The 55,867-nt window shown below is 71.7% G+C and carries 50 protein-coding genes, 4 tRNA genes and 1 pseudogene (1 of these 55 only partly in view); 32 read left to right on the top strand and 23 right to left on the bottom strand.

All coding sequences use genetic code 11. The features are described from left to right. Window positions 1-451 precede the first annotated feature (451 nt). Window positions 452-1,066, bottom strand: a complete 615-nt coding sequence (locus ACZ6WH_RS20865) for an ATP-binding protein (protein WP_432857050.1) — start codon at window positions 1,064-1,066, stop codon at window positions 452-454. A gap of 110 nt (window positions 1,067-1,176) precedes the next feature. Next, on the bottom strand, window positions 1,177-2,043 hold the full coding sequence (locus ACZ6WH_RS20860; protein ID WP_469729858.1) for a glycerophosphodiester phosphodiesterase family protein: 867 nt from the start codon (window positions 2,041-2,043) through the stop codon (window positions 1,177-1,179). A gap of 433 nt (window positions 2,044-2,476) precedes the next feature. Here ACZ6WH_RS20860 and ACZ6WH_RS20855 point away from each other — a divergent pair, with 433 nt between their 5' ends. After that, window positions 2,477-4,180 carry a S1C family serine protease gene (locus ACZ6WH_RS20855; RefSeq protein WP_469729857.1) on the top strand — a complete coding sequence of 568 codons (1,704 nt, stop codon included), beginning with the start codon at window positions 2,477-2,479 and terminating at the stop codon, window positions 4,178-4,180. A gap of 275 nt (window positions 4,181-4,455) precedes the next feature. Continuing rightward, a tRNA-Ser gene (locus tag ACZ6WH_RS20850) sits at window positions 4,456-4,542 on the top strand. A gap of 144 nt (window positions 4,543-4,686) precedes the next feature. Here ACZ6WH_RS20850 and ACZ6WH_RS20845 read toward each other — a convergent pair. From ACZ6WH_RS20845 to ACZ6WH_RS20780, 14 genes are all read right to left on the bottom strand, one after another. Then, entirely contained in the window at window positions 4,687-6,102 is a 1,416-nt protein-coding gene (locus tag ACZ6WH_RS20845; protein WP_469729856.1) for a tyrosine-type recombinase/integrase, read from the bottom strand. A 61-nt stretch (window positions 6,103-6,163) separates the two neighbouring features. After that, window positions 6,164-6,352, bottom strand: a complete 189-nt coding sequence (locus ACZ6WH_RS20840; protein WP_469729855.1) for a helix-turn-helix transcriptional regulator — start codon at window positions 6,350-6,352, stop codon at window positions 6,164-6,166. 174 nt (window positions 6,353-6,526) lie between these two features. Continuing rightward, on the bottom strand, window positions 6,527-7,759 hold the full coding sequence (locus tag ACZ6WH_RS20835; RefSeq protein WP_469729854.1) for a DUF3631 domain-containing protein: 1,233 nt from the start codon (window positions 7,757-7,759) through the stop codon (window positions 6,527-6,529). A 358-nt stretch (window positions 7,760-8,117) separates the two neighbouring features. Then, on the bottom strand, window positions 8,118-9,020 hold the full coding sequence (locus ACZ6WH_RS20830; protein ID WP_469729853.1) for a bifunctional DNA primase/polymerase: 903 nt from the start codon (window positions 9,018-9,020) through the stop codon (window positions 8,118-8,120). Next, complete coding sequence (locus ACZ6WH_RS20825) at window positions 9,017-9,670, bottom strand: DNA cytosine methyltransferase (protein WP_469729852.1); 654 nt, start codon at window positions 9,668-9,670, stop codon at window positions 9,017-9,019. Before ACZ6WH_RS20825 ends, ACZ6WH_RS20830 begins: the two co-directional genes overlap by 4 nt. Before the next feature lie 96 nt (window positions 9,671-9,766). Further along, the gene (locus ACZ6WH_RS20820) at window positions 9,767-10,234 is read right to left on the bottom strand and encodes a hypothetical protein (protein ID WP_469729851.1); all 468 of its coding nucleotides are present in this window, start codon (window positions 10,232-10,234) and stop codon (window positions 9,767-9,769) included. Window positions 10,235-10,248: 14 nt separating this feature from the next. Beyond that, window positions 10,249-10,443, bottom strand: a complete 195-nt coding sequence (locus ACZ6WH_RS20815; RefSeq protein WP_469729850.1) for a hypothetical protein — start codon at window positions 10,441-10,443, stop codon at window positions 10,249-10,251. A 234-nt stretch (window positions 10,444-10,677) separates the two neighbouring features. Then, on the bottom strand, window positions 10,678-12,879 hold the full coding sequence (locus ACZ6WH_RS20810; protein ID WP_469729849.1) for a hypothetical protein: 2,202 nt from the start codon (window positions 12,877-12,879) through the stop codon (window positions 10,678-10,680). 101 nt (window positions 12,880-12,980) lie between these two features. Then, a complete protein-coding gene (locus ACZ6WH_RS20805) occupies window positions 12,981-13,406 on the bottom strand; it encodes an NUDIX domain-containing protein (RefSeq protein WP_469729848.1) in 426 nt (141 codons plus the stop codon). A 25-nt stretch (window positions 13,407-13,431) separates the two neighbouring features. Next, window positions 13,432-15,294, bottom strand: coding sequence for a hypothetical protein (locus tag ACZ6WH_RS20800; protein ID WP_469729847.1), 1,863 nt, complete (start codon window positions 15,292-15,294; stop codon window positions 13,432-13,434). An 11-nt stretch (window positions 15,295-15,305) separates the two neighbouring features. After that, entirely contained in the window at window positions 15,306-15,674 is a 369-nt protein-coding gene (locus tag ACZ6WH_RS20795) for an RRQRL motif-containing zinc-binding protein (RefSeq protein WP_469729846.1), read from the bottom strand. 11 nt (window positions 15,675-15,685) lie between these two features. After that, window positions 15,686-16,573, bottom strand: a complete 888-nt coding sequence (locus tag ACZ6WH_RS20790; protein ID WP_469729845.1) for a DUF2637 domain-containing protein — start codon at window positions 16,571-16,573, stop codon at window positions 15,686-15,688. Continuing rightward, a complete protein-coding gene (locus tag ACZ6WH_RS20785; protein WP_469730012.1) occupies window positions 16,570-17,028 on the bottom strand; it encodes a Pycsar system effector family protein in 459 nt (152 codons plus the stop codon). The genes ACZ6WH_RS20790 and ACZ6WH_RS20785 overlap by 4 nt, the downstream gene beginning before the upstream one ends. 32 nt (window positions 17,029-17,060) lie before the next feature. Further along, the gene (locus ACZ6WH_RS20780) at window positions 17,061-17,318 is read right to left on the bottom strand and encodes a DUF6284 family protein (RefSeq protein WP_469729844.1); all 258 of its coding nucleotides are present in this window, start codon (window positions 17,316-17,318) and stop codon (window positions 17,061-17,063) included. Window positions 17,319-18,197: 879 nt separating this feature from the next. Between ACZ6WH_RS20780 and ACZ6WH_RS20775 the strand changes: the two genes are divergently transcribed. From ACZ6WH_RS20775 to ACZ6WH_RS20750, 6 genes are all read left to right on the top strand, one after another. Next, window positions 18,198-18,563, top strand: coding sequence for a GntR family transcriptional regulator (locus ACZ6WH_RS20775; RefSeq protein WP_469729843.1), 366 nt, complete (start codon window positions 18,198-18,200; stop codon window positions 18,561-18,563). A gap of 178 nt (window positions 18,564-18,741) precedes the next feature. After that, a complete protein-coding gene (locus ACZ6WH_RS20770) occupies window positions 18,742-19,956 on the top strand; it encodes a helix-turn-helix domain-containing protein (protein ID WP_469729842.1) in 1,215 nt (404 codons plus the stop codon). Window positions 19,957-19,975: 19 nt separating this feature from the next. Then, on the top strand, window positions 19,976-20,458 hold the full coding sequence (locus tag ACZ6WH_RS20765) for an NUDIX domain-containing protein (protein WP_469729841.1): 483 nt from the start codon (window positions 19,976-19,978) through the stop codon (window positions 20,456-20,458). A 181-nt stretch (window positions 20,459-20,639) separates the two neighbouring features. Further along, window positions 20,640-20,879, top strand: coding sequence for a hypothetical protein (locus ACZ6WH_RS20760; RefSeq protein ID WP_363259262.1), 240 nt, complete (start codon window positions 20,640-20,642; stop codon window positions 20,877-20,879). Continuing rightward, entirely contained in the window at window positions 20,876-21,088 is a 213-nt protein-coding gene (locus ACZ6WH_RS20755) for a LexA family protein (protein ID WP_469729840.1), read from the top strand. The genes ACZ6WH_RS20760 and ACZ6WH_RS20755 overlap by 4 nt, the downstream gene beginning before the upstream one ends. A 103-nt stretch (window positions 21,089-21,191) precedes the next feature. Then, on the top strand, window positions 21,192-21,344 hold the full coding sequence (locus ACZ6WH_RS20750) for a hypothetical protein (RefSeq protein ID WP_157847675.1): 153 nt from the start codon (window positions 21,192-21,194) through the stop codon (window positions 21,342-21,344). A gap of 8 nt (window positions 21,345-21,352) precedes the next feature. Here the strand turns inward: ACZ6WH_RS20750 and ACZ6WH_RS20745 are convergent, their stop codons facing one another. Continuing rightward, complete coding sequence (locus ACZ6WH_RS20745) at window positions 21,353-21,619, bottom strand: hypothetical protein (RefSeq protein ID WP_469729839.1); 267 nt, start codon at window positions 21,617-21,619, stop codon at window positions 21,353-21,355. 183 nt (window positions 21,620-21,802) lie between these two features. Here ACZ6WH_RS20745 and ACZ6WH_RS20740 point away from each other — a divergent pair, with 183 nt between their 5' ends. After that, window positions 21,803-22,471: a hypothetical protein gene (locus ACZ6WH_RS20740; protein ID WP_469729838.1), complete on the top strand. Its 669-nt coding sequence runs from the start codon at window positions 21,803-21,805 to the stop codon at window positions 22,469-22,471. Window positions 22,472-22,653: 182 nt separating this feature from the next. Here ACZ6WH_RS20740 and ACZ6WH_RS20735 read toward each other — a convergent pair whose 3' ends face one another. Together ACZ6WH_RS20735 and ACZ6WH_RS20730 are read right to left on the bottom strand one after the other, a co-directional pair. Continuing rightward, window positions 22,654-23,745, bottom strand: coding sequence for a helix-turn-helix domain-containing protein (locus ACZ6WH_RS20735; protein ID WP_469729837.1), 1,092 nt, complete (start codon window positions 23,743-23,745; stop codon window positions 22,654-22,656). Between the two features lie 36 nt (window positions 23,746-23,781). Further along, window positions 23,782-24,426 carry a hypothetical protein gene (locus ACZ6WH_RS20730; RefSeq protein WP_469729836.1) on the bottom strand — a complete coding sequence of 215 codons (645 nt, stop codon included), beginning with the start codon at window positions 24,424-24,426 and terminating at the stop codon, window positions 23,782-23,784. 758 nt (window positions 24,427-25,184) lie between these two features. Here ACZ6WH_RS20730 and ACZ6WH_RS20725 point away from each other — a divergent pair. The 10 genes and pseudogenes from ACZ6WH_RS20725 to ACZ6WH_RS20680 all read left to right on the top strand — a co-directional run bounded on the left by ACZ6WH_RS20725 (window position 25,185) and on the right by ACZ6WH_RS20680 (window position 35,954). Beyond that, complete coding sequence (locus ACZ6WH_RS20725) at window positions 25,185-25,808, top strand: hypothetical protein (protein ID WP_469729835.1); 624 nt, start codon at window positions 25,185-25,187, stop codon at window positions 25,806-25,808. 266 nt (window positions 25,809-26,074) lie between these two features. Further along, window positions 26,075-26,380, top strand: coding sequence for a hypothetical protein (locus ACZ6WH_RS20720; protein WP_361553078.1), 306 nt, complete (start codon window positions 26,075-26,077; stop codon window positions 26,378-26,380). Between the two features lie 293 nt (window positions 26,381-26,673). Continuing rightward, window positions 26,674-27,876 carry an acyl-CoA dehydrogenase family protein gene (locus ACZ6WH_RS20715; protein ID WP_469729834.1) on the top strand — a complete coding sequence of 401 codons (1,203 nt, stop codon included), beginning with the start codon at window positions 26,674-26,676 and terminating at the stop codon, window positions 27,874-27,876. Window positions 27,877-27,989: 113 nt separating this feature from the next. Further along, window positions 27,990-29,042 carry a bifunctional MaoC family dehydratase N-terminal/OB-fold nucleic acid binding domain-containing protein gene (locus ACZ6WH_RS20710; RefSeq protein WP_469729833.1) on the top strand — a complete coding sequence of 351 codons (1,053 nt, stop codon included), beginning with the start codon at window positions 27,990-27,992 and terminating at the stop codon, window positions 29,040-29,042. A 1-nt stretch (window position 29,043) separates the two neighbouring features. Then, window positions 29,044-30,186, top strand: a complete 1,143-nt coding sequence (locus ACZ6WH_RS20705; RefSeq protein WP_469729832.1) for an acyl-CoA dehydrogenase family protein — start codon at window positions 29,044-29,046, stop codon at window positions 30,184-30,186. A gap of 47 nt (window positions 30,187-30,233) precedes the next feature. Continuing rightward, a pseudogene (locus ACZ6WH_RS20700) lies at window positions 30,234-30,656 on the top strand (MaoC family dehydratase); the annotation flags it as partial. A 146-nt stretch (window positions 30,657-30,802) separates the two neighbouring features. Further along, window positions 30,803-31,972: a lipid-transfer protein gene (locus ACZ6WH_RS20695; RefSeq protein WP_469729831.1), complete on the top strand. Its 1,170-nt coding sequence runs from the start codon at window positions 30,803-30,805 to the stop codon at window positions 31,970-31,972. A 259-nt stretch (window positions 31,973-32,231) separates the two neighbouring features. Next, on the top strand, window positions 32,232-33,167 hold the full coding sequence (locus ACZ6WH_RS20690) for a DUF1906 domain-containing protein (protein WP_469729830.1): 936 nt from the start codon (window positions 32,232-32,234) through the stop codon (window positions 33,165-33,167). Between the two features lie 222 nt (window positions 33,168-33,389). Beyond that, window positions 33,390-33,977: a SigE family RNA polymerase sigma factor gene (locus ACZ6WH_RS20685; RefSeq protein WP_399714545.1), complete on the top strand. Its 588-nt coding sequence runs from the start codon at window positions 33,390-33,392 to the stop codon at window positions 33,975-33,977. A gap of 309 nt (window positions 33,978-34,286) precedes the next feature. Then, window positions 34,287-35,954 carry a long-chain fatty acid--CoA ligase gene (locus tag ACZ6WH_RS20680; RefSeq protein WP_469729829.1) on the top strand — a complete coding sequence of 556 codons (1,668 nt, stop codon included), beginning with the start codon at window positions 34,287-34,289 and terminating at the stop codon, window positions 35,952-35,954. Between the two features lie 109 nt (window positions 35,955-36,063). Here ACZ6WH_RS20680 and ACZ6WH_RS20675 read toward each other — a convergent pair whose 3' ends face one another. Continuing rightward, window positions 36,064-37,383, bottom strand: coding sequence for an MFS transporter (locus ACZ6WH_RS20675; protein WP_469729828.1), 1,320 nt, complete (start codon window positions 37,381-37,383; stop codon window positions 36,064-36,066). Window positions 37,384-37,492: 109 nt separating this feature from the next. Here ACZ6WH_RS20675 and ACZ6WH_RS20670 point away from each other — a divergent pair, with 109 nt between their 5' ends. Further along, window positions 37,493-38,077, top strand: a complete 585-nt coding sequence (locus tag ACZ6WH_RS20670) for a TetR/AcrR family transcriptional regulator (RefSeq protein WP_361553053.1) — start codon at window positions 37,493-37,495, stop codon at window positions 38,075-38,077. Between the two features lie 86 nt (window positions 38,078-38,163). On the opposite strand, the gene ACZ6WH_RS20665 is transcribed toward ACZ6WH_RS20670, so the two are convergent. Together ACZ6WH_RS20665 and ACZ6WH_RS20660 are read right to left on the bottom strand one after the other, a co-directional pair. After that, entirely contained in the window at window positions 38,164-42,471 is a 4,308-nt protein-coding gene (locus tag ACZ6WH_RS20665; RefSeq protein WP_469729827.1) for a PAS domain-containing protein, read from the bottom strand. A 314-nt stretch (window positions 42,472-42,785) separates the two neighbouring features. Beyond that, the gene (locus tag ACZ6WH_RS20660; protein WP_469729826.1) at window positions 42,786-43,253 is read right to left on the bottom strand and encodes an SSI family serine proteinase inhibitor; all 468 of its coding nucleotides are present in this window, start codon (window positions 43,251-43,253) and stop codon (window positions 42,786-42,788) included. Window positions 43,254-43,528: 275 nt separating this feature from the next. Here ACZ6WH_RS20660 and ACZ6WH_RS20655 point away from each other — a divergent pair. The 3 genes from ACZ6WH_RS20655 (at window position 43,529) to ACZ6WH_RS20645 (ending at window position 44,113) form a co-directional block, all read left to right on the top strand. Then, window positions 43,529-43,622 (top strand) — tRNA-Ser (locus ACZ6WH_RS20655). A 181-nt stretch (window positions 43,623-43,803) separates the two neighbouring features. Next, window positions 43,804-43,876, top strand: a tRNA-Arg gene (locus tag ACZ6WH_RS20650). A 164-nt stretch (window positions 43,877-44,040) separates the two neighbouring features. Continuing rightward, window positions 44,041-44,113, top strand: a tRNA-Arg gene (locus ACZ6WH_RS20645). A gap of 64 nt (window positions 44,114-44,177) precedes the next feature. Here the strand turns inward: ACZ6WH_RS20645 and ACZ6WH_RS20640 are convergent. After that, complete coding sequence (locus ACZ6WH_RS20640) at window positions 44,178-44,945, bottom strand: NAD(P)H-dependent oxidoreductase (RefSeq protein WP_432857117.1); 768 nt, start codon at window positions 44,943-44,945, stop codon at window positions 44,178-44,180. A 44-nt stretch (window positions 44,946-44,989) separates the two neighbouring features. On the opposite strand from ACZ6WH_RS20640, the gene ACZ6WH_RS20635 reads away from it, so the two are divergent. The 9 genes from ACZ6WH_RS20635 to ACZ6WH_RS20595 all read left to right on the top strand — a co-directional run. Then, window positions 44,990-46,036 carry a GlxA family transcriptional regulator gene (locus tag ACZ6WH_RS20635; RefSeq protein ID WP_469729825.1) on the top strand — a complete coding sequence of 349 codons (1,047 nt, stop codon included), beginning with the start codon at window positions 44,990-44,992 and terminating at the stop codon, window positions 46,034-46,036. A gap of 13 nt (window positions 46,037-46,049) precedes the next feature. Next, the gene (locus tag ACZ6WH_RS20630; RefSeq protein ID WP_469729824.1) at window positions 46,050-46,976 is read left to right on the top strand and encodes a DUF2797 domain-containing protein; all 927 of its coding nucleotides are present in this window, start codon (window positions 46,050-46,052) and stop codon (window positions 46,974-46,976) included. Next, window positions 46,877-47,878, top strand: a complete 1,002-nt coding sequence (locus ACZ6WH_RS20625) for an amidohydrolase family protein (RefSeq protein ID WP_469729823.1) — start codon at window positions 46,877-46,879, stop codon at window positions 47,876-47,878. The genes ACZ6WH_RS20630 and ACZ6WH_RS20625 overlap by 100 nt, the downstream gene beginning before the upstream one ends. Window positions 47,879-48,074: 196 nt before the next feature. Continuing rightward, window positions 48,075-48,827 carry a response regulator transcription factor gene (locus tag ACZ6WH_RS20620; RefSeq protein WP_362212302.1) on the top strand — a complete coding sequence of 251 codons (753 nt, stop codon included), beginning with the start codon at window positions 48,075-48,077 and terminating at the stop codon, window positions 48,825-48,827. A gap of 14 nt (window positions 48,828-48,841) precedes the next feature. Beyond that, window positions 48,842-50,395, top strand: coding sequence for a HAMP domain-containing sensor histidine kinase (locus ACZ6WH_RS20615; protein WP_469729822.1), 1,554 nt, complete (start codon window positions 48,842-48,844; stop codon window positions 50,393-50,395). 26 nt (window positions 50,396-50,421) lie between these two features. After that, a complete protein-coding gene (locus ACZ6WH_RS20610; RefSeq protein ID WP_469729821.1) occupies window positions 50,422-51,768 on the top strand; it encodes a bifunctional glycosyltransferase family 2/GtrA family protein in 1,347 nt (448 codons plus the stop codon). After that, on the top strand, window positions 51,768-54,038 hold the full coding sequence (locus ACZ6WH_RS20605) for an ArnT family glycosyltransferase (protein ID WP_469729820.1): 2,271 nt from the start codon (window positions 51,768-51,770) through the stop codon (window positions 54,036-54,038). The genes ACZ6WH_RS20610 and ACZ6WH_RS20605 overlap by 1 nt, the downstream gene beginning before the upstream one ends. 113 nt (window positions 54,039-54,151) lie before the next feature. Next, a complete protein-coding gene (locus ACZ6WH_RS20600; RefSeq protein ID WP_469729819.1) occupies window positions 54,152-55,780 on the top strand; it encodes an MFS transporter in 1,629 nt (542 codons plus the stop codon). 54 nt (window positions 55,781-55,834) lie between these two features. Next, a protein-coding gene (locus tag ACZ6WH_RS20595) for a TetR/AcrR family transcriptional regulator (RefSeq protein WP_469729818.1) crosses the window boundary here: on the top strand, window positions 55,835-55,867 show its start. The gene runs 741 nt beyond the window's last position; the window shows 33 of its 774 coding nt (coding positions 1-33); it begins with the start codon at window positions 55,835-55,837; its stop codon lies beyond the right edge, outside the window.

Genomic DNA, 55,867 nt, shown 5'->3' with positions numbered 1-55,867 from the left:
ACGGGGGCTTGTCCGGCGGTGCTTACGGGGGCCGGTAGGGCGGCGTCTTCGAGGCGTGGGTGTCTGTCCGGCGGCGACCTCGAGGCACCGTCGGTGAATCGGCGAGAACGGGCAGCGGCCCCCTGCTCGGCGCCGCGGGGCCGAGCAGGGGGCTGGGGCGAGACGAACCGGCGGAGCTGCCCCAGGGATTGGCGATGACTCCGGGAACGCCGGGAGGCGCTCCTGGAAGGCCAAGAAGCCGGGATGCCGGGAACCCGGGATACCGGGATGCCGGGCTGCCGAGAAAGCGGGAAGCCGGAGAGCCGGGAAGCCGGCCAGTCAGCATGCCCGGGACAGGTAACGCCAACGCCCGCTTCGCCCAAGCCGAGTCGTCCGAACCGACCCACTCGCCAGCCGAGTCGACCGAACCGGCGGCTCACTCGTCCAAGTCGGTTCGGCTGGAGCGGCTCGGCTAGGCCGGCTCGTCCAGGTCCGCCAGGGCTTCCCTCAGCTCGGCCGGTAGGCCGGCCGCCAGGTCCATGCGGGTGGCGAACGCCTCGTGCAGGGAGAGCGTCGCCCAGACCGTGACCTCGCCGTGCCCGTCCCGTACGCCCCAGTCCTTGGCGAGCGAGCGGATGATGGCCAGTCCGCGGCCGCCGCGTGCGGTGACCGAGGGAGTGGCTGGAAGTGGTCGGGTCGGACCCCCGCCGTCAGTGACCGAAACGGTCAGCTGGCCACGCGCGTCAATGCGCCAGGCGGCCCGCACCGAATCGGCGTCGCCGTCCGAGGGCCCCTCCGCGCACAAGGGACGTGCGTGTCTGCAGGAATTGCTGAGCAATTCGGAAAGAATGAGTACGGCATCGTCGACGACCGTGTCCTGAACGCCACTTGTCAGCAGCTCATCTCGCATCCGCCGCCTGGCCGAACCCACGCCCGCAGGGCCATGGGGTACGGCCATGGTCGACGACGTCGGCACTTCCTGTGCCACCACCAACGCCACCCCCGAGACCTCCTTTGCCCCACGCCACGGGATGAATGCCCCATCGCGATGGACCGGAAACCGGCCAATCCGTATGCGGTGACGCACTCGCTTCGATCAGATACGGGCTGAATGCGCCGGTGCACTCCCCGTGAGGAAAGGGGTTCCGCTGTGGTCATCCGGGCGCTTTCCGAGTGCGCTTTGCGGCTCCTCACCCCTTAAGTCGGCTTGAGCCAATTCCTCACCTGCTTGGGGCGGTTCGTGATGACTGCTTCCACGCCCAGCTCACGACAGAGGTCCACGTCCGCTTCCTCGTTCACGGTCCACACGTGCACCTCGTGTCCCGCGCTGTGCGCCTTGGCCACGTAGTCCGGATGCGCGCGCACTATCCGGATGCTCGGCCCCGCGATCCGTACGCCCGGCGGCAGGCGCCCCTCCCGGTGCCGCGGGGTGATGAACTGCATGAGGTACACGGCGGGCACGGCCGGTGCCGCGGCCCGCACGCGCTGCAGCGAGCGGGCCGAGAAGCTCATGACGCGTACGGGGGACGGCGTGCCGGGCGGCGGCTTGGTGTGCCCGAAGCGCTCCAGCAGCTCGACCAGGCGCTGCTCGACCTGGCCCGCCCACCGGGTCGGGTGCTTGGTCTCGATGGCCAGTTCCACCCGGCGGTCCGCGTCGGCGATGAGCTCCAGCAGCCGTTCCAGGGTCAGTACGGACGTACGTTCGGTGTCGCCCGCCGTCTCGTGGGCGCTGCCCAGCTCCGGGTGGCGGCCGTCGGGCGCCTCGCCGGCCGCGTCGTCCTTCCAGGAGCCGAAGTCCAGCGTGGCCAGATCGGACAGCTCCAGGTTGGAGACGGCGCCGCGCCCGTTGGAGGTCCGGTTGATCCGGCGGTCGTGCACGCACACCAGGTGGCCGTCGGCGGTCAGCCGGACGTCGCACTCCAGGGCGTCCGCGCCGTCATCGATGGCCTTCCGGTACGCGGCCAGGGTGTGCTCGGGAGCGTCCTCGGACGCCCCGCGGTGCGCTACGACGGAGATGGCGGATGGTTCGGGACGGAAACCTGGTGCCGGGCGCGCAGTGGTCACCGAGTTATCGTGCCATCGCGCGGTGGCGGCCGGCCCTCATACGGTGACCGTCGGCACGACCGGCGTCGACTGCCGCAGCCCGGACTGTGGCAGCACGAAGGCCCGGCGTCGACTGCCGTAGCCGGGCCATGACCGTGATCGCCGATGCTTGGTCCGTGCTTGATCCATGGGGGCTGGTGATCGCCTTCTTCCAGTTGATGCCCACATCTGAAGCATTAGCAGCGGATGCGCGGCAAATGTCCGGGATAAAGGATGAAGGCAAGGTCACAGCCTCGGCTTACGGTGCCCTGACGGCGCGTGGGAAAGGCTTGAACCGGACACTCCCGTATAACGTCACGCCGACATGTCACCGTCAAGTCGATACGCCATGCACCGCTCGAACATGCCGGCCCCGACATCGGGCCGACATGGTCAGGAAGCTGAGGAGAGAGCTGTGAGCACCGAGAACGAGGGCGCCGCCGTCCCGCCGGAGGCGGAGCCGCAGGCACCCGCCGGGGCCCAGGGGTCGGCCGCGCCCGCGTCCGGCGCGCAGACTCCGGCCACCCCCGAGCCCGCACCACCCCGCCCGCCCTTCGCCCCCTCGGCGGGCTCCACGGACGGTTCGCCGCAGCCCCCGGCCGCCGGCGAGCCTCAGGGAAGCCCCGCTCCCGCGGCCCCCGAGGCCGGGTCTTCCGCGGCCCCTGAAGCCCAGCCTTTCGCGGCCCCCGGGGCGCAGCCGCCCGCAGCCCCCCAGGGGGCAGCCCCCGCTGCCCCTCAGGGCGGCAACACCGGCTCCGGCACCGGCACCGGCCCAGGACCCGGCTGGTCGCAGGATCCGCAGCACACAGCGGCCTTCCCCACCGTCCCGCCCGCCGGTGGCAATCCGCACGGTGGCAATCCGCACGGCGGTGCTCCGTACGGGGGCGGCGCTCCGCACGGTGGCGGCGCCGGTGGCTGGGGCGGCCCGCCGCAGCCCCCGTACGGCGGTGGCGGCTGGGGCGCCCCGGCCGGACCGCCCGGCGACAAGCCGCGCCGTCGCGGTGGCCTGATCGCCGCCGTACTGGTCGCCGCGCTGGTGGCGGGTGGCGTCGGCGGCGGCATCGGCTTCTGGGCGGCGGGGCAGGACGACACGTCCTCCACGACCGTCTCCGCCTCCGGTGACCCCCAGGCGCTGAACCGCAAGCCGACCTCGGTGTCCGGCATCGCCCAGCGCGCGCTGCCCAGCGTCGTGACCATAGATGCGCAGGGCGCGGGCGGCGAAGGGGGTACGGGCACCGGCTTCGTGTACGACAAGCAGGGCCACATCCTCACCAACAACCACGTCGTGGCGAGTGCGGCGGACGGCGGCAAGCTGAGTGTGACGTTCTCCAACGGCAAGAAGTACGACGCCGAGGTCGTGGGCCGAGCCCAGGGCTACGACGTCGCCGTCATAAAGCTCAAGAACGCCTCCGACGCCAAGCTCACCCCGCTCCCGCTGGGCAAGTCCGCGAACGTCGCCGTGGGCGACGCGACGATCGCCATCGGCGCCCCGTACGGCCTGTCAGGCACGGTCACCACCGGCATCATCAGCGCCAAGGACCGCCCGGTGGCGTCCAGCGACGGTGGCGGCACGAACGCCTCGTACATGTCCGCGCTGCAGACGGACGCGTCGATCAACCCCGGCAACTCCGGCGGTCCGCTCATGGACGCCTCCGGCAACGTGATCGGCATCAACTCCGCGATCCAGTCGGCGAGCAGCGGCGGCAGCGATCCGTTCGGCGGCGAGGGGCAGTCCGGCAGCATCGGACTGGGCTTCGCCATCCCGATCGACCAGGCCAAGCGGGTCGCCGACGACCTGATCCGTACCGGCAAGCCGGTCTACCCGCAGATCGGCGTCCAGGTCGGGATGCGGGAGACCAGCAACGGCGCGACGATCGCCCAGCGCGGCAACGGCGGCACGGACGCCGTCACCCGGAACGGCCCGGCCGACAAGGCCGGCCTCAAGCCCGGCGACAAGATCACCAAGCTGGACGACACGGCCATCGACAGCGGCCCGACCCTGATCAGCGAGATCTGGCAGCACCGCCCCGGCGACAAGGTCACCCTCACCTACGAACGCAACGGCAACGAACACACCGCAGAGGTAACCCTCGGCCAACGAGTGGGCGACAGCAACTGACCCGCACCGGGTCACCGGCAGCCGACGGCGGCCCGCAGCCAACAGCTGCGGGCCGTCCGCGCCCGCAGCCAGGAACTGCGGGCGGGCCGCGCCAGCAGCCAAGAGCCGCGGGCCGTCCGCGCCAGCAGGGCGCACCCGTACGACCAGCTCGCTGACCAGCCCGCCGACCGGCCCGCCCGGCGGACGCCTGACCCGCGCGAACAGCGCACGGAAACAGCGGACGCGCTACCCTGATCCCCGCGTCACCGTCGGCCCACCGCCGACCGGTGCCGCAGGGAGGCTTGCCCGAGCGGCCTAAGGGAACAGTCTTGAAAACTGTCGTGGCGGCAACGTCACCGTGGGTTCAAATCCCACAGCCTCCGCCCAGGTCAGCAACGTAGCTGGTCAGAAGGGGTGCCCTGCCGATGCGGGCACCCCTCTTTGCGTTCATGCTGTCTCACCCTGGGCCGCCCGTATCCCAGCTTTGACCAGCACGTGTGGGCCAGCCGTGGGCCAGGATCCGGCGGCTACGTCGGGCTGCCGGCCGAGTCCTCGCGCGCCCCGCTCAGCTCCTCCTCGATGAGCTGGTTGGCACGGGACTGCATGCCGCGCAGCAACTTGGCATAGAAGCGATAGAGCACGGCGATGCTGTGTCCAGCACGGTGCGCGACCTCCACGGGGTCCACCCCTGCCTTGATCCACAGCGAGACCCCCGCATGCCGGAGTGAGTAAGGCACATCCGCCAGCGGCGTCCTCGCCTCGCTCGCGGTCAGCCCTTTCTTGCGCGCCGCGTCCCAGACCTCGCAGTACTCCGTGGACCGCACCCGCCCTCCCTGGGTGGCCCGAAAGAGCCGACCGTCGGAGGCGACGCCGTAGCGCTCCGCGTGCGCCCGCAGCATCTCCACAAGCACAGGAGGTATCGGAACCGTCCTGGTGGCCCGCCGGGCCCGTCGCTTCAGCCCTCTGGATTCGTACGGCTTCCCGTCATCGGTCCACCCCGAGCCCACCTCCGGCCGACTGCCCTCAAGCACCAGCTCCCCCCATCCCGCACTCGGCAGCGAGCAGTCGGACAGCTTGAGCGCGGCGATCTCCGACGGCCGCATGGCCGCGTAGTAGATGCACCCGAAGAACGCCTCAAGGTGCTCACCCCGTGGTCCTTGCTCCTTCACGGCCCGGATCAAGGCGCGCGCTTGCTCCGGAGCGGGGACGTACCGGAAATCGACCTCGTCGTCTGTCTTCGGCGCGGCCCAGTCCACCCGCGCGAGCGGGTTGCTCGGTAGGACCTCCCTCTCGACAGCGAACCGCATCGCGTTGCTCAAGACCATGCGCTTCCGGTGGATGGTCGTTTCGGCAGCCGCCTCGCCGTTGAGCTTGAGGGACAGGGCATCCAGCGCCTTCCGCAAACGGTCAGGCTGCGCCGCCTCAGAGACCTTCAGCGAGTGTTTGGCGAGCCAGGCAAGCGCCGCCTTGATCTCATCCGGGGGTGTCTCGGCAGCGGCCCTGCTGACCAGCTCCCCATCGGGCGCACGGACAGCGCGGAACACCCACGCGTGCAGGGCCCGGCGCATCACCTTCGGGTCAGGAACACCTTGTGAGGTGGAGACGAACACGGGCGTGACCACCGCGAGAGACTCCGCGATGTTAGCCCGTTGCTTCGCGGCTGCCTTCGGCCACTTCATCAGGGCGTACGCGGTTGCATGCTCGAACCAGGTAGGGCAGTTCAGGGAGGCCAGCTCATTCGCCGGCAGCCCTGTGGCCTCGTCGAATTGCTGGCGATTCCGTAGGGCCGTGAGGAGTTGGGATTGCCGGCCCTCGGCTTGGGTCTTGGTCTTGTAGCTCTTCGAGTGAGCGCGCTCTCCGACGCGCCAGCGCAGCTCCCAGGGCTTCGGACGGTTCTTCCGCTTGCGGATGGTCCAAAACTCAACGTCGTAGGTCAGGGGCATGGGGCTCCGTACTAAGACGGGCCCGCCGACAGATGCCGGCGGGCCCCGAGGAAGGGAAGGTTCAGGCGGCGAGCTGTTCGTGCCGCTCCCACCAGGCGTCCAGGTCGCTACGGCGGCAGCGGAGTTCGCCGTTGGGGAGCTTGTAGAGCTTCGGGGCCTGGCCGCGGGCGCGCATGCGGTAGAAGGCGGCGCGGCTCATGTTGATCTCTTCGAGGACTTCGCGGAGCTTGAGCGGCTTCGGGCGGGCCAAGGCTGTGACTCCTTCGAGTGCGCGGCGACTGCCGCTTTCCGTTCTCCTGCATCCGCAACATCCGCAACGCCGCAACATTGCTGGTCAGCGGCGTGCGTCTGTGGCGGATAGCGGTTCTGTTGCGGATAGGTGCCGCCACAGAGGCTTGTGGCGGCACCGAACGGCTCGGGCAGGTCAGCGAACGACCGCGAGCGGGAGTGTGGCGGTACCGGTGTGCGTGTGGCGGATGCCGGAGGGGCTATCCGCCACAGATTCACCCCTGCTGACCTGCGGTGTGGCGGCTGTTGCGGATGTTGCGGATTCTGAGGGGGGCGGGGGGCAATAGCGCATCCAGGCATCGGCCAGGTCCTCGGCGTGATAGCCCTTTGGGGTGCCGGAGGCGGTGCGGATGCCGCGGGGCCTGATGGGCTTGTTGGCCCCGGTCATGTACTCCCCGAGCATCTTGGCCAGGCCCCGGGAGGTCAGGCGCCGTCCGTCCATGTCGCCCCAGGGGGACTCCTCCAGGCTGAGGAGGATGTCCAGGATGGCGGCGGTGGGCAGCTTCTCGGCGCCGCAGAAGACCTTGTCCCGCAGGTCGGTCAGGAGCTGGACCCCCAGGGACGCCGGGTCGCCGTCCTTGGCGGCGGACACCAGCTCGACACAGGCGGCGCGGGCTCGCTCGGGCCAGGTGCCGCCGGCGGCTTCGGCGACGGCCAGCAACGGCTCCCACACGTCCGCAGGCCGGTCGGAGATCCCGTCGGGCAGTTCGGGCCAGGCGCCGGTGACCTGCCCGCGGATCTGCTCTGCCCAGGTGGCGAGCCGGTCCCGCAGGGCGTGGCCTTCCTTTTCGTGGATGCGCTGGCGGAAGGGCTCGACCTTCTCGTTGGGGGCCCGCTTGCGCATCCGGATGATCACGGAGCGGGTGAGAATCGTGTCCGGCAGGGAGCCAAGGCCCGCCATGGCGACCGCGCAGAACGAGGGGAACGGGGCGGCGGTCTGGTTGGTGCCCTCACCGACGCACCGCAGGGAGCTGGCGCCGCGGCGGTAGCCGGAGTTCAGGAAGCCGCGGAGCTCTTCGTTGCCGCCGGCCTTGGGGCTGAAGATGGTGTCGATCTCGTCGAAGAGAATCGTGGGGCGTCCCTCGGGCGCGGTCACGACGCGGAAGAGGGCGTTGGCCGAGGCGTTGACCGTGGCCAGCGGGCGCGGCACCAGGGTTTCCACAATCTCCAGTGCGCGGGACTTCCCCGACCCGGGTTCGGGGGAGAGGAAGGCCAGACGGGCCGTGTTGTCGAAGCAGTCCAGCAGGTGCGCGTGGGCGTCCCAGAGGGCGACGGCGACGTAGGCGGCTTCGCGGGGGAAGAGGTTGAAGCGGCGGTGGAAGGCTTCGACCTCATCCAACAGGGCGGCGCCGTCAATCGGGTTGGTCATGAGGCTTTCCTTGTCTCAGAGGCGCGGGGGCAGCGCAGGGGGCAGGTGTCGCGGTGGGCGGTGTGCTCCTCGACGAGGGCGAGCACCTTGCGCTGGCCGACTGCGCTGCGGTTGCGTCCGCATTCGCAGATCGAGGTGGCGGTGGGGATGGCTCCGCGGCCGGGGGCGGTGATGTGCAGCCAGGCCACGGGGTGGCGGCCGTCGCCGAGGTGCGGGTCAGGGCGAAGAGCTGAATGGACGCCCTGTCGGGCGACGCCCTTCGGCGCCCCACCGCCAGAGGTGGCCGCGGCCGGTTCGGCGGGGCCGGGGCGGTCCGTTGCCGAGGTGAGGCTCTTAAGGCGGGGAGGGCGACCGGCGCTCATGCGGTCTTCCCCTGCGGGTTGTGGGCGATGGACCAGTTCAAGGCGCTGGTGATGACCGGCGTGCACTCACGCTCCAACAGGCCGGCCGTCTCGCCCGCCTGCTTAAGAGCCTCTTCTACGACCTGTCGGGGCAGGTCTCCGGAGGCGACGAACCGGCCCAGGGCACGGGCGGCCCGGGTGAGCGTCCAGTTCCGCGTCCCCTCCGCTGCCCAGGCCACGTTCTCGGTCTCCTTGCGCAGCGCCGCCGCCACGTACGCGGGCACATCCCGCGCCACCGTGACGCGCGCCGCCGGGCGGGCCGGGGCCTTGGGCGTGAGGGCGTCGAGCAGCCAGGCAGGCAGCGGCGCGACGTGGCCGCCACCATCGACGTACACCCCGCCGCCATGGCCGTGGAGGACGCTGCCGGCGGCGACGACGTAGCCGCCCCAGGCCCGGGTGTCGATCAGCGGCCCGAGCATGCCGGCCGTGTTGGACAGGCGCGCCCCGTCCGGGGCGGTGAAGTACAGGTGGCGTCCACCGCGCGCGGTCCGCACCGTGTAGGTGGCGGGGACGGACTGTCCGGCGCGCTCGCAGAGCGCCTGAAAGGTCGCCACGCCGCTAGGCGTGCCGCTCGGGCTCTTGGCCTTGGGCATGTCCAGGTCGATGACCACCAGGTTGGAGGGGCCGGTGGCGATCCCGACGTTGAACTCGCGGCCCCCGGCCCACGCTCGCTCGATGCGCAGCGGGTCATCGGTGGCGCGCTGCTCCCACTTGGCGTGACCGTCGGCGCAGTCGCCGATACGGGAGCAGTGCTCCTCGTGGTGCAGGGCGGGCTTCTTGGTGCCGGGACGCAGGGGGAAGACATGCCAATCGCGGCCAGCCGCTTCCAGGGCGGAGCGGAAGAAGGGGTTGGTGGTCATGCGGCTGCCTCCCCTTCGCCGGTGAGGAACTGCTGACCGATCCACTGGCTGTAGGCCGGGGGGACGGCCTTGCGGGCCTCGCGGTTGGTCATCCAGGTGCAGCCCATGGCGTCGGCGTAGGCGCGCTCGCCCTTGTGCTCGAAGGAGAGCAGGCCCTTGCGGTGCCAGCAGGGCGGCACCAGGTCACCTCCGCCGCCCCAAGAGGTCTCGAAGACCCGGTGACGGCGGATGGGCAGGCCGAACTGGGTGCCGCACAGCGAGTAGTCCGGCCGCAGCACCCCCTCCCAGGCGGTCTCGGGCACATTCTCGATCACCCACGGCCGGCCGGTGGCCTCCATGGCCTCCCGGCCTGGTCCGACCAGGTCCGGGTGGTCCTCGCGGCGGCCGCGCCACCTGGTCACCCGGGCATAGTGCTCACACGGCCAGGAGCCGTGGATGAGGTCGTACTCGTGGCCGTGGGCGCGGACGAAGTCCAGCGCGTCGGCCTGGTGGAAGGTGAAGGGGTAGCGGGGCTGTGAATGGAGGTCGACGCCGGTGACGTCGAACCCGGCCCGGTGGTAACCGACGGAGAGGCCGCCGGCACCGCAGCACAGGTCCAGTAAGCGCGGCCTGCGGCCGAGGGCTCGCCGGATGTCGGTGGGTTGGGTCATGCTGGAGTCCTCCATGTCTATGGAAGGGCTGGAGACCAGGGCGACCGCGCACTTTTGACGAGGCGGGCGGTCGCCTTTGGTGTGCCCCGGGGCCGGTCAGCGGTGGTTGATGGTTCCGTTAGCCCGGCTGAAGAGGCCGGTGGCGGTGATGTTCTGCGTGATCGGGGCGGGGCGCCGGCAGCGCTTGAGCAGGGCCAGCGCTGCTCCGCCGCCGGCGGCGATGAGGGCGATGGCGGCCCACAGGGCATCGGTCATGGCGATCAGTCCCGGTGCGGCGTAGGAAAGCCCAACCCCGGCCACGGCGACGCCGCCGCCGACGGTGGGCGCGAGCAGGGCGGTGGTCTTGGCCCAGGCTGGGATGGGCTGAGCGGCCGGGCCCGCGGACGCCGGTGCCAGAGTCGGCTCGGTGTAGGCGAGAGTGCGAATGCCGCCGGGCAGGGTGACCAACTGAACGCCGGGCGGGATTTCGTGGAGCGGCATCGGCGGTGTGGGCCGGTGCTGGAGGTAGGCGCCCGCCTGGGGGGCTTCGGCGGTGGTGATCGTGTATGTGGGTCGGGTGTCCACAAGTCCTCCTCCTGCTAGGCGGTGAGGTGGGTGAGGGAGTCGGCTATGGCCTGGCACAGGTTGTGGATGGGCTCGTAGGCGCCGGTGCCGGCGACGAAGAAGCCGAAGAGGAACAGCACCAGCGCGCTGCCGAAGCTGACGTGTCTGCCGCGCAGCAGAACGACGGCGAGGATGCCGAAGAGGACGGTGGCGGAGAGCGTCAGGGCCACAGGTGTTCTCCTGTCGGTACGACGGTGGGCGGCCCTTCCGAGAGGAACGGCCGCCCACGCGATGGTCACGGTGTGTAGCTGTAGTGGGTAGTGAGTACTGGGTAGTGGGTAGTGGGTAGTGGGGTGTCTACTGGGGAGCCCCTGTTGAGAACCCCCAGGTGGGCGGTTCGCGGGATTAGTGGGTAGTGGGGTGTCGCGCCCCACTACCCACTACCCAGTAACCGATCGTGAGGGTCAGGCGTGGTCGGGGTGGACGTAGACCGAGTGGGGACCGCGGTCGCGGTAGACCAGTTCGCCGCGTTCGGCGGCGGCCTTGAGGGCTTCGCGCACGGTCTTGCGGTCCCGGCCGACCATCTCGGCGATGGCGGCCGGCTTCATGCCCATCGCCCCGGCGGACTCGATCGCGTCGATCGCGGTCGGCAGCCACTCCGGCCCGGCCGGCGCCGCCTCGGCTGGCTCCGCCTCGTCGGGGGCGGTTTCGGCGGCCTGTTCGGTGATGCGCTCGAACTCCGCCAGGGCCCGCGCAATCGCCGCGGCCACCTGCGGATCATCCCCGTCGCCGCCCGAACCTCCGCCGGTGGCGGGCTCGGTAGCCGGGGGCGCGGGGTGCTGCGGCGGTTCGGCTGAGGGGTTCTTGGCCTTGTCGATGTAGTAGTCGAGGGGCTTCATCGGGGTGAGCGTTCCGATGCCCCCAGCCTGTTGCCCCGGTGCGGCGTTGCCGCCCGCGGCGCTCGTCCCGCCCGCCGCGGTGCGGGCGCCGGTGCCGGCCGGGGTGGGCAGGCCCAGGGCGTCCAGCAGCCAGGCGATCCGCTCCGGGTCGGACCAGCGCTCGTGGTAGCCGAACGGCGCGGCGTCCTCCTGCGCGGCCTGGTCGAGGTCGGGGCGGATGTCCCAGCGGGCCACGGACAGTTCTTCGATGTCGTGGCGCGGGGTGCCATCGGCGTGCTCGTCCTCGTCGTTGGCGAAGTAGACCTTGCCGCGCTCCGGGCCGACGCCGCCTTCCTGGGCGCGGGCCTGGTCGAGGATGTAGAGGGCGCCCTTGCCGGGCAGCTTGGCCAGGTCGACCTGCTGGTAGTGGCCGGGGAAGACGAACTGGCCTTCCTGCTTCTTGGCGAAGCGCATGCCGATGGTGATGTCGTACTGCGAGTCGACTTCGCCGCCGCCGGTGTTGGGGCCGGTGCCGCGCTGGACGGCGTCGACCACGTCCACGGCGGCCTTCCGGCCCTTCTTCAGCAGCCGGATCTTCGCCTTGAGCGCTTCAGGCGTCCACGCCATCAGGTCCGAGTTCTCATCCGACAGCACGATGACGGCCGGCTCGGTGTCCTTGGGCTGGATCTTGCCGCCCTTCATGCGGCGCGCGCGGCCGTCGGTGATGGCCAGGGCTCCGCTCAGCAGCCGCACGGCCTCGTCGGGGCTGGTGGCGACCCAGTCCAGGATGGGGCGGTCGATCAGGCGGCCGTCGGCGTCCTTCCACTGCTGGGCCCAGGGGCGCAGCCAGCGCTTGGCGGTGTTGCCCTGGGCCATGTCGATCATCCAGATCACCGCGTCTGTGCAGCGGGTCAGCAGGGAGATGATGACGTGGAGCAGGACGCTCTTCCCGGACCCCTTCATGCCCGCGATCATGATGCTGACCTGGCGGAACAGGATCTCGATCGGCTCCCCCGACTCCAGCAGCCCCAGGGTGAGCGGCTTGCGGATGGTGAGCGGGTGGTAGTCGTCGGGCAGGTCGATGGTCTCGGCGAGCACGTTGCGGGTGGTGACGTGCAGCATCGCCTCGGAGGCCAGTCCGGAGTCGCTGCGGACCAGGCGGAGGGATCCGGGGCGGATGTCGCCCTTGCGGGTCTCCAGCGCCGGCAGCATGGTCAGCAACTGCTCGAAGGAGGTGCTGGTCAGCTTCAGTGGCATGGCGTAGCCGCCGCGGGTGCGCTGGCTCTTGCCGACCTCCACGCCCTTCGCCCCGACTTCTTCGAGCAGGCGGGTCCATTCGGCGCGGTCGCCGTAGCCGGTGCCGGCTTCGGCGGCCCATTGGGCGGCGATCTCCTCCGCCCTCAGTCCCCGGTCGATCGCGTAGAACGGGGTCAGGGCGGCGGTGGCGGCGCCGACGACGGCCGCGGAGGCGAGGGTCCAGGGGCTGCCGTGGGCGGTCCAGTTGATCCAGGCGTAGGCGGCGCTGGTCCAGGTGGCGGTGAAGCCGGTGTGGAACCAGCGGCGGAACGCGGACTGGCCGGAGGTGCGGAGGAAGCGGGAGGTGGCTGCGGCGGCGATGCCGGTCAGGGAGCCGACGCCGATCCAGCCCAGCGGCAGCGCGGTGCCCGCATCAGCGGCCAGCCCCAGGCCGAGGCCGCCGGCGTAGACGGTGGCGGCGGTGAACAGCGGGGTGGACACCACGCCGTGCCGCCAGGGGATCGGCTCGTGGTTGCTGGGACGGCTCAGCATGAGGGACGGTCTCCGTTCGGTCGGGGTGAGCCGGAAGGCCGCAGGCCAGGCACCGGCGGTCGGTGCCTGGCCTGCGGGGATGACGGGCTAGTTGTGGTGTCTCAGGACGTTGGTTCCACAGCTGCGCGGAGGATGTCGGCGTGGTCGAACGCGAGCGGCGGTAGAGCGTCCAGCGGCCACCAGCGGGCGGTGCGGGCGTCGTCCCCCGCCACGATGGGAGTCCCGGTGGGGACGGTGACGAGGTAGGCGACGGTGACGTACCGGCCGCGAGGGTCACGACCGGGCTGGTCCCAGGTGCCGAGCTGATGCAGGGTCGCGGGCGTCACGTGTACGCCGGTCTCCTCGGCCAGCTCGCGGGCGGCCGCGTCACGGCTGGCCTCCCCGGCGTCGACGTGCCCGCCGGGGAGAGCCCAGTGGCCCTCGTAGGGGGCGTGGCTGCGTTCGATCAGCAGGACCTGCCGATCGGGGGTGACGACGACGATGTCGGCGGTGTGGCGGATGGTTTCGAAGGTCTCGGTGTCGGTCATGGCAGCTCCTGATCTGCTCAGTGGGTTACTGCCAGTTGGCGGACTGGTCCCACTTGGCGCCCTGGATGGTGGGGTTTTCGATGTTGTCGATCTGCTCGGCGTGGATGATCCGGTACAGCGTCGGGATCGAGTCCAGGCGCCCGGCGAGCGCGTGGGCGTAGACGGCGGTGTCGTCGTACGCCTCGGGGATGGCCTGGTTGACCTTGAAGTCCTCCCGGCTGGAGTGCGCCGCCATGGAGATCACGTCACCGATGGCGCGCTGGATCTCCGCCAGGCTGGAGATGGTTGCCTCGTAACCGACCATGTTCCCGGCCGGGTTGAGGACCATCATGGCGCCGGCGGTGCGGACCGCGTCGGCGGCGTACTGCAGCGGCAGGGCCGGTTCGATCGAGCCCACGGGGACTCCCTTCGTTGCGGGGGCGGTGGTGATGCGGGTCGGGCTGTGCACCGGCCGGTGCCCGCCGGAGGTGCGGCGGCCGGCCGGGGTCTGGCGGCGTGGCGGGGTGGGGGTGCTGCCGCCGCCGGTGTGCCGGTACATCCAGTGGTTCAGCCATCCCCACGTGCCCGCCCAGGCCACAGCGCGGGCGGCGGGGGTGGTCAGGGTGTGGAAGACGCGGGCCAGGGGCCGCAGCCAGTTCGGGCCGATGGAGGAGTAGCGCACCGACCCCAGCGCGAGGTGGGCGTTGAGCAGGGCGCGCGAGCCGTAGCGCCAGGCGTGGGCCAGCAGCGGCGCCCCATGCTGCGCGACGGCGTGAGCTACGGCGCGGACGGGGGCGGCGGCCTTGCGCAGCCGCTGCCGAGTCAGAGCGCTGGTGTGCTGACGCAGCTTGCGCCCCACCCAGTACCGGCCCCGCCGCCAGGCCCCCATCGCCGCACCGAACGACTGCTGACCGACCTTGGCGCTGGCGCCCTTGTGGGTCGGATTCTTGGGCTGGGGCTTGAGCTTGCCGGGGTCGGGGTCCTTGCCGCCCGTGCGGTCGCGGTTGACGGCCCTTTGCAGGGCCTTGGCCGCCTTCCACGCCCGGCGGGACACCGACGGAGACGAGGAGGACTGCGGCCGGTGCTTGTGCTTGCCCTTCACGTCGCTGAGCTGCGAGCGCCCGCCGGAGCTCCCGGCGCCGGTCGGTGAGGCGGGTGTGGTGGGGGACTTGCGGCGCAGCGTCCGCGACAGCTGCTCCACCGGCCCCGACCGTCCACCACTGCCGGCACCGCCTCCCCGCTTAAGAGCAGACGCTGACCCGCCGGAACCCGCAGAGGACCGAGGGCTCTTAGGAGAGGTGAGGCTGCGGCCGGTGCCGCCGGTGGCGGCCGCATTCCGCCCCAGCCGCGCAGGACTGCTCCCGGCCGTGTTGGACGCGCCGGGCAGCGGGCTGTTCTTCCTGGCCATCGAGCCGCCCGGCTTGTGGGACGAGGCGCCCGTGCGGCCACCGCCGGCCGCAGTAGGGCCGGTGGGCTTGCGCGGGGAGGGCCCGGAGCCGGTGCGGGCCGCCGGAATCCGCCCACCCCCGCCCGACGCACGCCCCGCAGAGCCGAAGCCCGAGGGAGTGCGGTGGCCGGTGCCAGGTGAGCGCGAAGACATCCGCCCCAGGCGGCCGGTGCTGGACCGGCGGATGCGCCGGCCGGTCTTCACCACCAGCGCGGCGGTGGCCACCGCGGAGCAGGCGACGACGGCCAGCAGGACGGCGGGCAGGCCGAACTGGTGGGACAGCCAGCAGAACCCGATCAGGCCGGTCAGGGCGCCGCCGGGGATCAGCACCCCGGCCAGCGTCTGCCCCGGAGCGGAGGCCGGTTCCTTGGTCTGCGCCACGGGCTCCTTCGGTTGCCGCGTGACGGGTTCGGGAGTGGTCGTGGTGGTGGGGGGCTTGGTCTCGGTTGCTGCTGAGGGCATGGGGGCCTCCTTCATGCGGCCAGCGCGGGAGCATCAGCGCAGGGCACACACATGCCGAGTGAGGTGGGGAGGGTGTAGCCCGCATCCCGCCCGCAGACGGGGCAGGTACGGCGGGCGGTGTTCGCCTTGGCCAGCGCCGCCCACCGCGCCGGCGTCATCGGCCGGACCGGCAGCGCCAGGTCGAGGCGGTAGAGGAAGGCGACCCGCAGGCCGGCGCGGTAGCGGCGCGAGCGCCACAGGATCTGCGCGGCGATCTCCTGCCCGCCCGGCCGCAGCCCGCGGGCACGGAGCTGACGGCGGGTGGCCAGTCCTTCGGGGGCGAGGCGGAAGGGGTAGGTGGGGATGCCGTAGCGGACCCCGTCGGGGTCCCAGAACTGCATCGCCGTCGCCTTCAGTCGCCGACCGCGACCAGCTGCGGGCGCTCCTGGTCCTCGCGCACGGCGAGGATCTGCTTGCGCCCCCAGCTCTCCGAGAGCCCGTATGCCTCGCCCAGCGCACGGGCGCTGAGCGTGCGGCCGGCCTGTACGGATTCGGCGTACGTACGGCGTGCGTCCTGCCGGGTGCGCTCCAGCTCCGCTTCCTCGAACTGGGCCATCACCGCCGGGTCGACCTCCGGTGTGCGGGAGGTGTGCGGATCGTCCGTGCGGATCTCCCGCACACCCTCCTCCGCACGGTCGCTGACCTGCGCGTACGGCGCTTCGGTCGGGGCTTCCTCGGTCTCCTCTGCGGCCGTCTCAGGCAGCGCGGGAGCGGAGGGATTGGGCAGGTGTTCGGGGGTGTGCGGTCGGTGTGCGGATGCCGTGTGGGTCTCCCCGTATGCCTCCCGCACGGCAGGCGCCTGGACGGGCTCGGGGCGGTGGTGCAGCACCTTGGCCACCAGGTCCGACCCGAAGTAGATCGAGCCCACCGGCAGGGAGGTGGCGAGCAGGACCAGCAGCCAGTTCGCCGGATCCCACCCCGCCAGCCGCCCCCAGTCCACCGACTGCCGGTGCAGAGTCGGGACGAGGCCGTGGACGTAGTTCAGGACCAGGGAGGCCAGGGTGTAGGCGGCCAGCACGCGCAGCGCGAAGCGCTTGTCGGCCCGGTCGGTGAGCACCAGGGTCGCGATCAGGGCCAGCGCCATCAGGCCGTCGACCACGAAGGGGTAGAGGATCGCGGCGGTGTGGTCCGCGCCGATGGTGCGGGCCACGTCTCTCAGCGCGTTCCAGGAGACCCGGAAGGCCATGCCGACCACGGCGACCAGGGCCAGGACCAGCAGCGTCTTGCCGAAGCGGTTCACAGCAGGACACCTCCCACCGCGATACCGGCGGCTAGGAGGAACGCCGCGCCAGCAGCGCGGGTGAGGTCCACCGCTCGCTTGAGGTGGGTGAACTTGGCGACCGCCAGGCGCGAGAGCCCGGCGATGTCCTCGGCACGGCGGTCATGCCGCAAGTCGGCCAGGAGTTCCGCGGCGGTGAGGGTGGCCCAGCGGGGGAAACCGCACGGCCGCACCCCGCCCAGGCGGGGCCGGACCACGGCCAGCAGCACCGCCGCGGCGGCCACGACCAGCACCGCGCCCACGCCGCAGGCGATGAGGGCCGGCACCGGCAGGTTGAGGCCGGTCACTACCGTCCAGACCGCGGCGAGCACCGCGCCGTCGAACGCGAGCAGCAGCGAGGCCTTGGTGTCGGTGCGGGCGATCTCCGCCTTCACCTCCGCGTGCGCCGCGGTGAGGTTGGCGTCCGTACGGCCCACGGGCACCGCGTGCGGGGCGGGGTTGAGCGTGCTCACGCGGCTTCCCCCGTCCCGGTCTGGTTGGCCAGCTCGCAGCGGGCGGTCAGCAGCTTGTTCCGGGCCCGGCGCAGACGCTGCGCGCCCAGCTCGGAGCGCGGCTGGTCCAGCAGGCTGATCTGCACGTCCAGCAGCTCGACCTCCGCCTGGATGACGGGCATCTCAACCTGGATCGTGTCCAGCTCAGCGGCCGACGGCTCCCCGTCGACCGGGGCGGCGGTAACAACCGCCTGAACAGCAGCGATGTACTTCATGGGTCGTGGTCCCTTCGCAGTGGAACGGCCCGAAAGCGGCTCCGGTGTGCCAGCACCGGAGCCGCGCGCCGTTGTGAGTAGAGCCGTCCGCAGAAGGCGGGCGGCTGGGCTGCCAGTTGTGGCAGCGGTGCCCCGGCCGGGAGTCGAACCCGGCCTGCGACCATCGAGGCGATAGATGACCGTGCTGATCAGCGCTTCGCGCGGGCGTCTTGCTGCGACTGCTCATTCCGCCGTCGCAGGTCCTCTTCCATCTGTCGGCGCTGTTCGTCGGTCATCGCCGGCCACCTCCCGCACGGACGCGGCGCAGGGCCTCGTCCATGTCCGGGTCGCTGTCCGGCGGGTACGCCGCTAAGGCGCGGCATGCCATGCTGGTGATCACAGGTGCCTCCCATTCAGGTGCCTGTACGCGGGTCTCGGGGTGCCACCCGGGGCCCGCTTCTTTGTGATCACTCGTTACGAGTCACGAGTGATCACGAACCTCCGCATCGCGCGGCGTACCGGGATGCCGAGGAACGTGAGCACTGGTGCTCAGCGCGGAGCCGGTGGTCCCGCGCAAGGTTCTTCAGATGCGAAATGGATCGCCCGCGGACATCTGGAGACGTCCGCGGGGCAGATCACCCGGCCCGACATGGGCGGTCGGGGTGGTGATCCGCACCCATCGACCACACGTGTGCATGTGGCTGGGTCGGCACGCTATTGAGTTCTCAAGCGACGAACGCTTCCTTCGAACCCGCGCCACGGGGGTACGGGCCCTTCCGGGCGTTATTCGAAGGTCACCTAGGTGTCTTCGATGACTGTGAAGTTACCTAGGTCAATCTGAAGTCGTCAAGCCTTTGGGCGACTGAGTCGAAAAGACCTAGGTCGGGTTACTCTCGGAGGATGGACTGGAGCCCTGATGAACGCCCCAATGCGAAGCAGATCGCGGCCAAGTACCGTGCCGAGATTGCCGAAGGCCGATACGGTCCAGGCGCCAAGCTGCCCGGTGCTAAGGGGCTGTCGGTGAAGCTGCGTGTCGGCATCATGACCGTGCAGAGCGCGTACAAGCAGCTAGCCGAGGACGGGCTGGTCGACATCCGTCAGGGGAGCGGGACGTACGTCCGGGACCCCCAGAAGGGTGCTCCGAGTTCGCAAGAAGCCGCTGCGAGCCTTCGAGAGCTCCAAGTTCGGCTGAGCGAGATGAGTGCACAGATCCAATCTCTCTCCGAGCGTGTGGTGCAGCTGGAGGAGGCGAAGGAGCTGGACTGAGGGTTCGAGCGGAGCGTGGCTCCGCCGGATGCTCAAGGGCACGTGTGCACCACCTGTCGGCGTCTCAGGGTGTCTCGTTCTGGACGATCACGACGCTATGGCGTGCCCCCCGAGCCAACCCGGAAAATCTTTCCGGGGTCCCTTCGCGAACCGAGGTGAAGCTGAACCCATGCGAGGAATGACGCAGCACCTGACGATCGGCGAGCGCGTTGCCTGGTACCGGCACCGCCGTGGACTCTCACAGGAAGTTCTGGCCGGCCTGGTCGGCCGCACCTCAGACTGGCTCGGTAAAGCCGAGAACGGTCGCATCGAGCTCGACCGCCTGTCTGTGATCCGAGCACTCGCCCATGCCTTGGACGTCTCCATCGGCGACCTGATCGGCGAGCCCACTCTCCTGGAGTGGTCCGCAGAGAGCGGTCGCCGAACCGTCCCTGCACTGCGCGAAGCGCTGATGGACTACCGCCTCCTGACACCGCTGATCCGCCCGACGGGCGATGGGGAGCCGCCAACCCTGGCAGCACTCAGGTCCGACGTTGGGGAGGTTTGGGACGCGTACCAAGAGTCACGGTTCGGGTTCGCGGCTCGGCAGCTGCCACTCGTTCTCGCTGATGCCCTGCTCGCAGCCCGCGTCTACAGCGGCAGCGATCGGGAGGCAGCGCACGGCCTACTGGCGCTGACCTATCAGGGGGCTGCGATGGTCCTCGGCAAGCTTGGAGAGAACGAGCTTGCTTGGATCGCGGCCGATCGTGGACTCGCCGCAGCCCAACAGAGCGGGAGCCACGTGGTCACGGGCTCTCTGTTCCGTTCGGTTGCGCACTGCCTGCTGTCGACAGGCCGGTACGAGACGGCAGTGTCTCTCGTGAACGACGCGGCCGGCCTCCTGGAACCGGGGCTCGCTGAAGCTACGCCAGCCTTCATGTCGGTGTACGGAACACTCTTCCTCACGGGTTCGATGGCGGCGGCGCGAGCTGAAGATCGCGCGACGACCCGGGCGTTCCTCCGTGAAGCCCAAACCACAGCTGATCGGCTCGGCAGCGACGCAAACCACATGTGGACTGCCTTCGGGCCGACCAACGTCGCCATTCATCGAGTGGCGACGGCGGGGGAGCTGGGTGACGTCCAGGTCGCAGTGGATCTCGGGCCGCAGGTTGACACGAGCGGACTGCCAGCCGAGCGCCGGGTACGGCACAGCCTCGAAGTGGCACGGGCGCTCAGCTCGTGGAATCGCACCGATGACGCGCTCGCCACGGTGCTCGAAGCTGAGCGGATTGCGCCGGAGCAGGTGCGCCATCACTACATGAGCAGGGAACTCGTGCTCGGCTGGGTCCGTGGGACTCGTGGCCGGCCGAGTCGTCCTATCGCGGATCTGGCCGACAGGCTCCGCATCGTGTGATCCAGTTAGGCTCGTTCGCATGAGCGAGAACGAGCACGAAGCCAAGATGGCGCGCCCGCGGATGGCCTCGGGCGCGCTCTTCTTTGATGGCCAGGGCCGCGTCATGCTCCTTGAGCCGACGTACAAGGACTACCGGGAGATCCCGGGGGGCTATGTCGAGACTGGCGAGTCTCCGCTGCAGGCGTGCATTCGGGAAGTCCGCGAGGAACTGGGCATCATGCCGGAGATCGGCCGTTTGCTCGCCGTGGACTGGGCTCCTAACCCGAACGAGGGCGACAAGGTCCTCTACATCTTCGACGGCGGTGTCCTACCGCCGGAGCTCGAAGAGCAGATCCAGCTACAGGAAACAGAGATCAGGGCGTACGAGTACCACCCGGTCTCTGCCGTGGCTGACCTCACCATCCCGCGACTCGCACGGCGGATCGGGGCGGCGGCCGACGCTCGAACGGTAGGCCGTGTGGCCTACCTGGAGCACGGGCATGACGTACGTGACGCCGGATGATCACTATCGAGGCCCTAAGCATCAGCTAGAAGGCGCCTGACCTGAGAGCCCTCGCCATTGAGTCGGGGGCTCTCACGCTTCCGAGGGCTCGGGAGTCACGCGGGCCTCCGGTCGCCTGGAGGCGGCATCGTGCGTTGCCTCCACCTTGCCCTAGGAATCGAACAAGAGATCTAATTGGGGTATGGATCGCCCCGACTTCCCCCATGACCTCCTGGAGGTCCAGACCGCTTGGTACCTCACCTACGGTCGGCTTGCCACGGCGCCGACGAACCAGGTGGCCCCCTACCGTCGGCGCCTGCTGGAGCTCTCTCGGCGCATCGCCGACCACCCGTACTGGCAGACCCCGCAGGGCACGCCCGCGGCCCGCGTGGCGCTGAAGGAGCAGGCGCGCGCAGCCGCCGTGCGCGGACGACGACCATGAGCCTCACCGCCCGCCAGGAGCGCATCGCCCGTAGCGCCCGCGAATGGCTCGCCGCGTACGGCGAGCCGCCCACCATGCGCGAGCTCGCCACCGCGGCCGGCCTCTCCTCCCCCTCCTCGGTCTCCTACCAGCTACGCCGGATGCGTGAGCAGGGCGTGCTGGTAGAGACCCGCGGCCGCAGGGCCCGCTGCCCGTACTGCGGCCGCTGACCGCAGCATTGCCTCGTCGGGTCCTACAGGGGCAGCAGGGTTTGACGGCCATCCTTCCCGAAGCCCTCTACCGAGCGCGGAGGCGAGACGCCACCCTCGGGGGATGGAGGATTTCGAGTTCGAGTGCTGGCGGTGCTTAGAGACCAACGTCATCCAGGGGCGCCCCAAGGGCTTCTGGAGCACAACGCACTACGAGCTGCCGGGCGAATTCGAGTGCTGGTCGTGCGGCGCCCTCAACACCACGCCCGACGACTGAGCGCCGGGTCAGCGATCGCCGGCGCGGCCGTTGTCCTCGTTGTCGGCGTACTCGGGCACCGCGCCGGTTCCATCGCACCGCTCGCACGGGATCGTGTACGTCTGGCCAGTCTCGGTGTCAGTGACCGTGACCTGTCCGTTCTGGCACGAGCCGCACGTCGGCACAACGACCGCCGTCTCCCTCTCCGCCAAGAGGCGCTCGGTCAGGTTCAACAGGCGCGTGTACCGCCCGTCCTCACGCAACGCGGGGATGTACTTCGGATCCACCCAGCCCATGACCGCCTCCGCTCGCCAAGGCCAGACTCCATCGTCACGCTCACCGCCGATGAACACCAGGGACAGAGCGGCACCTAACCGGCACAATGATCGCAAGATTTCAGGTGTTAATAGTGATTACATGCTGCCCTGCCCGTCACGTCTCAGCGTTGAAAGAGAGGGGGTTTTCAGGTGAATAGTGTGATGGCACTCACAGTCGCCAGTGCCGCCATGTCGAACGATTTTGCCGCGATTATGGCATCAAGCTACGGAGCGCTGCTCGTGCTTGGCTTTGTGGAGATGTTTGCCGGACTCTCCCATGTGCGAGAAAAGTCCAAGCGCTTGGATGATAAATACGCCGACTGCATCGAAAAAGCGTTTCTTTTGAATCAGGGCTGGATTGACCTCGATGATGAGGAAAAGAGGCATCTACGCAAGCAAGTAGACAGATATAACCATTTACGAGCTGCGTACCTTCCGGCCAGTGTCAACCTGAATGTTGTATGGGGTTTCATCGTCATAGTTCTCAGTGCAGGACTAGTGGCTATCGCAATTTGGGCGTCCAGAGCGAAGTTGCCGACTGCGGGAGCGCTGGCCAACGCCCTGGTAATTGGCTTCGTTGTAGCGGTGATATATCTCGTGGGAGCAGCCTTGCATCGAGTGGTTGCTGATAGGCAGGCTGCTCGTTTGGAGTGTTACTTCGAGTGGTCGGATAGGCTCGGCGTTCCCGCGCACGAGGTCCCGCGTACGCTTGTATATGGGTGGAGTTGGCCGGACGCAGAGGTTGGCATTCGCAATGAAAGGCCATACCTGTTCATCGTTGACTTATTTTCCCCGGTTGAACGTAAAATGAGGAGATATAGATACGACTAGTCATCCCGACTTGCTTTCGTGGCGGGGTGAAGCGGGTACTCTGCGAACCATCCACAGATGGTGGAAGCTGTTGCCGAGGCGGCGGGCCAGAGATCGCCAACTGGCGCCTTGCCTTCTGACGGTCCGCTCCTAACGGAGCCCTGGCCCTCGGTCAAGCCAATGGACGTCAGGGCAGGCGGCTTTCAGCCGTGAACAAGCTTGAGCCGATGCTTGCCTGTTTGGGCAGTCTTTTGCCCTCCACCTTGAACAGTTGTCGGAACGAGACCGAAAACGTAGTGGTTGAGGTCTTCGAGGGGAATGTTCATCTGTGTAGCGACATCGGCGGCTGACATGCCACGAGTGCGCAGTGCTTCGAAGACTTTGGCTAGCAATTGGCTGCTTTCGCGGACCATCGATGAACCGGGTTCACCGGTTCGGTAACCCATCTGTCCGAGCTGCTTCATGGTCTGCTGGTAGCGCCACTCTGACAACAGCTTCAGGGTGTGCAGTCGGTAGGTCAGAGCCATCGCAGAGACACCCCAACGGTTCTTAGCACTCAAAATGCGGTCGACCGAGGCATTATGTAGTTCCTGAGCCAGGATGCCTGCGCGCGGCATGAGGAAGGCGGAGGCAAAGGCATTGGCTTCAGGTTCCGACTCCCGACCTTGAGGGGTTCGATAGTCACTGTGCAGAGTGAGGTGCCCAAGTTCGTGGGCGGCATCGAAGCGGCCGCGCTCACCGGTTTTACGAGTATTCAGGAAAACGTACGGTGTTCCGTTCCGAGTGGTGGAGAAGGCATCCGCTTCCAGGCAGTCAGGGGCGAGCGAGAAAACGCGTACCCCGTTGGCCTCCAGTAGGTGGACCACGTTCGGCAGTGGCGCCTCGCCGAGCCCCCAAGTCGCCCGGACCTGCTCCGCGGCCTTCTCTGGAGGGAGGTGCGGGTAGGTGGGAACGTTCGGCAGAGGAAGCTTGAAGTGCTGCTCCAACCAGGCATTGAGTGTCGCGGCGATGGCTCCGGAGGTGAGGGCGCTGTCGCGTTCTACCGCGCTCATCTTCGATGGAGCGCGGAAGCTGACGGCGCCCGGCTGCATCTCCGGCGCCGGCGGGGCCTGGAAGAAGGAGACAGGGAAGTTCAGGGCAGAGGCCAGCGAGGAAAGCGTCGCGGTTGACGGCACCTTGCGATGGTTCTCGAATGCGGTGAGGCTCTGCGCGGAGATGCCAGCCTCACGGGCAAGCGCCGCTAGCGTCATGCGTCGGCGCTTCCGCGCTAGGACCAATCGCTCGGGGGTGAACACTTTCCTCAGCTCCCATTGCTTCGATGGCCTGGTCGCTTACTCCCCAACGAACTCCACCAGGACCTCGGGTCCCTCATCATCTCCCGGAGCGTCCCGAAGCGTGACATCGACACCGGGGTCGAGCGGCGGCATGTGGATGGGGAAGCGGACCTGCCATTCGTCGACGTACTTGCCGTTCATCTTCACCGGCAGAGACAGCTCCGCCTGAAGGACGCCGGCCTCACTGCGCTTGTACAGCAGGCACCACAGCGGCATGGTGTCCAGCTCCGCCCCGAACTCCAGCTCGTCCCGGGACATGAAGGCAAGCTGTTCGTTCGCCTTCACGAGTGCGGCCATCGCCCGGCCCTTCGGGTTCTTCGAGCGAACCCTCTTGGTCAGGTCGCCGACCCCGCCAGCAGCACTGATGGCGGTGATGGCGTGGCTCCCGGTGGGATGAACCACCCGAAGGATGCTGTCCCTCTGCGTCCGGTTCCAGCGCGGTCGCGGAGACATCCTTTCGGCGTCAGTCAGTTCCTCCGCGAGGTAGCGGTTGACCCTGCTCCAGAACATCATGCCGGGCATCCCCGGCGCGTCGAACCGGGTGCACTGGCGAGTGTCAGCGGCCGCCAGGTCCATCGCACCGATGAAGGTCTCATCGGAGACGTCAAGGTCTGTGAGCTGCTGCGGCTGAACGTGGTCCAAGGCTGCTCCTTCGGTGGGTTTCAAAAAACGTACCTGTTTCAAGGTGCGATTTTTGAAACCCACCGGATTATCGCACAGGTGTTCCCATCTGTCATCTGACTGAAAGGCGGGCCTCACCTGCGGTGTTGCTCCCGGTAAGGGTGTGAAGAGGTGTGAGTGGCTGCCGCCTGGGCGTAGAGAAAATACGTACATCGACGTAAGTCGTCTAGCGGTCCTGTGCCTGTGACCCCAGCAGCGGAGGGGCGGCGGTGGCACCAGCCAGGTCGATGGGGCCGGGCGGCCGTCCCGTCCGTCGTGATGCCCACCGCGGCGTCGCTGCGGCTCCGAGGCGAGGGGGCGCTGGCATACGGCCTCATGCCGACCGGGCTGGGGGCAATCTGGCGGCCGTGGGCCACCGACGGGCCAGACGGGCGCACGGGAGGTCGGTGGATCCTGTTCTGGCAGGTCAGGGCAGTGGGGCTGATCGTGAGCGGAGCGCTCTTGAAAACTGTCGTGGCGGCAACGTCACCGTGGGTTCAAATCCCACAGCCTCCGCCACAGGCCACAAAACTCCAGGCCACAAGGGGTGCCCGATGCGATCGGGCGCCCCTTTCGCGTTCGCTGGCGGTGGGTGGGCGGGGTCTGCGCAGTGGTGAGGTCGTGGGTCCCGGGGCGCGGGCAGTGGGGCATTAGCCGGGCGTTAGTGGAACGGCAGGTTGATCTTCGAGGGTGGGTGTTGTCCGGGAGCGAGACGAGAGATCAGAGCAACGGGAGAGCAGATGAACACCGCCATTTCCACCGCCACCAGCCGTTTCCGTGGTCGTGCCGGCCGCCGCGTCGCCGCCGCCGTCGTCGTTGCCGCGGCGCTGGGGCTGGGGATGACCGCCTGCGGGCAGGACACCGGGTCGAACGGGGGCGCCGAGTCCTCGGCCTCGGCTCAGGCCACGGGCGGGTCCTCCGCGGACAGCTCCTCGACGGGCAAGTCCGGTGCGCAGGGGCAGGGCGGGGGGAAGGCCGACGCGGCTGCGTCCGGGGGGAGCACCGCCGGGACCGACAGCAAGTCCGCGCCTGAAGGGGGCGGGGTGGCCAACGCGGGCAACCACAAGACGGTCGTCGGCAAGCTGGAGTACATGGCGCCCGGGAAGCTGATCGTCAAGCCCGAGGACGGCAGCATGGACCAGGCGTTCTTCGTGGCCAACGCCACCAAGGTCCTGGGCGCTGCCTCGATCTGCTCCGACGACCCCGACGGCGGCGTGTCCCTGGGCGAGGACGGTTACGGCACCGCGGAGTGCACGGTGGAGCAGCTGGAGAAGGCCGCCAAGACCGGCAGCGTGACCGTTCGCGTCACCATGAGCACCAAGTCCGGTGCCGCCGAGACGGTTGAGGAGAAGTACCACCCGTAAGCCCACCCGCCTGTGGGCACGTGGCTTTGGGGTCCGTACCGGCGTAGAGAGCGGTTTCGGGTGGTGTGTGCACGACCCTGTGTGGGTCAATGCGGACGTTTGAGGGGGAGGGCTCACGCTTGCGGGGGAATCGGTGGGCTTAGCCGATTCGGGCTACGCCACTTGGGCAGTTCTGGGTCGCGACGTCGTAACGCAACAGACCCGGGGGGGTCGGCCAACCACCCAGGGATTGCCCGTTCCAAGTGGTTCCGCAGGAGGAAAAGATCATGGCAAGCATCCGTGCCGCTCGTACCATCGCCACCGTTGCCGCTCTGCCGCTCGCGGCGGCCCTGTTCGCCGGGGTCGCGTACGCGGACAACGGTTCGTTCGCGTCGGACGGGTCGGGAGCGGTGTCGTCGAGCCAGGAAGGCTCGGGCGTCGGGCACGACAACAACGGCAACTCCACCAGCACCCAGCAGGTCGCCAATGGCGACGGGGCGTCCAACCAGAACAACACCGCGAGCGTGAACGGGTCCGGTTTCACGCACATCGACCAGTCCAACGCCACGGTGAACTTCACCAACCTGTGGTGAACCCTCTGATGACCCCTCGGGAGCCCCGCCGGGCCACCTGAGGACGACGGCGGCCGGCCCTGGGGAGAGCCGGCCGCCCGTGTCGTACGTGTATTGACAGCGAGCGGTTTCTGACGGACAGTCAGAAACCGCTCGCTGGTGTGTGCAGAGGGATCTGTGCGCTTTCGCATGTGCGCTTTCGCTTGTGCGATGAGTGCGGTGAGGGTGGTGGGCGGGGCGTCTGTTCGAGTGTTCGCTGTTCGGTTGCCCGCTGTCCGGTTGTTGTCCGTCCGTCTCTGATGGAGGCCGTCGACGTGCACCTTGCTCCTACGCCGCGGCAGCGGCAGCTACGGACGCGGCTGCGGGAGTACTTCCGGGAGCTGCTCCCGGGCGGCGCGGTCGAGGATCCGCAGGAACAGCGCGCGATCCTGAAGCGGATCGGGGCCGACGGGCTGCTCGGGCTCGGCTGGCCGGAGGAGTACGGGGGCCAGGGGCGCGGCCCCGACGAGCAGTTCGTCTTCTTCGACGAGGCGTACCGGGCCGGCGCGCCGGTCTCGATGGTCACGCTGAACACCGTCGGGCCGACGCTGATGAAGTACGGCAGCGCGGAGCAGAAGGAGTTCTTCCTGCCGCGGATCCTGAGTGGGGAGATCGTCTTCGCGATCGGGTACAGCGAGCCGGAGGCCGGTACGGATCTGGCCGCGCTGCGCACGCGTGCGGTGCGGGGTAGCGGGGCCGCCGGGCGGGATGCGGCAGTGGGCGGCGCGTGGGTGATCGACGGGGTGAAGGTTTTCACCAGCAACGCGCAACAGGCCGACTGGATCTGGCTGGCCTGCCGTACGGATCCGGAGGCGCCCAAGCACAAGGGGATATCGATTCTGCTGGTGCCGACGGACGCGCCGGGGTTCTCGTGGACGCCCATACGGACGGTGGGCGGGCTGGTCACGACGACGACGTACTACGACGGCATACGGGTGCCGGCCGGGAATCTGGTGGGCGAGGAGAACTGCGGCTGGGGCCTGATCACCAACCAGCTCAACCACGAGCGGGTGGCGCTGGCCGCCATCGGCATGCAGGCCGAGGACTGTTACGAGGCGGCGCTCGCGTACGCGCGTACGTCGGATCCGCACACCGGTGAGCGGCCCGCCGACCGCCCTTGGGTGCGGACGCGGCTCGCGGAGGCGCACGCCCGGCTCGCGGCGACGCGGCTGCTCAACTGGCGGCTGGTGGGCGATGTCGGCGCGGGGGCGTTGAGTCCCGGCGACGCGAGCGGGGTGAAGTTCGCGGGCACCGAGAGCGCGGTGGAGGTCTACCGGCTGTGCCAGGAGGCGGTCGGGGAAGCGGCGCTCGTACGGGCCGGGTCACCGGGGGCCTTCGGGGCCGGAACCGCGGCCGAGGGCGAGCTGGAGCGGATGAACCGTGCCGCGCAGATCAACACCTTCGGGGGCGGCGTCAGCGAAGTGCAGCGGGAGATCGTGGCGACGATGCGGCTCGGGATGCGGAGGGGGCGCCGGTGAGCGGGATGAGGAGTGGGGCGGAGAGGGTGGCGGCGAGTGGGGTGGAGAGGGGAACGGCGAGCGGGGGCGCGACGGGGACGGTGGGGCGTGCGGGGGCCGGGGGCGTCGGGGAGGTGGACATCGGCGTGCGGCTGAAGGCGTTCGTGGGGCGGGCCGCCGCGACGGCCGGGGTCGGCAAGGACCGGGTCAACCTGCCGATGATCCGGCACTGGTGCGAGGCGGTCGGCGACACCAGCCCGGCCTACACCGGAGACGCGGCCATCGCCCCGCCCACCATGCTCCAGGCCTGGACGATGGGCGGGCTCTCCGGGCATGCGGACAGGTCGGGCGCGCACGATGAGCTGTTCGCGCTGCTGGACGGTGCCGGGTACACCGCGGTGGTCGCCACCGACTGCGAGCAGGAGTACCTGCGACCGCTGCGGCCCGGTGACGAGATCACCTTTGACGCGGTGATCGAGGCGGTGTCGGACCGCAAGACGACGAAGCTGGGGACCGGCTACTTCGTCACGACGCGGATGGACATCCGAGTGGGGGACGAGCTCGCCGGTACGCATCGCTTCCGCATCCTGAAGTACGCGCCTGGGGCGAGGGAGTCTGCCGGGAAGGGGCCTGCCGGGAAGGGGCCTGCCGGGAAGGGGTCCACCTCGAAGGAGCCCGTCTCGAAGGAGTCGGCCTCGAACGGGTCCGCTTCGAATGGGTCCGCCTCGGAGGAGTCCGGCCCGGCGGCGTCTGCCTCGGAGGAGCCGGGCCCGCGGCGGCCCCGGCCCGTGATCAACCGGGACAACGCCGGGTTCTGGGCCGGGGTGGCGGAGCGCCGGCTGCTGATCCAGCGGTGCGGTGGCTGCGGCCGGCTGCGTTTTCCCTGGCTGCCGGGGTGCAACGCCTGTGGGGCGCAGGAGTGGGACACCGTCGAGGCGAGCGGCGACGGCACCGTCTTCTCGTACGTGGTGATGCACCACCCGCCGTTCCCCGCCTTCGACCCGCCGTACGCGGTCGCGGTGATCGAGCTGGCCGAAGGGGTGCGGATGGTGAGCGACGTGGTGGGCGTGGCACACGACGAGGTCCGCGTCGGGATGCCGGTACGACTGGAGTTCCAGCAGGTGGACGAGGAGCTTGTGCTGCCGGTGTTCCGCGCCGCCGGGCGGACTTCCGGGGCGGTGGGCTGACATGGACTTCACGCCCACCGAGGAACAGCGTGCCGCCGCCGGGCTGGCCGCGGAGATCTTCGAGGACCTGGCGACCCATGAGCGGATGAGCGCGCTGGGCAGTGCGACGGACACCGAGCTGTGGGCCGCGCTGTGCGATGCCGGGCTGGTGGGCGCCGTCGCCGAGACCGGGCTGCTCGGGCTCGTTCTGCTGCTGGAGGAGCAGGGACGGCGGACGGCACAGGTGCCGCTGGCAGCGACCGCGGTGTACGGATCGCTGCCGGTCGCGGCGCACGGCAGCGCGGAGCAGCGCGAACGGCTGCTGCCCGCGCTCGCGGCAGGGACGGCCGTGGCCACCGGTGCGTTCCCGGGGCGGAGCCGGGGGCGCGTGCGCGCCGACTCCGAGGGGCGGCTGAGCGGAGTGCTGCCGGTGGTGCCCTGGCTGCGCGACGCCACGCACGTGCTGGTTCCCGCGTACGCGCCGGAGGCCGCCGGGTGGCGGCTGTGGCTGGTCCAGGCGACCGGCCCGGGGGCCGTACGGGAGCCGGTGGAGACGACCGCGCCCTGGTCGGCGGGGCGGCTCACGCTGACGGAAGCGCCGGGCGAGCCGCTTGACGCCGCGCCGGACGCGTACGGGGAGGGGCTCGGCCCCAGGCCCGCCGCGGGACCGGGCCCGTACGAGCAGCACGCGAAGCCCGCCGTAGAGCCGGACCCGTACGACGACGTGCTCGCGTGCGCTCGGACGGCGTTCGCGGGGCTGCAAGCGGGGGTGTGCGCCGGGTCGCTCGCGCGGGCGGTGGCGCACACCAACACCCGCGAGCAGTTCGGCCGGCCGCTCTCGACCCATCAGGGCGTCATGCTGCGGGCCGCCGACGCGCACATGGACACCGAGGCGATCCGGGTCACCGCGTACGAAGCGGCCTGGCGGCGGGACGAGGGAATGGAGGCGCGCCCGTACGCGCTGACCGCCGCGTGGTGGGCGGCCGAGGCCGGCCGGCGGGTCGTCCACGCGGGCCAGCACCTGCACGGCGGCACCGGCGCCGACCTCGACCACCCGGTCCACCGCCACTTCCTGTGGGGCCGGCAACTGGCCGCCCACCTCGGCGGCGGCGCCGAGCTGCTGGAGGAGCTCGGAGAATTGCTGACGGGAGCGGGGACTTCGTGAACCTGAACCAGGAGACCGGAAGCGCAGAAGGCGCCCCGGGCGACCGGGTGTCGAGCGGCGACGCGCACGCACCAACGCCGGTACGCCCAGGCGCCGAACTCCCGCCCCTCACCGTCCCCATCACCCGCACCCTCATCGTGGCCGGTGCGCTCGCCTCGCGGGATTACCAGGACGTGCATCACGATGCCGAGGCGGCCAGGGAGAAGGGCTCGCCGGACATCTTCATGAACATCCTCACCACGAACGGGTTGGTCGGCCGGTACATCACCGACCACTTCGGACCGCGGTGCGCGCTCCGGAAGGTGGCGATCCGGCTGGGCGCGCCCAACTATCCGGGAGACACGATGGTGTTGCGGGGGACGGTCGGCGAGGTGGCGGACGGTACCGCCGTCGTACGCGTGACCGGCGAGAACGGGCTGGGCCACCACGTCACCGGTACGGTCACCGTCACCCTCGACGGCGGGTCCGCCCTCGATGGTGGGTCTGCCTTCGGCGGTGGGTCCGCCCTCGGCGGCGGGTCCGCCCTCGGCGGCGGGTCCGCCCTCAATGGTGGGTCTGCCTTCGGCGGCGGATCCGTCCCCGATGGTGGGTCCGCCCCCGACGGTGGGGCCGCCGTATGAGCGTACGGAGTGCGGACAGCCTCGGTGGGCGTGCCGCGATCGCCGGAATCGGCGCCACGGAGTTCTCCAAGGATTCCGGCCGCAGCGAGCTGAAGCTGGCGGTCGACGCGGTGCGGGCCGCGCTGGACGATGCCGGGCTGCGGCCGGAGGACGTGGACGGGCTGGTCACGTTCACGATGGACACCAGCCCGGAGATCACCGTCGCGCAGGCGGCGGGCATCGGTGACCTGTCGTTCTTCTCGCGCGTGCACTACGGGGGCGGCGCGGCGTGCGCGACGGTCCAGCAGGCCGCGATGGCGGTGGCGACCGGCGTCGCGGAGGTGGTGGTCTGCTACCGCGCGTTCAACGAGCGCTCGGGCCGCCGCTTCGGGTCCGGCGTACAGCAGCGCGAGGCGTCCGCCGAGGGGGCGGCGCTGGGCTGGAACCTCCCGTTCGGGCTGCTCACGCCCGCCTCCTGGGTGGCCATGGCGGCGCAGCGGTACCTGCATGTGTACGGGCTGAAGCCGGAGGCGTTCGGGCACGTGGCGGTCGCCGGCCGGCGGCACGCGGCCCGTAACCCCGCCGCGTACTTCCACGGCAAGCCGATCACGCTCGCCGACCACGCCGCCTCGCGCTGGATCGTCGAGCCGCTGCGGCTGCTGGACTGCTGCCAGGAGACCGACGGCGGCCAGGCGATTGTGGTGACCTCCGCCGAGCGCGCCCGTGACCTGCGGTGTCCACCCGCCGTGATCAACGCGGCGGCACAGGGCGCGGGCCGCGCGCAGGAGCAGATGACGAGCTACTACCGGGACGACCTGACCGGGCTGCCGGAAATGGGAGTGGTGGCCCGGCAGTTGTGGCGGAGCAGCGGGCTGACGCCGGGCGAGATCGACGTGGGGATCCTGTACGACCACTTCACGCCGTTCGTGCTGATGCAGCTGGAGGAGTTCGGGTTCTGCGCGCCGGGGGAGGCGGCCGGGTTCGTGGCGGCGGACGCGCTGCCCCTCAATACGCACGGCGGGCAGCTCGGCGAGGCGTACCTGCACGGGATGAACGGCATCGCGGAGGGGGTCCGGCAGATCCGTGGCACGTCCGTGAACCAGGTGCCGGGCGCGTCCCGCGTCCTGGTCACGGCAGGTACGGGGGTACCCACCTCGGGCCTCGTGCTCGGCGCGGACGGGACCTGAGGGGGCATGAGGCGACCTTGACGGGACCTGACGGGGCCTGCGGCACCTGACGGGTGGCCGGCACCCTCCGGGGCCTGACCGAGCCTCCCCGGCCCGGGCCGGGAAACGGCAGCGCCCCACACCGGATCCCCGCCCGCCGCACCTCGGGCCCGGCATCCGGCTGAACCGGCGGTGCTGCTGGCGTGTCCGTCACGGGGTGTCGCGGCGGGGCCTTTTGACTCGCCGTATGAGATGGACAAAATCGGCAAAACATATCGCCTTGCTGGCTCTGGTGCCCGCCGTCGGACTGATCGTCGCTTTGGCGGCGCTGCTCCCGTCCTGGCTCGCCCCGTCCTCCACCTCCGGCGGTGACCGGCCGCCGGCGGCTCCCGGGGCCGACCGGGGCGAGGCCGAGGCCGCCCCGGCCGCCGCCGACGATGCCGCCGCGTCCCGCCGCAGGGTGGCCCCGACGGCCGCCGCCAAGGCACCGGCGGCCGGTCCTTACCTCTACAAGGGCTTCGGGCTCGACACCTGCGAGGCCCCGGCGGTCAGCTCGTTGCGGGCCTGGAACAGCACCCGCTACCGGGCCATCGGCGTCTACTTCGCCGGCCACGGGCGCGCCTGTCCCAAGCAGCACAACCTCAGCCCCCAGTGGTTCCAGGGCGCGAAGGCGGCCGGCTGGCGAGTGCTGCCGGTCTATCTCGGCGGCCAGGCGCCGTGTGTGAAGAACAAGCACAAGCGGCGGTACGCCATCGGCGCCGACCCGTTCAAGGAGGGCACGACCGAGGCCAGGGTGGCGGTGAAGCGCGCGCAGGCGTACGGGATCATGCCGCGCAGCCCGATCTACCTGGACATCGAGGCGTACGACCTGAAGAACCAGTCCTGCAAGGCGACCACGCTGACCTTCGTCCGCTCCTGGAGCCGCGAGGTACGCCGCTTCGGCTACATCGCGGGCTTCTACAGCAGCGCGAACTCCGGCGTGCGGCACCTGGCGTCGGCGCGCGCGAAGGGGTACACCGACCTGCCGTCGGTCATGTGGTTCGCGCGCTGGCGCGTCCCGCCGTCGGCGTACGGCGAGAAGTGGCTGCCGGCGGCGGCCTGGCACCCGAACCGCCGCATCCACCAGTACGCGGGCCACGTGCTGGAGACGCACGGCGGCCGCAAGCTGCGGATCGACCGCAACTGGGTGGACGCGCCGGTCGCGGTGATCCGGTGACCGTCCGCGAGCGGACCGGCTCCGCGCGGCCCCTGCGGACAGACCCCGGCCGACCCCGGCGGGCGGCGCATGACCGACCCCGGCGGGCGGACCCTGACCCGGGCGCGCCCGCGCTCCGTCCTGAGGAGGTGGGGCCTGCCCCACGCGTACAACCTGAGGCGGAGGCGGCTTCGGCACCTTGGACCGATCCCCGGCCGGGTCCGCGCTTCTAGCGTGGAAGACATGACCACGCCAGTGTGCAAGGGCGCCTCGACCGCCGCGGTGGCCCCGCCGCCGTCGCCGCTCCCGACGCCCTCGTCGCGCCCCTCCCGCACGTCGTTCCCGTCCTTCGCGGCGTACGTACGGGACCGGGGTCCGGCGCTGCTGCGTGCCGCCCGCTCGCTCAGCGCCAACCCCAACGACGCGGAGGACCTCCTCCAGACCGCGCTGGCCAAGACCTTCGTGGCCTGGGAGCGGATCGAGGACCACCGGGCGCTGGACGGCTACGTGCGGCGGGCGCTGGTGAACACCCGTACCTCGCAGTGGCGCAAGCGGAAGATAGAGGAGTACGCCTGCGACGAGCTGCCCGAGCCGGGCCTCGTGCCGTCCGCCGACCCCGCGGAGCGGCAGGTGCTGCGGGACGCGATGTGGCGTGCGGTGCTCAGGCTGCCCGACCGGCAGCGCGCCATGGTCGTCCTGCGGTACTACGAGGACCTGAGCGAGGCGCAGACCGCCGAGGTGATGGAGGTGTCCGTCGGCACGGTCAAGAGCGCCGTCTCCCGCGCGCTGGCCAAGCTGCGGGAGGACCCGGACCTGGCCCGGGCGTCCTGAGCACACCGGCCGCGACGGACAGGTCCCCGAGCGGATCCGAGCGGGCTATGGGCGGACTGGGAAACCGGGCTCGGACCGGACTCCGACCGGGCTCCCGGGCGCAATTCCGCACGTCAGCCCGGCAGCATCGGCACGGCCGACGGGACGGCCACCGGACGCCCACCGCGACGCCCAACCGGACACCCACCGGAACGCCCACCGTGACGGGTGACACGCCTGATTTTCTCGCGCGGTAGTGACATACCGCCTGGTACGGCAGCAGAATCAGCGGAAATCTACTCGCCCGTAACCGGTCTTCGGGAGGCCCCGGTGCTGAGCACGATGCAGGACGTACCGCTGACAGTGACCCGCATCCTCGCGCACGGCGCCACCGTGCACGGCGAGGCCGAGGTGATCACCTGGACCGGGGAGGGCGAGCCGCACCGCCAGACCTTCCGGGAGACCGGACTGCGCGCCGCGCGGCTGGCCCACGCCCTCCGCGACGAGCTGGGCGTACGCGGGGACGCACGGGTCGCCACCCTCATGTGGAACAACAGCGTCCACTTGGAGGCGTACCTCGCGATCCCCGCCATGGGCGCGGTCCTCCACACCCTGAACCTCCGGCTGCCCGCCGAGCAGCTCGTCTGGATCGTCAACCACGCCGACGACCGGGTCGTGCTGGTCAACGGCTCGCTGCTGCCGCTGCTCGCCCCGCTCCTCCCGCAGCTGCCCGGCCTGGAGCACATCGTCGTCGCGGGCCCCGGCGACCGCTCCGTCCTGGCGGGCACCACCGCGCGGGTGCACGACTACGAGGAGCTGCTGGCCGGCCGTCCGGAGACGTACGACTGGCCCGAGGCCGACGAGCGGCAGGCCGCCGCACTCTGCTACACCTCCGGCACCACCGGCGACCCCAAGGGCGTGGTCTACAGCCACCGCTCGCTCTACCTGCACTCGATGCACGTCAACTCCGCCGAGGCGTTCGCGCTGAACGGCCGCGACATCGCGCTCCCGGTCGTCCCCATGTTCCACGTCAACGCCTGGGGCCTGCCGCACGCCGCCTTCATGGCGGGTGCCTCGCTGCTGATGCCGGACCGGTTCCTCCAGCCGGCCCCGCTCGCCGAGATGATCGAGACCGTACGGCCCACCATCGGTGCCGCGGTGCCCACCATCTGGCAGGGGCTCCTCGCCGAGCTGGACTCCAGAAGGGAAGCGGGCACCATCACGGGGGCGTCCAGCCTGGCCACGGTGATCATCGGCGGCTCGGCCTGCCCGCCCACCCTGATGAAGGCCTTCGAGGACCGGCACGGCATCCGAGTCGTGCACGCCTGGGGCATGACCGAGACCTCGCCCCTGGGCAGCGTCGCGCACCCGCCGGCCGGCGTGACCGGCGAGGAGGAGTGGGGCTACCGCTGTACGCAGGGCCGCTTCCCGGCCTCCGTCGAGGCACGGCTGGCGGGCCCCGGCGGCGAGTACCTGCCCTGGGACGGCGAGTCGGCCGGCGAGCTGGAGGTGCGCGGGCCGTGGATCGCGGGCGCGTACTACGGCGGCGCGGACGGCGAGCACTTCCGCCCCGATGACAAGTTCAGCCCGGACGGCTGGCTGCGCACCGGCGACGTCGGCACGATCACGCCCGACGGCTACCTCACCCTCACCGACCGCGCCAAGGACGTCATCAAGTCGGGCGGCGAGTGGATCTCCTCGGTCGACCTGGAGAACCACCTGATGGCCCACCCGGACGTCGCCGAGGCGGCCGTGGTCGCCGTACCGGACGAGAAATGGGGCGAACGTCCGCTGGCCACCGTCGTCCTGAAGGAGGGCGCCACGACCGGCTACGAGGACCTGAAGGAATTCCTCGCCGGCCGCATCGCCCGCTGGCAGCTCCCCGAACGCTGGGCGGTCATCCCGGCCGTACCGAAGACGAGCGTGGGGAAATTCGACAAAAAGGTGCTGCGGAAGCAGTACGCGGACGGCGGGCTGGACGTCACACGGCTGGGCTGAGCGGGGGAGCGGTACGTCCGGGAGCGGGCTTCCCGGACGTACCGCGACCCGGCCGGGCCGCCGCGGGGCGCGACCCGGCGACGGCCCGGTGCGGCGACAGCGGCACGGTTCAGCGGCGGCCGCGGTGGGGGAGGAAGCGGCCGGCGGTGAGCCAGACGAGGGCCAGGGCGCAGACGCCGGGCCAGTGCCAGTGGGTGAAGACCGGGCCGGTCAGGGCGGAGGCGAGGGCGCCGGCGAAGAAGGCCGCGACCATGTAGGCGGTGTTGGCCGTGGCGGGCGAGCCGGTGGCGGTCAGCGCGCGGGTCTGGTTGGCGACCTGGCCGCAGACCAGGCCGGCGTGGATCAGTACGGCCGCCAGGCACAGCGCCCACAGCTGGTGTCCGCCCAGCCAGAAGAACGGTACGGAGGCCAGCGTGAGCCCGTAGGCGGCAGACACCACGCGGTCGTTGCCGAAGCGGTCGATCAGCCCGCCGGCCAGCGGCGACACCATCGCCGAGACCAGCCCGAAGAGGCCGAACAGACCGGCGGTCGCGGTCGAGAAGTGGTACGGCGCGCCGGTCAGCAGCAGCACGACCGCCGTCCACAGCGCGCTCCACACGCCGAACAGGCCGCCCTGGCGCAGGCAGGCCCGCCGCAGATCGGCGGAGGAGAGCAGCATCCCGGGCACCTGGGCGACGCCCCGGCCGATCCGGGACAGCAGCCCGCCGGAGACCTCGCGCCGCTCGGGCGGCAGCAGCGCGGCGGTCACCGAGCCGATCAGCGCGGTGAGTACGGCCGAGCCGAGCAGGACGGCGCGCCAGCCGTACGCCTGGCCGGCCAGCCCGCCCACGACCCGGGCCGCGACGACGCCGGTGAACAGGCCCGCGACGACGGCCGCGACGTGCAGGCCGCGGCGCGCGGCCGGGGCCCGCTCGGCGACCAGCGGCACCAGCAGCTGCGGGATGACGGTCGTGGCGCCCGCGACCAGCAGCGCGGCTCCCAGCGCCGGCAGGCCGGGGGCGAACCCGGCGACGGCCATCGCGACGGCGGTGACGGCGGAGAGCACGCCGACCAGGCGGCGCCGGTTCGCGGTGTCGCCGAGCGGTGCGAAGGACAACAGGCCGAGCGCGTAGCCCAGTTGGGAGAGCGCGGTGATCCAGCTGACGCCGGCGGCCGGTACGCCGAAGCCGCGGGCGATCAGGCCGAGGAGCGGCGCGGCGAGGTAGATGTTGGCGACCGTCACCGCGGTGCACAGGGAGATGACGGCGAGGAGCAGGGCGGGCGGCGGGCCGCCGCGGCCCGACGGCGCCGCGGCGGCGCGTCCGGCCGGCGAAACGGTGGGCGAAGCGGCGGGCGCGCTGTCGGGCCGTGGGGCGTCGAGCGGGGCGTCGAGCGAGGCGTCGAGGGGTGTGGCGGCGGACGCGGCGGGCGCGGGCGGTGTGGTGGGCATGCTGGCGGTGGCTTCCTCCCCGATAGCAACGAGAGCAACCAACTGGTTGGTTGTAAGTTTCGGTACGTGTGCCGGTCGTGTCAACCAAACAGTTGGTTACGCTGATTCCATGACAGGGACCAGGGACCCCGCGGCGACCAAGGCCCGCATCTTCGAAGCGGCGGCCGCCGAGTTCGCCGCGTACGGCATCGCGGGCGCCCGCATCGACCGGATCGCCCGCGAGGCCAAGGCCAACAAGCAGCTCATCTATGCCTACTTCGGCAACAAGAGCGAGCTGTTCGCGCAGGTCCTGGAGCAGCGGCTGGTCGACCACGCCCGCAACATGCCGGTGGACGCCGACGACCCGGACGCCTGGGTCGACCGGCTGCTGGAGTACCACGACACCCACCCGCAACTGCTGCGGCTGCTGATGTGGGAGGGGCTGGAGTACGGCACCGGCGCCATCCCGCGCGAGGACGAGCGCACCGCGCACTGGGACCGAAAGGCCGAGGTCTTCGCCGACGCCCAGCGCCGGGGCGTCATCGGGGCCGCCCTGCCGCCCCGCGACCTGGCGTTCATCCTGCTCGGCGTGGCGGCCTGGTACACGGCCATGCCGCAGATGCGGCGCATCCTGGTCGGCGACACGGACGAGGCCAGGGCCCGGCTGCGCGAGTCGATCCGGACGACGGTACGGCGGATCATCAGCAAGCCGTAGCGGCCGCCGGACCGCCGCGGACCGGCCGCCGGTGACCGCGTTCGCGTCAGCCCCCGTCAGCCAGCGTCAGCCCGCCCCGGTCCCCGTCAGTTCGTGCCGATCTTGGCCAGCAGGTCGACGATACGGGCCTGTACGTCCGGGCTGGTGGACCGCTCGGCGAGGAACAGCACCGTCTCGCCCGAGGCCAGCCGCGGGAGTTGGGCGGGGTCCATGTCGGCGGCGGTGTAGACGACCAGCGGGGTGCGGTTCAGCAGCCCGTTCGCGCGCAGCCAGTCCACGATCCCGGCCCGCCGGCGGCGCACCTGCATCAGGTCCATCACCACGAGGTTGGGCCGGACCTGGGTGGCCAGGCTGACCGCGTCCGCGTCCGTCGCGGCCCGCGCGACCTGCATGCCGCGCCGCTCCAGCGAGGCGGTGAGCGCGCCCGCGACGGCGTCGTTCTCCTCGATCAGCAGCACCCGCGGCGGGTGCTGCTCGCTGTCGCGCGGCGCGAGCGCCTTGAGCAGTACGGCCGGGTCGGCACCGTACGCCGCCTCCCGGGTCGCCTGGCCCAGCCCGGCAGTCACCAGGACGGGCACCTCGGCGGCGCCCGCGGCCTGGCGCAGCGACTGCAGCGCCTTGCGGGTGATCGGCCCGGTGAGCGGGTCGACGAAGAGCGCGGCCGGATACGCCGCGATCTGCGCGTCCACCTCCTCGCGGGAGTTGACGATCACCGGGCGGTAGCCGCGGTCGCTCAGCGCCTGCTGGGTCGAGGCGTCCGGTGCGGGCCACACCAGGAGCCGGCGCGGATTGTCCAGCGGCTCGGGCGGCAGCTCGTCGTCCATGGGCGGCGGCTGGTGGTCGACGACCTCTATGGCGCCGTTCGGGCCGTCCAGCGGCTCCGGGCCCTCCTGGCCCTCGTCCGGCGCGGAGATCGCGAACGCGCGGCCCTCGGTGGACTCCATCAGCGGCGGCTGCGCCTGCGGCTGCGTGCCTTGCGTGCCCTGCGGGGCGCGGGTGGCGGGCACCATCTCCGAGCCCGTACCGCGTTCGCCCTCCTGCGGCGGTGCGGCGAGCTTCCGGCGGCGGCCGGAACCGGCGCTGCCGGCGCCGCCGAGGGTGCCGCCACCGCTGGTGGCGTTCGGGTCGCCGGCACCGGTGCCCTGACCGCCCCCGGCGGGCTGACCGTGGCGGGCCTGCTGCCCGGGCATGCCCTGCTGTCCGCCCTGCTGACCTGGGTGACCGTTCGGCTGGTGCTGGTCGGCGATCTGCTGGGAGAAGGGGACGCCCTGGCCGAGCGTGCGCACGCTGAACGCGCGGCCGTGCGACTGCCCGGCCGCCGGGCCCGCCTCCTCCTCCGGAGCGGGCAGGGGGCGGCGCCCCGCGCCCTGCTGACCGGGCAGCTGCTCACCCGGCGCCGACCGGCGCGGACCCGGTACGGAGGCGGCCTGCGGCCCGGCGCCCGGCCGGCCGTCGCCGGTGGCCTCGCCCTGCGGCCCGCCCTCGGACGGCCGCCCGTGCTGCGCCTGCTGACCCTGGCTCTCCTGGCCGTGCGCTTCCTGGCCGTGCGGTCCGGTTGCCTCCGCCGGGCTGGGGCGGCCACGGCGGCGGCCCGTCGGCGCGGGGGCCGGTGAGGCGGGGGCCGCAGGGGTGTCCTCGGGGTGGGTGACCTGACCCTCGGCGCCCACCACGAACGTGCCGCTGGACTCGGAGTCGGCCATCGCGGCAGCCGCCCGCTCCTCGGCGGCGGCGCGCCGCGCCCGGCGCCTGCCGGTCGGTGCGTCCCACTCGCCGCCGGTGGCCGGACCGGTACCGGCGCCGGCAGCGGCGGGCAGCGCGCCACCGGGCACGGCGGAGCCGTCGGGTGTGCCTTCGGGGGCCTCTTCGGGAGCGGCCCGACGGGCGCGGCGCCTGCCGGTCCCCGCGGGCACCGCGTTCCCGGGCCCGGCTGCCTGGGCGGGGAGCTGCGCTCCGGGCACCTGCTCCCCGGCCGCCCGCGGATCGGTGGTCTGCCCACCGGCCGCCTGTGCGCTGTTCGGCTGCGCGCCCGGGGCCTGCGCGCCCGGGGCGGGCAGCGCGGGCCGCGGCTGCTGCGCGCCGGGCCGCGGCCGGTCCGGGGCCTGTGCGGTGTTCCGGTCGGCGGCGGCGGGCGGCAGCGCGAAGGGCGTACGCGGGCCCTGCTGCGCGGCGGGCGCGGCCGGGGCGCCACCGGCGTGCGCGGGGCTGAGCCCGGCGGGGCCCTGACCACCGGGCTGCTGTGCCCGGCCGCCGTCCCGGCCGCTCGGTGCCCGGCCGGGGCCGCCGTGCGGCTGTCCCGGGCCGGGGCGGCCCGGGCCCGCGGCCGGGGTCAGCGCGCTCGCGGCCGACTGCGAAGGCTGCTGCCCGGCGCCCTGCGGCGCGTCCGGAACCCGGCCCGGGGCCTGCGCCGGCGGCACCTGGTCGGGCAGGGAGCGCCCGGCGGTGTCGGAAAGCGCCCGGCGCGCCCGGCGCCCGCCCGACGTCTGACCCTGCTGCTCGCCGGCGGAACCGGCCGCAGCGGGCAGCGCGGGCAGTCCGCCGCCCGAGGACTCCGCCTCGGGCCGGCCCCGCCGCCGGCCGCCCGGCGGCACGGCCTCCGCGCCCGCCAGGCCCGTACCGGCGGTGCCGTCGCCGGCGCCGCGGCCGTCCGTACCGGCGCCAGTAGTGCCGTCCGCAGGGGTGTTGGGGCCCCGGCCCCCGGAAGTCCGGTCACCCGGCTGCCCGGGCACCGGCGTGCCCGCCGTCGCCTCGGCGCCGTTCGTGCCGCCGCGGGCCCGTCGGCGTCCGCCCCCGGCCGTACCGCCGTCCGTGCCGCCGGCCGGCATCGCGGTCCCGGCGCCGCCGGACGCGGGCATCTCGGTCGTTCCGTCGGCGCCGGCCGCCTGCTGTCCGGCCGGTACGGGCGAGCCGTCCGCCTTGACCGGCACCTCCAGCACGTACGCGCTGCCGCCCGCGCCGCCCGGCACCTCGTGCGTCTGCAGCACGCCGCCGTGCAGCCGGACGATGCCGCGCACGATCGGGCCGTGCACCGGGTCGCCGCCGCTGTACGGGCCGCGCACCTCGATGCGGACGACCGCACCGCGCTTGGCCGCCGCGACCACGATCGTGGAGTCCCCGGCCGGAGCCACGCCCGAGGCGGTGTTGCCGGTGGAGTCCACGCCCGCGACGTCGGCGATCAGGTGCGAGAGCGCCTGCGCCAGCCGCGCCGCGTCCACCTCGGCCTCGATCGGCGGGGCGTGCACCGCGAACTGCGCGCGTCCCGGGCCGATCAGCTCGACCGCGCCCTCGACGCCGGCGGCGACCACCGCGTCCAGCGAGACCTCGGTCCGCTGGAGCTTGTCCGTTCCCGCGTCGAGCTGCTGGTAGCTCAGGACGTTGTCCACCAGCGTCGTCATCCGGCTGTACCCGGCGGAGAGGTGGTGCAGGACCTGGTTGGCCTCCGGCCAGAGCTGGCCGGCCGGGTCGGACGCCAGCGTGCCCAGCTCGCCGCGGAGCTCCTCCAGCGGGCCGCGCAGCGAGCGGTCCAGTACCGCGAGCAGCTGGCTCTGGCGGGCGGCCAGCGCGTCCATCGGGCGCCGGTCGGTGAAGGTCATGACGGCTCCGACGAGCTGGTCGCCGTCGCGGACCGGCGCGGTCGTCAGGTCGACGGAGACCGCGCGCCCGTCCTTGGCCCACAGCACCTGTGCGCGGACCCGGTGCTTGCGGCCGGACTTGAGCGTGTCGGCGAGCGGGGTCTCCGCCCAGGGGAGGGGGGTGCCGTCGGCGCGCGAGTGGTGGATGAGCGGGTGCAGTTCCTTGCCGCCCAGCTCGCTGGCGCGGTAGCCGAGGATCTGCGCGGCGGAGGGGTTGACGAGGACGACCTTGCCCTCCGCGTCCACGCCGACCACGCCCTCGGCTGCGGCGCGCAGGATCATCTCCGTCTGGCGCTGCTGCCGGGCCAGTTCGCTCTCGATGTCCAGCTGCCCGGAGAGGTCGCGGACGACGAGCATCAGCAGCTCGTCGCCGGTGTAGCTCGTGCGGTGGTCCGCGTACGCCGCCTCGAAGGAGGATTCGTACGGGGTGCGGCCGTCCTCCAGGTTGGCGCTGGTCACCTCGACCAGCATCTCCGTACCGTCCGTGCGCCGCGCGACCATCCGGGTCGGCTTCTGCCGGCCGCCCTCGTGCGCGGTGTCGTCGGGGCGCCGCATGGAGCCGGGGATGCGCTTGGAGTCGAACGTCGGGAGCAGGTCCAGCAGGCCGCGGCCCACCAGGGCCGTGCCCGGCGCCTCGAACGTCTCCAGGGCGATGGTGTTGGCGTTGACGACCGTGCCGTTGCAGTTGACGAGCAACAGCGCGTCGGGCAAGGCGTCGAGTATGGCTGCGAGGCGAGCAGCGCCTCGGGATGGCCTGCTGCTCACGACGACGCTTCCTCCCTGATGACCGCATCTTGCCGACACCCCACCGGGGCGGGTGACTGAAACCCACTGTGGCGTGTCACTGAAAGGGAGTCTACGGGCACCGGCCGGGGACGCGGAGGCGGATGACGGGGAGGTAATGCCACGGCCCCGTGCGACTCGGCGCACGCCCGACATGTGCCCCGCGTCCTGATCTGGCGCCCTACTTGGGCACGAAACCCGGCCGGACTTCGCGGGAAGCGGACGCCGGCCTTCCGGCGCTCCCGACTCCGCTTCCCGCCTCTGACGTCGCCTTCCGGCCTTCTCGACGAGGCTCCTTACGCGCCGGCGGCGGGCAGCAGGGGGACGAGCTTGTCCCAGCGGCCGATCTCACAGCCGTTGTCCCGCTTGAAGGTGGCGTCGACCGGGCGCCCGGCCCAGCGGCCGGTGACGTGCGCGGTGGCGGGGCCGCCGTACTGCATCGTGCAGGCCGTGCCCGGGTCCACCGGCGCGAAGGGGTCCTTGCCCCACCGCGTCACCTTGTCCAGCGTCCGGCACGCCTGCTCCGCCTTGGGGTGGTCGCCGCCGGTGGGGTGGCACTTCAGTACGTGGGTGCCGTCGAGCCCGGCGCTGCCGGACCCGGTGACGGTCACCTTGAGCTGATCGCCGCCCTTGGCCAGCGGGATCGGCGCCTGCCGGACCTGCTCCGAGGGGGTGACGGCGCCGGCCGTCGGCGCGGTGAGGGCCGGCGCGAGGGCGCAGGCGGCGGCGGACAGGGCGAGAACGGCGATACGGCGCAGCGCCATCGGACTCTCCAGGCGTGGGGGTGGGACCGGGGACGGCGGGGGACCGGGACGGTTCCCCCACCCCTGTTAACGCTCCACCCCTCCGTACGTTGCGCAACCGCACGACTCCGCTGCGTACCGCCCCCTCCCGCGGCCCCCTCCGGGCGTTTCCCGCCCGAAGTGCTTTGCTCAGCGGCCCGCGCGCCTAGTACCGTGGACCTCGATTGGTGACAGCACGCTGAGCTGTGCCATCATCTGCACACACCACTTCGCGTTCGCGCGGGGTGGCGTTGCGTGGAGGCGTCGCCTAGTCCGGTCTATGGCGCCGCACTGCTAATGCGGTTTGGGTCTTAAAGCCCATCGAGGGTTCAAATCCCTCCGCCTCCGCCAGCACGAAGCCCCGGCTAGCAGGTCGGGGCTTCGTCGTTGTCCGGGGTGTCGCGCGATGCCTGCTCAGGAGCTGTTTTTGCAGGTCAAGAGCGGTATGGGAAACGGATTTCGCGCACCGGCGCAGGTCATGTAATGTTGTTCCTGCAACGTCGACCGGTGGTGAGCACCGCCGGGAAGCCGAGCGCTCGTAGCTTAACGGATAGAGCATCTGACTACGGATCAGAAGGTTGCAGGTTCGAATCCTGCCGAGCGCACAGCGTGACGAAACCCCCGCCGGTTCCCCCGGACGGGGGTTTTCTCATGACGGGACGTGTGGGCCGGCGAGAGCCCCGGACCGGCGCCCGGAGCGAGCTCCCGCGCAGGTCATGTAAAGTGGTCCCGCAACGCCGACCGGTGGTGGACACCGCCGGAGAGCCGAGCGCTCGTAGCTTAACGGATAGAGCATCTGACTACGGATCAGAAGGTTGCAGGTTCGAATCCTGCCGAGCGCACAGCAACGCGAAGGCCCCGTCGAGAGATCGACGGGGCCTTCGGCGTTCCGGGCCGGCGTGGGTGTCAGTGGCGCCGGTGGATGGCGAGGTCCGTGCGGTCCGGGGCCAGGTCGGCGCGGAGGACCAGATCCTCGTCGTAGTCGCCGCCGTTCTGGGTGCGGTACGGGAGCGGCGGGGTGGTGGCGAGGGTGCGGAGCCGCTCACGGAGGCCGGCTGCGGCCTCGGCGTACTGGTCCGGGGAGAAGCGGTTGGCCGCGGGGACCAGGAGCGGGGGCAGCACGGACATGCCGCTGTACCAGAAGGTGCCGTGCTGGAGGGGGAAGAGCACGGATTCCAGGCTGCCGTTGATGCCGCGGGGGCCGAGGGAGGGCTCGAAGGCGCCGGCGGTGAGGACGACCATGGCGCGCTTGCCGGCCAGGCGGCCTTCTCCGTAGCGCAGGGTGCGGCCCTGCCCGTCGGTGACGCCGTATCCGAAGCCCTTCACGAAGACGCGGTCGAACCAGCCCTTGAGGATCGCGGGCATGCCGTACCACCAGAGCGGGAACTGCACGATCACCGCGTCTGCCCAGTCGAGTTTCTCCTGCTCGGCGGCGATGTCGGGAGCCAGCCGCCCGCTCTCGTACGCCTGCTGGGAGCTGCGGGCGACATCGAGCCGTTCGGTGCGGTCGTGGTCGAAGTCCTCGGCGTCGACGACCGGGTTCCACTTCATCGCGTACAGGTCGGAGACGCGCACCTCGTGGCCCGCGGCCTCCAGTGCGCGGATGCCCTCGTCCTTCAGGGCGCCGTTGAGGGAGCGGGACTCGGGGTGGGCGTAGAGCCAGAAAACCTTCATGAACACGATCGTGCGGCGATGGGCGGCCAGAAACGAGTGGCCTGATGGCCAGGGTGTGCAAGGATCGGGCCATGAGCGCTTTTGCGAGCGGGCGGCACCGGGTCGCCGTACTGGTGCGGCACGGCATGCTGCCGATCGAGCTGGGCATCGTCCACCGCGTCTTCGGGCAGGCGAAAACGGCCGCGGGCGAACCGCTGTACGAGGTGGTGACCTGCGCCGTGGAGCCCGGCGCCGTGCGGACGGACGCGGACTTCACGATCAATGTGGCGCACGGCCCGGAGGCGCTGTCCGAGGCGCAGACCGTGGTCGTGCCCGCCGCGCACGAGGACTACACGCCGGAGGAGGGGCGGCTCGACCCGCCGCTCGCCGCCGCGCTGGACCGGATCCGGCCGGGTACCCGGGTGGCCTCGATCTGTACGGGTGCCTTCGTGCTGGCGGCGGCGGGCCTGCTGGAGGGGCGGCGGGCCACCACCCACTGGCGGTCCACGGACGACTTCCGGCGGCTGTTCCCGGGCGTCTGCCTGGACCCGGAGGTGCTCTACACCGAGGACGGCCACGTGCTGACCTCGGCGGGCGTGGCCTCGGGGGTGGACCTGTGCCTGCACATGGTGCGCAGCGACTTCGGCTCGGGCGTGGCCAACGAGGTGGCGCGGAGCACGGTCGTACCGCCGCACCGGGAGGGCGGCCAGGCCCAGTACATCCAGCGGCCGGTGCCCAGCCGGCAGTTCGCCACGACGGGCGCGGCCCGGGCCTGGGCCCTGGAGCATCTGCACCGGCCGCTGACCCTGCGCGAGCTGGCCGCGCGCGAGTCGATGAGCGTACGGACCTTCACCCGGCGCTTCCGCGAGGAGTCCGGGCTCTCGCCGCTCCAGTGGCTCACCCAGCAGCGCATCGAGCGGGCCCGGCAGCTGCTGGAGGACACCGACCTCCCGGTGGACCGGGTGGCGGCCGACGCCGGATTCGGCACCGCCGCGTCGCTGCGGCAGCATCTCCAGGTGGCGCTGGGCGTCTCGCCGAGCCAGTACCGCAGTACTTTCAGGGGACCCGGCACGGCGGACGAGCGGACGGAACGGGCCGTGTCCGCGGTGTGAGAGGGGCGGGACGATGTGGCGGTGCACGGGACCGCGGTGGTCGGGCGACGCCTTCGGGCTCGGCTGGTACCACCCGGAGCGGGGCGAGGAGCGGCGCAGCACGCTGCCCGCCGGCCGGGCGCTGGCGTTCGCGGTGGAGGGCGAGCGGCGCTGCCTCGGCGTGCGGCGGGCCGGGCGGTGGATCGTCTGTCCGCACGCGGCGGTGCTCGACGGGGCGGGCGCGCGCGATCAGTGCCCGGACTGCGCGCGGCTGGACCGTTCGCGGTCGGTCGCCGCTGACACCATGGCCGACGATCCGCGCCCGTACGGCGTCTACCTGGCGTACTTCGGCCCCGGTCTGCTCAAGGTGGGGATCACCGCGGCCGAGCGGGGCGCGGCGCGGCTGCTGGAGCAGGGCGCGGTCGGGTACTCCTGGCTGGGGCACGGGCCGCTGATGGCCGCGCGGCGGGCCGAGGCGCTGCTGGGGAGCGCGCTGGCGGTCCGTGACCGGTTCGCCAAGGCGGAGAAGCGGGCGGCGCGGCGGGCGCTGCCGCCGGCCGCCGAGCGGGCCGCCGCGCTGGGCGCGCTGCACCGCGAGGCGCAGTCGCTGCCGGGCTGGCCGGAGGCGCTCCGGGCCGCCCCGTACGCGTACGAGGACCACTCCGAGGTGTTCGGGCTGGGCCGGATTCCGGTGGAGCCGGGGGCCGTGGGGGAGGTCGGGGCGCTGCGCGCGGGGACGGAGATCGCCGGGAAGGTGCTGGCGGCGGCCGGGTCCGACCTGTACCTGCGGCAGGAAGGGGAGGAGGACCGGGGCGGGAGCGTGGTGCCGGTGGTGGTCCTGGACGCCCGGCTGCTCTCCGGATGGGTGCTGCGGGCCGCGGCGGGGAAGGTGACGACGGCGGACGTGGTGGTCCGGGCGGTGAGCGGTACGGACGAGGGACGGCAGGAGGGGTTGTTCTGAAGGCGCCGGAGGGGCCGTGCGGGACGGCGGCCGAAGGGGACGAGCGGGTCGGGGAGTTCTGGCGGGAGCTGGGGCTCCCCGGACTGATCGACGTGCACACGCACTTCATGCCGGAGCGCGTGCTGGCCAAGGTCTGGGCGTACTTCGACGCGGCCGGGCCGCTGGTGGGCCGGGAGTGGCCGATCGCCTACCGGTACGAGGAGGAGACCCGCCTCGCCGTGCTGCGCGGCTTCGGCGTCCGCGCGTTCACCTCGATGATCTACCCGCACAAGCCCGGCATGGCGCGCTGGCTGAACGGCTGGGCGGCCGGCTTCGCCGCCCGCACGCCCGACTGCCTGCGGACCGCGACCTTCTTCCCCGAGGACGGCGCCGCGGCGTACGTCCGGGAGGAACTGGCGGGCGGCGCGCGGATCTTCAAGGCACATGTGCAGGTCGGTGCGTACGACCCGGCGGACGAGCGGCTCGACGAGGTGTGGGGGCTGCTGGCGGACGCGGGAGTGCCGGTGGTCACCCACTGCGGTTCGGGGCCCGCGCCCGGCAAGCACACCGGGCCCGAGCCGGTCGCCCGGGTGCTGGCCCGGCACCCGCGGCTGACGCTGGTCGTCGCGCACATGGGGATGCCGGAGTACACCGACTTCCTGGACCTGGCGGAGCGGTACGGGAACGTCCATCTGGACACGACGATGAACTTCACCGACTTCGCCGAGCGGTCGGCGCCGTTCCCGCGGGAGGAGCGCGGGCGGCTGGCGGACCTCGGCGACCGGATCCTCTTCGGCAGCGACTTCCCGAACATCCCGTACGGCTACGCCCACGCGCTGGAGTCGCTGACGCGGCTGGAGCTGGGGGACGACTGGCTGCGCGGGGTGTGCCACGGGAACGCGGCCCGGCTGCTGGACCTCTGACGGCGTTGCCCCCCGCCCCGCGCACAGGGCCGATTGTCAGTGGTGCCTGCCATGCTCTTCTCAGTGGGACCGGCTGGACCGCGCGGGGGGCGGCCCAGCCGGTCGGACGCTCTTCCGCCGCGCCCAGCTGCGTTTCTCAGGAAATTCACAGGAACCCGAAAGGGCGCTCTCAGAGGCCGCCGCCAGGCTTGCCGGTATGACTGCCACTGCCGGCTCGCCGCCCTCCGCGAAGAAGCAACCGGAACTGCTGCGCCCCGACGGGAGCCCGGTGCGCGTGCTCGTCGTCGACGACGAGGCGTCGCTCACCGACCTGCTCTCGATGGCGCTGCGCTACGAGGGCTGGGACATCCGCTCCGCCGGGGACGGTACGAGCGCGCTGCGTGCCGCGCGTGAGTGGCGGCCGGACGCGGTGCTCCTGGACGTCATGCTGCCCGACATGGACGGCCTGACCGTGCTGGGCCGGCTCCGCCGCGACCTGCCCGATGTGCCGGTGCTCTTCCTCACGGCCAAGGACGCCGTGGAGGACCGCATCGCGGGGCTGACCGCGGGCGGTGACGACTACGTCACCAAGCCGTTCAGCCTGGAGGAGGTGGTCGCCCGGCTGCGCGGACTGCTGCGCCGGGCCGGAGCCGCCGCCGTGCGCGCGGAGTCGGTGCTCACGGTGGGCGACCTCGTGCTGGACGAGGACAGTCACGAGGTCTCGCGCGACGGGGTGGACATCCACCTCACGGCCACGGAGTTCGAGCTGCTGCGGTACCTCATGCGCAATCCGCGCCGGGTGCTCAGCAAGACCCAGATCCTGGACCGGGTGTGGAGCTACGACTTCGGCGGCCAGGCCAACGTCGTCGAGCTGTACATCTCCTACCTGCGGCGGAAGATCGACGCCGGCCGCAGCCCGATGATCCACACCCGGCGCGGCGCGGGCTATCTGATCAAGCCGGGCGAGTAGGCGGACCGACGCTCATGTCCCGTACCCCCGGCGGCCGTTCCGGCCGGCGACCGTGGTCCCTGCGCACCCGGCTGGTGGTGGCCGCGGTCGCGCTGATCGCCGTGGTCGCCACCGTCATCGGCACGGTCACGACGATCGCGCTCCACTCGTACCTGCAGAACCAGCTCGACGGCCAGCTGCTGGACTCCGCCCGGCGCACCCAGGGCCCGGTCGCGATGCACGATCCGATGCAGCGGCGGAGCCTGGACTTCGTCGCGCTGCCGGGCCAGCCGATCGGCACCGTCGGCGGCCGGGTCACGCCCGACGGCGAGATCGCGGACGGCGCGAAGAACAACGACTCCAAGAGCCGCGTTCCCGCCGAGCACCTCGACGCGCTGAACGGCGCCCAGCTCCGAGCGATGGAGGACGTCCCCCGGGACGGCCGCCCGCACACCGCCACCCTGCCCGGCCTCGGCGACTACCGCGTCCAGTCCACCAAGGACGGTTCGGTGGTCGTCGGGCTGCCGCTGGCCCAGGTGGAGGACACGGTCGGCACGCTGATCGTGGTCGAGGTCTGTGTGACGGCCGCCGGGCTGGTCGCGGCAGGCATCGCGGGCGCCTCGATGGTCGGGTTCGCCCTGCGGCCGCTGCGCAGGGTCGCCGCGACCGCCACCCGCGTCTCCGAACTCCCCCTGCACGAGGGCGAGGTGGCGCTGCACGAGCGGGTGCCGGCCGCCGAGGCCGATCCGCGTACCGAGGTCGGCCAGGTCGGCGCGGCGCTCAACCGCATGCTGGGGCACGTCGGTTCGGCGCTCGCCGTGCGGCAGGAGAGCGAGACGCGGGTACGGCAGTTCGTCGCCGACGCCAGCCACGAGCTGCGTACGCCGCTCGCCTCCATCCGCGGCTACGCCGAGCTGACCCGGCGCGGCCGCGAGGAGCCGGGCCCCGACACCCGGCACGCGCTGGGCCGCATCGAGTCCGAGGCGACCCGGATGACCGGGCTGGTGGAGGACCTGCTGCTGCTCGCCCGGCTGGACGCGGGCCGCCCGCTCTCGTACGCGAGCACCGATCTCTCCCCGCTGGTCGTGGACGCGGTCGGCGACGCCCGCGCGGCGGGCCCCGGGCACCGCTGGCGGCTCGAACTCCCCGAGGAGCCCGCACTCGTACGGGCCGACGCGGCGCGCCTGCACCAGGTGCTGGTCAACCTGCTCGCCAACGCCCGTACGCACACCCCGGAGGGCACGACGGTCACCGCGCGGGTGGCCCGGCACGGCCCGTCCGTACTGCTGCGGATCGAGGACGACGGGCCAGGCATCCCGGCGGCGACGCTGCCGCACGTCTTCGAGCGGTTCGCGCGCGGCGACGCCTCGCGGTCGCGGTCCGCCGGGAGCACCGGTCTCGGCCTGGCCATCGTCCGCGCCGTGGTGGCCGCGCACGACGGCGAAGTGGGCGTGGACAGCGTGCCGGGACGGACCGTCTTCACGGTCCGGCTGCCCGCCGCCGCGCCCGGTGGCGAGCCCGCCGTGACGCACGCGACGGAGCCCGCCGAGGACTCACAGGCAGGGCACAGGCTCACCACACGGAGGTGACAGCGGGGCCGACGAACGTCGTTCCCATGACGACGACACAGCCGGCCCCGGGCCCCACTCCGGCCCCGGGCCACTCTCAGGCCCCCGCCCCGGAACCCGCACCGGCGCCCGTCCCGCTGGGCTCCCTGCCGCCGCGCGCACACCTGCGGCCCGGCCGGACCGCGACCGTCCTGGACGTGGTGGTCCCGGTCTACAACGAGGAGAACGACCTCGAACCGTGCGTGCGGCGGCTCCACGAGTACCTGACCCACACGTTCCCGTACGGCTTCCGGATCACCATCGCGGACAACGCGAGCACCGACGCCACGCCCGAGGTCTCGGCCCGGCTGGACGACGAGCTCGCCGAGGTCACCGCGGTACGGCTGGAGCAGAAGGGCCGCGGCCGGGCGCTGCGTACCGTCTGGTCGATGTCCGGCGCGCCCGTCCTGGCGTACATGGACGTGGACCTGTCCACCGACCTGAACGCGCTGCTGCCGCTGGTGGCGCCGCTGATCTCCGGCCACTCCGACCTGGCGATCGGCTCCCGGCTGGCGCGCAGCTCGCGCGTGGTCCGCGGCCCCAAGCGGGAGTTCATCTCGCGCAGCTACAACGTGATCCTGCGGGGCTCGCTGGCCGCCCGGTTCAGCGACGCGCAGTGCGGGTTCAAGGCGATCCGCGGCGACGTGGCCCAGCGGCTGCTGCCGATGATCGAGGACACCGGCTGGTTCTTCGACACCGAGATGCTGGTGCTCGCCGAGCGGGCCGGACTGCGGATCCACGAGGTGCCGGTGGACTGGGTCGACGACCCCGACAGCACCGTCCACATCGTGAAGACCGCCACCGACGACCTCAAGGGGGTCTGGCGGGTGGGGCGGGCGCTGGCCACCGGCGCGCTGCCGCTGGACCGGCTGGCCCGGCCCTTCGGCGACGACCCGCGCGACCGGCAACTGGCCGGCGTACCGGGCGGACTCGCCCGCCAGCTCGTCGGCTTCTGTGTCATCGGCGCGCTCAGCACGGTCGCCTACCTGCTGCTGTACTCGCTCTTCCGGCTCGGCATCGGGCCGCAGGCCGCCAACGCGCTGGCCCAGCTGCTCTGCGCGCTGGGCAACACCGCCGCCAACCGGCGCCTCACCTTCGGCGTACGGGGCCGGGACCGCGCGGTCCGCCACCAGGCCCAGGGCCTGGTCGTCTTCGCCATCGGCCTCGCGCTGACCAGCGGTTCGCTGGCGGCCCTGAACGCGGCGGCGGGCGACGCCTCGCACGGCACCGAACTGGCCGTACTGATCGCCGCGAACCTCGCCGCGACCGTGCTCCGCTTCCTCCTCTTCCGCGCCTGGGTCTTCCCGGGCACCACCCCCGCCCAGCAGGGCACCAGCGATTCCAGGAGCTCTTGATGACCGCGCCACCCCTGTACGAGGCTCCGCGGGCGGACACCCCGCCCGAGCCGCGTACCCCGACGCGCCCCGCCGATCCGCGCTGGGCCCGCCCCGGTCTGCTGCTCCTGCTGGCGGTGACCGCCGCGCTCTACCTGTGGGACCTGGGCGCGTCCGGATACGCCAACTCCTTCTACTCGGCGGCGGTCCAGGCCGGCAGCGAGAGCTGGAAGGCGTTCTTCTTCGGCTCCTCGGACGCCGCGAACTCCATCACCGTCGACAAGCCGCCGGCCGCGCTGTGGCCGATGGGGCTGTCGGTGAAGCTCTTCGGGCTCGGCGCCTGGCAGATCCTGGTGCCCGAGGCGCTGATGGGCGTCGCGTCGGTCGGCGTGCTGTACGCGGCCGTGCGCCGGCGCTTCGGGGCGGGCGCCGGGCTGCTGGCGGGGGCCGTGCTGGCGGTCGCCCCGGTCGCCGCGCTGATGTTCCGCTTCAACAACCCCGACGCGCTGCTCTGCCTGCTGATGGTCTGCGCGATCGCCTGTGTGCTGCGCGCCCTGGAGGAAGCGCGTACCAAGTGGCTGGTGCTGGCCGGGGTCTGCTTCGGCTTCGCCTTCCTGGTCAAGACGCTCCAGGCGTGGCTGATCCTGCCGCCACTGGCGCTGGTCTACCTGCTCTGCGCGCCCACCACGGTCCGCAGGCGCATCGGGCAGACGCTGCTCGCCGGGCTCGCGCTGATCGCCTCCGCCGGCTGGTGGGTGGCGATCGTCGAGCTGTGGCCGGCGTCCTCGCGCCCGTACATCGGCGGCTCGCAGAACAACAGCTTCCTGGAGCTGACCTTCGGCTACAACGGCCTGGGCCGGATCAACGGCAACGAGACCGGCAGCGTCGGCGGCGGTGGCGGCGGCCGGGGCGGCGGCGGTGGCGGCTGGGGCGAGACCGGCATCACCCGGCTCTTCTCCTCCGACATGGGCGGCCAGATCTCCTGGCTGCTGCCCGCGGCCTTCCTCCTGCTCGTCGCCGGGCTGGTCGTACTGTGGCGGGCCCGGCGAGCGAAGGACGCGACGGACGCGGTGGCCGTGGCGGACGACCTGGCCGCGCAGCAGCGGAACGCGTTCCGGGTCTGGGGCGGCGCGCTGCTGATGACCTTCGTGACCTTCAGCTTCATGTCCGGGATCTTCCACCAGTACTACAACATCGCCCTGGCCCCGTACATCGCGGCGCTCGTGGGCATGGGCGCCGCGGTGCTGTGGCAGCGCCGGCGGCAGGTCGCCGCCACGTCGGTGCTCGCGCTGACGGTCGCGGTCACGGCGGTCTGGTCGTACGTCCTGCTCGACCGGTCCGCGTCCTGGCTGCCGTGGCTGCGCTGGACCGTGCTGGTCGGCGGGCTGTTCGCGGCGGTCGCGCTGGCGGTCCTCGGCCGCGGGCAGGAGGGGGCCGGCCGGCGGCTGGCGGTCGGTGCCGCGGGGCTGGGCCTCGCGACGTCGCTGGCCGGGCCGGTGGCGTACACGCTGAACACGGTGACGACCCCGCACACCGGCTCGATCATCACGGCGGGTCCTTCGGTCTCGGGCGGCATGGGCGGACCGGGCGGCATGGGCCGTCCCGGCGGTATGGGCGGCGGCAAGGGCGGCCCGCCCGGAATGCCGGGCGGCCAGAACGGCCAGAACGGCCAGCAGGGCCAGGGCCAGAACGGTCAGGGGCAGAACGGCCGGCAGGGCGGCCCCGGCGGGACGGGCATGCCGCCGGGCATGAACCCCGGCGGCGGGAACGGCAACCAGGGCGCTCAGGTAAACCAGGGCGGCCAGGGCAACCAGGGCAACCAGGGCAACGGCGCCCAGCAGGGCAACGGCGCCCGCAACGGCTTCCCCGGCTTCGGCGGCACGGGCGGCGGCGAGCGCGGCGGCATGCGCGGAGGCGGCGGCATGGGCGGCCTGCTCAACGGCGCGCAGGTCAGCGACAAGGTGAAGGCCAAGCTGCTCGCCGACGCCGACCAGTACACCTGGGTCGCCGCGTCCATCGGCTCGCAGAACGCGGCCAGTTACCAGCTGGCGACCGAGAAGCCGGTGATGGCCATCGGCGGCTTCAACGGCAGCGACCCGTCACCGACCCTGAAGCAGTTCCAGCAGTACGTGAAGGAAGGGAAGATCCACTACTTCCTGGGCGGCGGCATGGGCGGACCGGGCGGCAACTCGGGCACCTCGTCCAAGATCACTTCCTGGGTGTCGAAGAACTACCAGAAGGTCACCGTCGGCAGCACCACGCTGTACGACCTGACCAGCCCGAAGAAGTAGCGGCGCGGCCGCCGCCCCGGCCCCGGGGCGGCGGCCGGAAATCAAATGTACGGCGTATAAGGGATCCCTGTACGGTGTAAGCCAATCCGCTCACATCCGTACAGGGAGCCTGCATGTCCCCCGTGGCCTCCGCTGCCGCCACCGCTGAGGGCCCACCGCGTCACGCCGCGCGCTGGATCATCCTCGGCGTCATCTGCCTCGCGCAGCTCACCGTCGTCCTCGACAACACCGTCCTCAACGTCGCCGTCCCCTCCCTGAACAAGGAGCTGGGCGCGACCACCGCCGACATCCAGTGGATGATCAACGCCTATTCGCTGGTCCAGTCCGGCCTGCTGCTCACGGCGGGCAACGCCGCCGACCGCTACGGCCGCAAGAAGATGCTCGCCGCCGGCCTGGTGCTCTTCGGCCTCGGCTCGGTCTGCGCGGGCTTCTCGCAGACCGCGGGCCAGCTCATCGCCGCGCGCGCCGGGATGGGCATCGGCGGTGCGCTGCTGCTGACCACCACCCTCGCCGTCGTCGTCCAGATCTTCGACGACGAGGAGCGGCCCAAGGCGATCGGCATCTGGGGTGCGGTGAACTCCCTCGGCTTCGCCGCCGGCCCGCTCTTCGGCGGGACGCTGCTGAACCACTTCTGGTGGGGCTCGATCTTCCTGATCAACCTCCCGGTCGCCCTGCTGGCCCTGGTCGCCGTCGTGAAGCTGATACCGGAGTCCAAGAATCCCTCCGGCGACCGCCCCGACCTGCTCGGCGCCCTGCTGTCCATGATCGGCATGGTCGCCGTGGTCTTCGCGATCATCTCCGGGCCCGACCACGGCTGGCTCTCCGGCCGCGTGCTGAGCTCCGCGGCCCTCGGCATCGTCGCGCTCGCCGTCTTCGCGCGCTGGGAGCTGCACACCCCGCACCCCATGCTGGACATGCACTTCTTCCGCGACCGCAAGTTCGTCGGCGCCGTCGCGGGCGGCATCCTCGTCGCGTTCGGCATGGGCGGATCGATGTTCCTGCTCACCCAGCACCTGCAGATGGTGCTCGGCTACGCGCCGCTGGAGGCGGGCCTGCGCATCGCCCCGCTCGCCCTGACCGCCCTGGTCCTGAACTTCTCCGGCCTCGCGGGCCGCTGGATGGTCAAGCTCGGTACGCCGCGCACCATCGCCGTCGGGATGACCCTGCTCGCGGCCGGCCTCGCGGCCGTCTCGCTGCTGGGATCGGAGACCTATGGCGGCATGCTCGCCGGACTGATCGTCATGGGCGTCGGCGTCGCCCTCGCGATGCCCGCCATGGCCAACGCCATCATGTCCGCGATCCCGCCCGCCAAGGCGGGCGTCGGCGCCGGCGTCAACGGCACGCTCATGGAGTGCGGCCAGGGCCTGGGCGTCGCCGTGCTCGGCGCGGTGCTCAACTCCCGCTTCGCCGCGCTGCTCCCGGCGGTCGCGGCCGGTGCGGGCTCGCTGCCCGCCGCGCTCGCGGCAGCCGGTACGGACGCCGACCGCGCCGCCGTGCGCGACGCCTTCGCGACCGGCATCCAGACCAGCCAACTGGTCGGCGCGGCAGCGGTGTTCGCCGGCGGCCTGGTCGCCGGCATCCTCCTCGGCCGCGTCGAGCGTGCCGAACGGGCCGCCGCCGCGCAGCCCGTCGTCCCGGACGCCACAGCGGTCACGATGGCCGAGGGCTCCGCGGTACCGGGCACGGGCGGCGCGCCGGACGTCGCCGGACGGGCGGGGCGCTCCCGTGCCGAAGCGGAATAGCATCGAGGCGGCAGGACCGCGTACGACCAGTTCAGCGATGAGGGAGGGCGCGCCATGGCAGCGACGGGCAGCCGCGCCGGCAAGCCG

The sequence above is a fragment of the Streptomyces sp. NPDC050806 genome (assembly GCF_055586425.1).
Note: the sequence above shows the minus strand (reverse complement) of the source record. Positions and strands in the feature narration are given on the sequence as shown.

Excerpts from the sequence above, each read along its gene's own strand:
- ACZ6WH_RS20845 (WP_469729856.1), bottom strand. The coding sequence starts at position 6,102 with ATGCCCCTGACCTACGACGTTGAGTTTTGGACCATCCGCAAGCGGAAG.
- ACZ6WH_RS20835 (WP_469729854.1), bottom strand. The coding sequence starts at position 7,759 with ATGACCAACCCGATTGACGGCGCCGCCCTGTTGGATGAGGTCGAAGCC.
- ACZ6WH_RS20830 (WP_469729853.1), bottom strand. The coding sequence starts at position 9,020 with ATGACCACCAACCCCTTCTTCCGCTCCGCCCTGGAAGCGGCTGGCCGC.
- ACZ6WH_RS20825 (WP_469729852.1), bottom strand. The coding sequence starts at position 9,670 with ATGACCCAACCCACCGACATCCGGCGAGCCCTCGGCCGCAGGCCGCGC.
- ACZ6WH_RS20810 (WP_469729849.1), bottom strand. The coding sequence starts at position 12,879 with ATGCTGAGCCGTCCCAGCAACCACGAGCCGATCCCCTGGCGGCACGGC.
- ACZ6WH_RS20805 (WP_469729848.1), bottom strand. The coding sequence starts at position 13,406 with ATGACCGACACCGAGACCTTCGAAACCATCCGCCACACCGCCGACATC.
- ACZ6WH_RS20800 (WP_469729847.1), bottom strand. The coding sequence starts at position 15,294 with ATGCCCTCAGCAGCAACCGAGACCAAGCCCCCCACCACCACGACCACT.
- ACZ6WH_RS20795 (WP_469729846.1), bottom strand. The coding sequence starts at position 15,674 with ATGCAGTTCTGGGACCCCGACGGGGTCCGCTACGGCATCCCCACCTAC.
- ACZ6WH_RS20780 (WP_469729844.1), bottom strand. The coding sequence starts at position 17,318 with ATGAAGTACATCGCTGCTGTTCAGGCGGTTGTTACCGCCGCCCCGGTC.
- ACZ6WH_RS20775 (WP_469729843.1), top strand. The coding sequence starts at position 18,198 with ATGGACTGGAGCCCTGATGAACGCCCCAATGCGAAGCAGATCGCGGCC.
- ACZ6WH_RS20770 (WP_469729842.1), top strand. The coding sequence starts at position 18,742 with ATGACGCAGCACCTGACGATCGGCGAGCGCGTTGCCTGGTACCGGCAC.
- ACZ6WH_RS20765 (WP_469729841.1), top strand. The coding sequence starts at position 19,976 with ATGAGCGAGAACGAGCACGAAGCCAAGATGGCGCGCCCGCGGATGGCC.
- ACZ6WH_RS20760 (WP_363259262.1), top strand. The coding sequence starts at position 20,640 with ATGGATCGCCCCGACTTCCCCCATGACCTCCTGGAGGTCCAGACCGCT.
- ACZ6WH_RS20755 (WP_469729840.1), top strand. The coding sequence starts at position 20,876 with ATGAGCCTCACCGCCCGCCAGGAGCGCATCGCCCGTAGCGCCCGCGAA.
- ACZ6WH_RS20750 (WP_157847675.1), top strand. The coding sequence starts at position 21,192 with ATGGAGGATTTCGAGTTCGAGTGCTGGCGGTGCTTAGAGACCAACGTC.
- ACZ6WH_RS20745 (WP_469729839.1), bottom strand. The coding sequence starts at position 21,619 with ATGGGCTGGGTGGATCCGAAGTACATCCCCGCGTTGCGTGAGGACGGG.
- ACZ6WH_RS20740 (WP_469729838.1), top strand. The coding sequence starts at position 21,803 with ATGGCACTCACAGTCGCCAGTGCCGCCATGTCGAACGATTTTGCCGCG.
- ACZ6WH_RS20725 (WP_469729835.1), top strand. The coding sequence starts at position 25,185 with ATGAACACCGCCATTTCCACCGCCACCAGCCGTTTCCGTGGTCGTGCC.
- ACZ6WH_RS20720 (WP_361553078.1), top strand. The coding sequence starts at position 26,075 with ATGGCAAGCATCCGTGCCGCTCGTACCATCGCCACCGTTGCCGCTCTG.
- ACZ6WH_RS20705 (WP_469729832.1), top strand. The coding sequence starts at position 29,044 with ATGGACTTCACGCCCACCGAGGAACAGCGTGCCGCCGCCGGGCTGGCC.
- ACZ6WH_RS20695 (WP_469729831.1), top strand. The coding sequence starts at position 30,803 with ATGAGCGTACGGAGTGCGGACAGCCTCGGTGGGCGTGCCGCGATCGCC.
- ACZ6WH_RS20685 (WP_399714545.1), top strand. The coding sequence starts at position 33,390 with ATGACCACGCCAGTGTGCAAGGGCGCCTCGACCGCCGCGGTGGCCCCG.
- ACZ6WH_RS20675 (WP_469729828.1), bottom strand. The coding sequence starts at position 37,383 with ATGCCCACCACACCGCCCGCGCCCGCCGCGTCCGCCGCCACACCCCTC.
- ACZ6WH_RS20670 (WP_361553053.1), top strand. The coding sequence starts at position 37,493 with ATGACAGGGACCAGGGACCCCGCGGCGACCAAGGCCCGCATCTTCGAA.
- ACZ6WH_RS20660 (WP_469729826.1), bottom strand. The coding sequence starts at position 43,253 with ATGGCGCTGCGCCGTATCGCCGTTCTCGCCCTGTCCGCCGCCGCCTGC.
- ACZ6WH_RS20640 (WP_432857117.1), bottom strand. The coding sequence starts at position 44,945 with ATGAAGGTTTTCTGGCTCTACGCCCACCCCGAGTCCCGCTCCCTCAAC.
- ACZ6WH_RS20635 (WP_469729825.1), top strand. The coding sequence starts at position 44,990 with ATGGCCAGGGTGTGCAAGGATCGGGCCATGAGCGCTTTTGCGAGCGGG.
- ACZ6WH_RS20630 (WP_469729824.1), top strand. The coding sequence starts at position 46,050 with ATGTGGCGGTGCACGGGACCGCGGTGGTCGGGCGACGCCTTCGGGCTC.
- ACZ6WH_RS20625 (WP_469729823.1), top strand. The coding sequence starts at position 46,877 with ATGGGTGCTGCGGGCCGCGGCGGGGAAGGTGACGACGGCGGACGTGGT.
- ACZ6WH_RS20620 (WP_362212302.1), top strand. The coding sequence starts at position 48,075 with ATGACTGCCACTGCCGGCTCGCCGCCCTCCGCGAAGAAGCAACCGGAA.
- ACZ6WH_RS20615 (WP_469729822.1), top strand. The coding sequence starts at position 48,842 with ATGTCCCGTACCCCCGGCGGCCGTTCCGGCCGGCGACCGTGGTCCCTG.
- ACZ6WH_RS20610 (WP_469729821.1), top strand. The coding sequence starts at position 50,422 with ATGACGACGACACAGCCGGCCCCGGGCCCCACTCCGGCCCCGGGCCAC.
- ACZ6WH_RS20605 (WP_469729820.1), top strand. The coding sequence starts at position 51,768 with ATGACCGCGCCACCCCTGTACGAGGCTCCGCGGGCGGACACCCCGCCC.
- ACZ6WH_RS20600 (WP_469729819.1), top strand. The coding sequence starts at position 54,152 with ATGTCCCCCGTGGCCTCCGCTGCCGCCACCGCTGAGGGCCCACCGCGT.